The sequence below is a fragment of the Pseudomonas sp. E6002 genome, assembly GCF_013385565.1.
In the GTDB taxonomy this organism is placed as follows: domain Bacteria; phylum Pseudomonadota; class Gammaproteobacteria; order Pseudomonadales; family Pseudomonadaceae; genus Aquipseudomonas.
Window position 1 is genome coordinate 53,997 of the sequence record NZ_JACAPT010000044.1, and the last position, 56,333, is coordinate 110,329.

At 58.2% G+C, this 56,333-nt stretch carries 57 protein-coding genes, 1 tRNA gene and 2 pseudogenes (2 of these 60 cut by a window edge); 27 read left to right on the forward strand and 33 right to left on the reverse strand.

The genetic code is table 11. The annotated features are described in order from the left end of the window. The 7 genes from HX815_RS28400 to HX815_RS28430 form a co-directional block, all read left to right on the forward strand. Positions 1-358: the 3' end of a sigma 54-interacting transcriptional regulator gene (locus tag HX815_RS28400; protein WP_177009586.1), read on the forward strand. It extends 575 nt beyond the left edge of the window; the window shows 358 of its 933 coding nt (coding positions 576-933); the start codon falls outside the window, past its left edge; it ends in the stop codon at positions 356-358. A 207-nt stretch (positions 359-565) separates the two neighbouring features. After that, positions 566-736 carry a hypothetical protein gene (locus tag HX815_RS28405; protein WP_177009587.1) on the forward strand — a complete coding sequence of 57 codons (171 nt, stop codon included), beginning with the start codon at positions 566-568 and terminating at the stop codon, positions 734-736. Between the two features lie 131 nt (positions 737-867). Continuing rightward, positions 868-1,230: a hypothetical protein gene (locus HX815_RS28410; RefSeq protein WP_023659153.1), complete on the forward strand. Its 363-nt coding sequence runs from the start codon at positions 868-870 to the stop codon at positions 1,228-1,230. A 7-nt stretch (positions 1,231-1,237) separates the two neighbouring features. Beyond that, complete coding sequence (gene sctJ / locus HX815_RS28415; protein WP_177029280.1) at positions 1,238-2,044, forward strand: type III secretion system inner membrane ring lipoprotein SctJ; 807 nt, start codon at positions 1,238-1,240, stop codon at positions 2,042-2,044. A 211-nt stretch (positions 2,045-2,255) separates the two neighbouring features. After that, a complete protein-coding gene (locus tag HX815_RS28420) occupies positions 2,256-2,576 on the forward strand; it encodes a type III secretion protein (protein WP_218169027.1) in 321 nt (106 codons plus the stop codon). Positions 2,577-2,595: 19 nt separating this feature from the next. After that, positions 2,596-3,183, forward strand: a complete 588-nt coding sequence (gene sctL, locus HX815_RS28425; RefSeq protein WP_177029282.1) for a type III secretion system stator protein SctL — start codon at positions 2,596-2,598, stop codon at positions 3,181-3,183. A gap of 107 nt (positions 3,184-3,290) precedes the next feature. After that, positions 3,291-3,509: a hypothetical protein gene (locus HX815_RS28430; protein WP_003208375.1), complete on the forward strand. Its 219-nt coding sequence runs from the start codon at positions 3,291-3,293 to the stop codon at positions 3,507-3,509. A 9-nt stretch (positions 3,510-3,518) separates the two neighbouring features. Here the strand turns inward: HX815_RS28430 and HX815_RS28435 are convergent, their stop codons facing one another. Next, the gene (locus tag HX815_RS28435) at positions 3,519-3,845 is read right to left on the reverse strand and encodes a hypothetical protein (RefSeq protein ID WP_173406097.1); all 327 of its coding nucleotides are present in this window, start codon (positions 3,843-3,845) and stop codon (positions 3,519-3,521) included. Positions 3,846-3,917: 72 nt separating this feature from the next. Between HX815_RS28435 and sctC the strand changes: the two genes are divergently transcribed. From sctC to HX815_RS28450, 3 genes are read left to right on the forward strand one after another with little or no spacing between them, the layout of a single operon-like run. Continuing rightward, the gene (gene sctC, locus HX815_RS28440) at positions 3,918-6,059 is read left to right on the forward strand and encodes a type III secretion system outer membrane ring subunit SctC (RefSeq protein ID WP_177029283.1); all 2,142 of its coding nucleotides are present in this window, start codon (positions 3,918-3,920) and stop codon (positions 6,057-6,059) included. Further along, positions 6,056-6,250, forward strand: coding sequence for an HrpT family type III secretion system protein (gene hrpT / locus HX815_RS28445; protein WP_003208370.1), 195 nt, complete (start codon positions 6,056-6,058; stop codon positions 6,248-6,250). Before sctC ends, hrpT begins: the two co-directional genes overlap by 4 nt. A 5-nt stretch (positions 6,251-6,255) precedes the next feature. Beyond that, positions 6,256-6,615: a transcriptional regulator gene (locus HX815_RS28450; RefSeq protein ID WP_177029284.1), complete on the forward strand. Its 360-nt coding sequence runs from the start codon at positions 6,256-6,258 to the stop codon at positions 6,613-6,615. On the opposite strand, the gene sctU is transcribed toward HX815_RS28450, so the two are convergent. The 11 genes from sctU to sctW form a co-directional block, all read right to left on the reverse strand. After that, a complete protein-coding gene (gene sctU, locus HX815_RS28455; protein WP_177029285.1) occupies positions 6,612-7,709 on the reverse strand; it encodes a type III secretion system export apparatus subunit SctU in 1,098 nt (365 codons plus the stop codon). The genes HX815_RS28450 and sctU overlap by 4 nt on opposite strands. After that, entirely contained in the window at positions 7,702-8,493 is a 792-nt protein-coding gene (gene sctT / locus HX815_RS28460) for a type III secretion system export apparatus subunit SctT (RefSeq protein WP_003208364.1), read from the reverse strand. The genes sctU and sctT overlap by 8 nt, the downstream gene beginning before the upstream one ends. A 10-nt stretch (positions 8,494-8,503) precedes the next feature. Then, entirely contained in the window at positions 8,504-8,767 is a 264-nt protein-coding gene (gene sctS, locus HX815_RS28465) for a type III secretion system export apparatus subunit SctS (RefSeq protein ID WP_003208363.1), read from the reverse strand. A gap of 7 nt (positions 8,768-8,774) precedes the next feature. Next, positions 8,775-9,428, reverse strand: coding sequence for a type III secretion system export apparatus subunit SctR (gene sctR, locus HX815_RS28470; RefSeq protein ID WP_003208361.1), 654 nt, complete (start codon positions 9,426-9,428; stop codon positions 8,775-8,777). Continuing rightward, positions 9,425-10,438 (reverse strand): FliM/FliN family flagellar motor switch protein, encoded by a 1,014-nt coding sequence (locus tag HX815_RS28475; RefSeq protein WP_003208360.1) that lies wholly within the window; start codon positions 10,436-10,438, stop codon positions 9,425-9,427. The genes sctR and HX815_RS28475 overlap by 4 nt, the downstream gene beginning before the upstream one ends. Beyond that, positions 10,435-10,893 carry a type III secretion system HrpP C-terminal domain-containing protein gene (locus tag HX815_RS31790; protein WP_256351186.1) on the reverse strand — a complete coding sequence of 153 codons (459 nt, stop codon included), beginning with the start codon at positions 10,891-10,893 and terminating at the stop codon, positions 10,435-10,437. Before HX815_RS31790 ends, HX815_RS28475 begins: the two co-directional genes overlap by 4 nt. Further along, positions 10,890-11,318: a YscO family type III secretion system apparatus protein gene (locus tag HX815_RS28485; protein WP_003208357.1), complete on the reverse strand. Its 429-nt coding sequence runs from the start codon at positions 11,316-11,318 to the stop codon at positions 10,890-10,892. The genes HX815_RS31790 and HX815_RS28485 overlap by 4 nt, the downstream gene beginning before the upstream one ends. Then, positions 11,305-12,663, reverse strand: a complete 1,359-nt coding sequence (locus tag HX815_RS28490; protein WP_177029286.1) for a FliI/YscN family ATPase — start codon at positions 12,661-12,663, stop codon at positions 11,305-11,307. Before HX815_RS28490 ends, HX815_RS28485 begins: the two co-directional genes overlap by 14 nt. After that, positions 12,660-13,559, reverse strand: coding sequence for an FHA domain-containing protein (locus HX815_RS28495; protein ID WP_008430700.1), 900 nt, complete (start codon positions 13,557-13,559; stop codon positions 12,660-12,662). Before HX815_RS28495 ends, HX815_RS28490 begins: the two co-directional genes overlap by 4 nt. 85 nt (positions 13,560-13,644) lie before the next feature. Continuing rightward, the gene (gene sctV, locus HX815_RS28500) at positions 13,645-15,741 is read right to left on the reverse strand and encodes a type III secretion system export apparatus subunit SctV (protein ID WP_177029287.1); all 2,097 of its coding nucleotides are present in this window, start codon (positions 15,739-15,741) and stop codon (positions 13,645-13,647) included. After that, positions 15,738-16,832 (reverse strand): type III secretion system gatekeeper subunit SctW, encoded by a 1,095-nt coding sequence (sctW, locus tag HX815_RS28505; protein WP_177029288.1) that lies wholly within the window; start codon positions 16,830-16,832, stop codon positions 15,738-15,740. The genes sctV and sctW overlap by 4 nt, the downstream gene beginning before the upstream one ends. A 263-nt stretch (positions 16,833-17,095) precedes the next feature. Between sctW and HX815_RS28510 the strand changes: the two genes are divergently transcribed. Further along, positions 17,096-17,641, forward strand: a complete 546-nt coding sequence (locus tag HX815_RS28510) for an RNA polymerase sigma factor (RefSeq protein WP_003208348.1) — start codon at positions 17,096-17,098, stop codon at positions 17,639-17,641. A gap of 114 nt (positions 17,642-17,755) precedes the next feature. Here HX815_RS28510 and HX815_RS28515 read toward each other — a convergent pair whose 3' ends face one another. Continuing rightward, positions 17,756-18,973, reverse strand: coding sequence for an MFS transporter (locus tag HX815_RS28515; RefSeq protein WP_003208347.1), 1,218 nt, complete (start codon positions 18,971-18,973; stop codon positions 17,756-17,758). Between the two features lie 426 nt (positions 18,974-19,399). On the opposite strand from HX815_RS28515, the gene HX815_RS28520 reads away from it, so the two are divergent. From HX815_RS28520 to HX815_RS28530, 3 genes are all read left to right on the forward strand, one after another. Then, positions 19,400-19,720, forward strand: a complete 321-nt coding sequence (locus HX815_RS28520; protein WP_177029289.1) for a DUF6124 family protein — start codon at positions 19,400-19,402, stop codon at positions 19,718-19,720. 269 nt (positions 19,721-19,989) lie between these two features. Continuing rightward, positions 19,990-20,066 (forward strand) — tRNA-Met (locus HX815_RS28525). A 165-nt stretch (positions 20,067-20,231) separates the two neighbouring features. Beyond that, positions 20,232-21,455 (forward strand): tyrosine-type recombinase/integrase, encoded by a 1,224-nt coding sequence (locus HX815_RS28530; protein ID WP_177029290.1) that lies wholly within the window; start codon positions 20,232-20,234, stop codon positions 21,453-21,455. Between the two features lie 154 nt (positions 21,456-21,609). Here the strand turns inward: HX815_RS28530 and HX815_RS31795 are convergent. From HX815_RS31795 to HX815_RS28575, 10 genes and pseudogenes are all read right to left on the reverse strand, one after another. Then, a pseudogene (locus tag HX815_RS31795) lies at positions 21,610-21,852 on the reverse strand (hypothetical protein); the annotation flags it as partial. Then, a complete protein-coding gene (locus HX815_RS28535) occupies positions 21,849-22,337 on the reverse strand; it encodes a helix-turn-helix domain-containing protein (protein WP_177029291.1) in 489 nt (162 codons plus the stop codon). The gene HX815_RS28535 and the pseudogene HX815_RS31795, both read right to left, overlap by 4 nt. Before the next feature lie 540 nt (positions 22,338-22,877). Continuing rightward, complete coding sequence (locus HX815_RS28540; RefSeq protein ID WP_177029292.1) at positions 22,878-23,963, reverse strand: arginase family protein; 1,086 nt, start codon at positions 23,961-23,963, stop codon at positions 22,878-22,880. Between the two features lie 2 nt (positions 23,964-23,965). Beyond that, entirely contained in the window at positions 23,966-24,787 is an 822-nt protein-coding gene (locus tag HX815_RS28545) for a hypothetical protein (RefSeq protein ID WP_177029293.1), read from the reverse strand. After that, complete coding sequence (locus HX815_RS28550; RefSeq protein ID WP_177029294.1) at positions 24,784-26,052, reverse strand: MFS transporter; 1,269 nt, start codon at positions 26,050-26,052, stop codon at positions 24,784-24,786. Before HX815_RS28550 ends, HX815_RS28545 begins: the two co-directional genes overlap by 4 nt. Further along, positions 26,045-27,130, reverse strand: a complete 1,086-nt coding sequence (locus HX815_RS28555) for a YcaO-like family protein (RefSeq protein ID WP_218169028.1) — start codon at positions 27,128-27,130, stop codon at positions 26,045-26,047. The genes HX815_RS28550 and HX815_RS28555 overlap by 8 nt, the downstream gene beginning before the upstream one ends. Before the next feature lie 4 nt (positions 27,131-27,134). Further along, positions 27,135-28,115: a hypothetical protein gene (locus tag HX815_RS28560; RefSeq protein WP_177029296.1), complete on the reverse strand. Its 981-nt coding sequence runs from the start codon at positions 28,113-28,115 to the stop codon at positions 27,135-27,137. Continuing rightward, the gene (locus HX815_RS28565; RefSeq protein ID WP_177029297.1) at positions 28,093-29,526 is read right to left on the reverse strand and encodes an MBL fold metallo-hydrolase; all 1,434 of its coding nucleotides are present in this window, start codon (positions 29,524-29,526) and stop codon (positions 28,093-28,095) included. Before HX815_RS28565 ends, HX815_RS28560 begins: the two co-directional genes overlap by 23 nt. Continuing rightward, a complete protein-coding gene (locus HX815_RS28570) occupies positions 29,523-30,200 on the reverse strand; it encodes a hypothetical protein (protein WP_177029298.1) in 678 nt (225 codons plus the stop codon). The genes HX815_RS28565 and HX815_RS28570 overlap by 4 nt, the downstream gene beginning before the upstream one ends. Before the next feature lie 27 nt (positions 30,201-30,227). Then, on the reverse strand, positions 30,228-30,401 hold the full coding sequence (locus HX815_RS28575) for a hypothetical protein (protein WP_177029299.1): 174 nt from the start codon (positions 30,399-30,401) through the stop codon (positions 30,228-30,230). 639 nt (positions 30,402-31,040) lie between these two features. Here HX815_RS28575 and HX815_RS28580 point away from each other — a divergent pair. Beyond that, positions 31,041-31,430: an acyl-CoA dehydrogenase family protein gene (locus HX815_RS28580; protein ID WP_177029300.1), complete on the forward strand. Its 390-nt coding sequence runs from the start codon at positions 31,041-31,043 to the stop codon at positions 31,428-31,430. A gap of 1,281 nt (positions 31,431-32,711) precedes the next feature. Here HX815_RS28580 and HX815_RS28585 read toward each other — a convergent pair. Further along, on the reverse strand, positions 32,712-33,752 hold the full coding sequence (locus tag HX815_RS28585; protein WP_177029301.1) for a DMT family transporter: 1,041 nt from the start codon (positions 33,750-33,752) through the stop codon (positions 32,712-32,714). 145 nt (positions 33,753-33,897) lie between these two features. Here HX815_RS28585 and rimJ point away from each other — a divergent pair, with 145 nt between their 5' ends. From rimJ to HX815_RS28605, 4 genes are all read left to right on the forward strand, one after another. Then, positions 33,898-34,482, forward strand: a complete 585-nt coding sequence (gene rimJ / locus HX815_RS28590) for a ribosomal protein S5-alanine N-acetyltransferase (protein WP_177029302.1) — start codon at positions 33,898-33,900, stop codon at positions 34,480-34,482. A gap of 33 nt (positions 34,483-34,515) precedes the next feature. Further along, entirely contained in the window at positions 34,516-35,031 is a 516-nt protein-coding gene (locus HX815_RS28595) for a sigma-70 family RNA polymerase sigma factor (RefSeq protein ID WP_003217834.1), read from the forward strand. Next, complete coding sequence (locus HX815_RS28600) at positions 35,028-35,972, forward strand: FecR domain-containing protein (RefSeq protein ID WP_102368112.1); 945 nt, start codon at positions 35,028-35,030, stop codon at positions 35,970-35,972. The genes HX815_RS28595 and HX815_RS28600 overlap by 4 nt, the downstream gene beginning before the upstream one ends. A gap of 75 nt (positions 35,973-36,047) precedes the next feature. Next, complete coding sequence (locus HX815_RS28605; RefSeq protein ID WP_087693778.1) at positions 36,048-38,456, forward strand: TonB-dependent siderophore receptor; 2,409 nt, start codon at positions 36,048-36,050, stop codon at positions 38,454-38,456. 42 nt (positions 38,457-38,498) lie between these two features. On the opposite strand, the gene HX815_RS28610 is transcribed toward HX815_RS28605, so the two are convergent. Then, a complete protein-coding gene (locus HX815_RS28610) occupies positions 38,499-39,389 on the reverse strand; it encodes a bifunctional helix-turn-helix transcriptional regulator/GNAT family N-acetyltransferase (RefSeq protein WP_218169032.1) in 891 nt (296 codons plus the stop codon). Positions 39,390-39,586: 197 nt separating this feature from the next. Here HX815_RS28610 and ggt point away from each other — a divergent pair, with 197 nt between their 5' ends. Both ggt and HX815_RS28620 read left to right on the forward strand, forming a co-directional pair. Next, positions 39,587-41,413: a gamma-glutamyltransferase gene (gene ggt, locus HX815_RS28615; protein WP_102604727.1), complete on the forward strand. Its 1,827-nt coding sequence runs from the start codon at positions 39,587-39,589 to the stop codon at positions 41,411-41,413. 23 nt (positions 41,414-41,436) lie between these two features. Further along, complete coding sequence (locus HX815_RS28620; RefSeq protein WP_177029304.1) at positions 41,437-42,165, forward strand: polyphenol oxidase family protein; 729 nt, start codon at positions 41,437-41,439, stop codon at positions 42,163-42,165. Positions 42,166-42,390: 225 nt separating this feature from the next. Here the strand turns inward: HX815_RS28620 and ddlA are convergent, their stop codons facing one another. Continuing rightward, positions 42,391-43,485, reverse strand: coding sequence for a D-alanine--D-alanine ligase (ddlA, locus tag HX815_RS28625; protein ID WP_008437490.1), 1,095 nt, complete (start codon positions 43,483-43,485; stop codon positions 42,391-42,393). Positions 43,486-43,528: 43 nt separating this feature from the next. Next, on the reverse strand, positions 43,529-44,167 hold the full coding sequence (locus HX815_RS28630) for a LysE family translocator (RefSeq protein ID WP_177029305.1): 639 nt from the start codon (positions 44,165-44,167) through the stop codon (positions 43,529-43,531). 137 nt (positions 44,168-44,304) lie between these two features. Between HX815_RS28630 and HX815_RS28635 the strand changes: the two genes are divergently transcribed. Further along, entirely contained in the window at positions 44,305-45,105 is an 801-nt protein-coding gene (locus HX815_RS28635) for an AraC family transcriptional regulator (protein WP_003214430.1), read from the forward strand. Between the two features lie 121 nt (positions 45,106-45,226). Here HX815_RS28635 and HX815_RS28640 read toward each other — a convergent pair whose 3' ends face one another. Next, on the reverse strand, positions 45,227-46,597 hold the full coding sequence (locus tag HX815_RS28640) for an MFS transporter (protein ID WP_371136013.1): 1,371 nt from the start codon (positions 46,595-46,597) through the stop codon (positions 45,227-45,229). A gap of 121 nt (positions 46,598-46,718) precedes the next feature. Here HX815_RS28640 and HX815_RS28645 point away from each other — a divergent pair, with 121 nt between their 5' ends. Next, positions 46,719-47,603, forward strand: coding sequence for a LysR family transcriptional regulator (locus HX815_RS28645; protein ID WP_102368105.1), 885 nt, complete (start codon positions 46,719-46,721; stop codon positions 47,601-47,603). A 164-nt stretch (positions 47,604-47,767) separates the two neighbouring features. Here the strand turns inward: HX815_RS28645 and HX815_RS28650 are convergent, their stop codons facing one another. The 4 genes and pseudogenes from HX815_RS28650 to HX815_RS28660 all read right to left on the reverse strand — a co-directional run bounded on the left by HX815_RS28650 (position 47,768) and on the right by HX815_RS28660 (position 50,153). After that, a complete protein-coding gene (locus HX815_RS28650) occupies positions 47,768-48,343 on the reverse strand; it encodes a flavin reductase family protein (protein WP_003214424.1) in 576 nt (191 codons plus the stop codon). A 54-nt stretch (positions 48,344-48,397) separates the two neighbouring features. Then, the gene (locus HX815_RS32035; protein WP_371132413.1) at positions 48,398-48,829 is read right to left on the reverse strand and encodes a methyl-accepting chemotaxis protein; all 432 of its coding nucleotides are present in this window, start codon (positions 48,827-48,829) and stop codon (positions 48,398-48,400) included. Between the two features lie 108 nt (positions 48,830-48,937). After that, positions 48,938-49,771 (reverse strand): annotated as a pseudogene (locus HX815_RS32040) (PAS domain-containing protein); the annotation flags it as partial. Positions 49,772-49,820: 49 nt separating this feature from the next. After that, positions 49,821-50,153: a DUF2790 domain-containing protein gene (locus tag HX815_RS28660; RefSeq protein WP_177029308.1), complete on the reverse strand. Its 333-nt coding sequence runs from the start codon at positions 50,151-50,153 to the stop codon at positions 49,821-49,823. A gap of 238 nt (positions 50,154-50,391) precedes the next feature. Between HX815_RS28660 and HX815_RS28665 the strand changes: the two genes are divergently transcribed. From HX815_RS28665 to HX815_RS28680, 4 genes are all read left to right on the forward strand, one after another. Further along, on the forward strand, positions 50,392-51,720 hold the full coding sequence (locus tag HX815_RS28665; RefSeq protein ID WP_177029309.1) for an OprD family porin: 1,329 nt from the start codon (positions 50,392-50,394) through the stop codon (positions 51,718-51,720). A gap of 160 nt (positions 51,721-51,880) precedes the next feature. Next, positions 51,881-52,066, forward strand: coding sequence for a hypothetical protein (locus HX815_RS28670; RefSeq protein ID WP_008437498.1), 186 nt, complete (start codon positions 51,881-51,883; stop codon positions 52,064-52,066). A gap of 219 nt (positions 52,067-52,285) precedes the next feature. After that, positions 52,286-52,960: a heavy metal response regulator transcription factor gene (locus HX815_RS28675; protein ID WP_003214417.1), complete on the forward strand. Its 675-nt coding sequence runs from the start codon at positions 52,286-52,288 to the stop codon at positions 52,958-52,960. Continuing rightward, positions 52,957-54,360: a heavy metal sensor histidine kinase gene (locus HX815_RS28680; RefSeq protein WP_177029310.1), complete on the forward strand. Its 1,404-nt coding sequence runs from the start codon at positions 52,957-52,959 to the stop codon at positions 54,358-54,360. The genes HX815_RS28675 and HX815_RS28680 overlap by 4 nt, the downstream gene beginning before the upstream one ends. Positions 54,361-54,397: 37 nt before the next feature. On the opposite strand, the gene HX815_RS28685 is transcribed toward HX815_RS28680, so the two are convergent. Next, a protein-coding gene (locus HX815_RS28685; protein ID WP_177029311.1) for a CusA/CzcA family heavy metal efflux RND transporter crosses the window boundary here: on the reverse strand, positions 54,398-56,333 show its 3' portion. It continues 1,226 nt past the right edge of the window; 1,936 of the gene's 3,162 nt are visible here — the last part of the coding sequence; its start codon lies beyond the right edge, outside the window; the stop codon is at positions 54,398-54,400.

A 56,333-nucleotide genomic window follows, 5' to 3' on the forward strand; every position in this document is an offset into this window, starting at 1 on the left:
CCTGAACATCGTGCGCCAGGAAGCCGAGTACTTTAAATACCCGATACCCCTGGCATCCAGCTCGCTGCTGCAACAATTGCTATGCCATTCCTGGCCGGGCAACGTCCGCGAACTGCGCTCGACAGCCAAGCGCTTTGTGTTGGATCTTCCGCCGCTTTCAGAGTCGATGAGGGACCATCAGGACATAGAGATGAACCTCAAGGCGCGGCTACAGCAAATCGAGAAATCGCTGATTGAAGAGTCGCTGCGCCGTCACGGCGGCAACGTGGATGTAGTAGCCGGGGAACTGGGGGTTGCCAAGCGCACGCTGTACTACAGGATGAAACAACTGGATATATCACTCGGCGGAACAGGTTAAACCCAGGACCAGCAGTTTTTTCTGGAACTGAAATCTTCATTTAACCACTCAAGGAAAGGCCATCTACATGATCAGCAACTTCGCCGATCGGGCCAGCCATGTGCTTGGTTCATATGCCTGACGGGCAATGATGGGTCTACGTTCGTGGTTAAGCATCAACGCACAAACAAACAAAAAATTTAAATCAAGCAACTCAGAGGTGATGTTATGAGTGAAATCGATGTTAACAAGCGGGTTACTGCCGGCAGTCTTGGTGGCGGAGACAATGCCGATATCGAAGCGGCAAAAAAAGCTGAAATGCGTCGACTAAAAATACAGGAGGTTAAAAACGAAATACTGACAAAAGAACTCGAAAACATAGGCAAACTAAGGTTTTAAACCTTTGCTTCCTCTATTAAACATAGAGGAAGCAACCCGTTTGCTAGCATGGCTCATGCTGAACCGTCGAAAAAAACCAACATTACTCCCAAACCAACAAGAACGTTCCTAGCGTCTTGCCGGAGGTTTACATGCGCGTGCTCGCTGACGACTTCACAGAACGCCCGGTTTCACGAACGGTTGAATCACGAGGTATTGATACCTCTGCTTCCGACATGAATTTTTTCCAAGCCAGCCTGGTTGATCGCGCGTCTTCCCCGGGTAGCCAAAATTCAATGGTCGGTACGAACGCACTATCCGAACAGTCTTCTCATTTAACGAGGCTATCAAAACGTGCGACCAAAGGTTTGCGTGACCTGAGCCTTAATAAAAAATCAACGGAAATGCATCAAATTGCCAAGTCACTTTCAGACGCCCATCGGGAGCTGTCCATGTCAGTCAAGGTCATCAGCAAAACCGTGCAATGTTGCGAGAAAATAACCAACCTTCAGTAGGTAAGTCATGCTCCGCTGGATCACCACCCCATTAGTTTTATCATTGGCATTGCTGCTGGCCGGTTGCGGTGAAAAAGTAGAACTCCATAGCCGACTTTCCGAACAGGAGGCTAATGAGGTTGTTGCAGAACTCGCGGATAAACAAATCCGGGCCCAAAAAGTGCCAGCCAAAGACGGCGTTGTTGTGCGCGTCAACGCGTCGGACATCAGCAGGGCGGTCCGGACGCTCGAGGCCGCTGGCCTGCCCAAACTGGCCCGGTCGACCCTGGGCGATATCTTCCGTAAAGAAGGCGTTATCTCAACACCGCTGGAAGAACGTGCCCGCTATATCTATGCATTGTCTCAGGAGCTGGAGGCAACCTTGTCGAACATCGACGGGGTCATCGTCGCTCGAGTCCATGTCGTGCTCCCCGAACGGATTGCCCCGGGTGAACCCGTACAACCGGCATCAGCCTCGGTGTTCATCAAACATGATCCACGACTTGAGCCTGATAATATCCGCCCCCGAGTACGCAGGATGGTGGCCAGCAGTATCCCCGGCATGGCAGCCGCTGTAGAAAACACTCAAAAATTAACCGTAGTGTTTGTCCCCGCCGCGGCGTATCTGGAGCAGCAACGTCTGACCTATTTTGGTCCGTTCCTGGTTCAGGATAACGATCTCGGTTTCTGGCGCATGAGTCTTATCGTATTGCTCATCATATTGACGCTTGCGGGGGCTGGCGCGTTTATCTGGCGCAAACGGGGGGTGAATCAACAACACGACTCATCTGTCGTACCGGCTCATGCATCACTAAACCCGTCTGTTCATGAGTAATCAGCTGGCGTGGGTTCGATGGTGGGCCCGCCCATGGGAAACGCCAGCGTGTGACTGGGAGGTCCTCAGACCATATATCGCCTCGACCGATCTATGTCGCAGCCGGCATGAACGAGTGAGCACCGCACTGGCCATCACCCCCTGCCTGCCACCCTCACCCTCCCCTGCCTTGCTGCACCTGGTGCAAGCCTCCCCACCACAACGCGATCGCATGCTGACGCTGATCGGCAGTGTCTGCCAGCCTGTACGCGACCACTTGCTGGAGGAGGATGAATACCTCTGGTGTCAGCGCCTTGCCAAAGCGCTCCCTGCGGACTCACGGGTACTGAACACAGACGATCCTCTGCAGTACCTGCGCGCCTGGGTTGAGCCTGCGGTATGGCAACGCCTACGACTTGGCTTTGCGAATCAACGGGTAGTCGACCTGGAGAAATATTCCAACCTGCCCGACCGTCATGGTCGGCTGGATACTCTGTGGCGAGCCGTCATCTGGCGAGCTACCGCCATCACGAATGATCACGCGTGGCCCTGATCAGGAGCAACCAACCTGCATGTTATGCCGACGTAAAATTGAGCTGAATAAAGGCCAGGACCTGCCACAAACCCTGATTGCCCGAGAGATGCTTATCGACTGTGCTCAGGCGGGCACATTACTTGTTCGCGCCAAAGCCGAAGCGCGCGAACTACTACGCCAGGCCGAAGAGCAGCGCGAAATACTTTACGCAAATGCTTGCCGTGAGTTCTGGGAACGCGCCAACACTCAGTTGCAACGCTGGGAGATTGAACGCCAGGCTATCTACGACAACATTGAACCCATTGCCGCCTCCATCACCAGCCTGGCCATTCGTAACCTGCTGGAGGAAACAGTCTCCCCCCAACGCCTGAGCGTCCTGCTAAAGCAATTACTGGCCACCCAGGTCCCGCGAATCGAAGCCACTTTGCTCTGCAATCCATTGGACCGTAAAAACGTAGACCAGTGGCTGAGCAGGCACACAGACCTTCCCTGGACACTGCGCACCGAGGAGAACATCGCACCTCAAATGCTCATTCTGGAAACGCCCGAAGGTGGATTTCGGATCGACTGGGATTCGATGGTGGAAACCCTATGGAATTCCGGCACGTCGGGTTCAACCCAATAACACGCAGGGGCTGCGGTTCAACGAGCGCTGACGTTTAACGAAATACCCGTGGAACTGGAATCACGCGTCGAGCCACACAGAACGTAACATCCTCTGGAGCAAAACCAATGAGCTTTGATTATCGCCTGCAAGCGAATCTCTACAGGCAACTGGAAAATTCGCAAAAGCGCTTTGAAAAGATAGAACGCGATGGATTGAACAACGACGAAGCCCTGGCGGCAATGAATGACGAAAAAGTCTTCCTCGCGGCCACGTTATCAGCCAGTTCCACCTACACCAATTACATGAGCGAAACAGCCAAGACCGTTATCGAAGGCATACAGTGAGTGGAAGCGTTACTCGGTCGTTGGTTGAGTAGCAGCGAACCGCTGATCACGTTGTTTGAAGATAATGACGAAATCAAGGTGCGGCGCGACCAACAAGCTTTTTTGATCAGTGTTCAACTGACCCACCATCGGGTCGACAAAAGAGCCTTGGAGGCGTGGATGCGCCTCGGACTGGAAAGTCTGAGGCATTTCCAGGGTGCCTTGGCGCAGGAAGCAATGACTGGTCATCTTTGGCTGCTTCAAAAACTCCCTGGCGACTGTGCCCTGCCCCACCTGCTTGGCAAACTCGAAACCCTGCTGAACCAGCGTGATACCTGGCGGGGCATTGTTGCGCACCTTGCCAGCCCAGCCCGGAAACTTAGGCCTACTTCGCTTCGGTCGCTGCGTCACTAAAACAGAGAATTCTCAATGCCTAACAAGATCGACAAGCACATCCGCTTGCGCGTCAATTCGCCTGCCGCCGCCGTAAAGCCTGCCCGTTGGCGCTACCTGATCCTCATGCCCTGGTTGTTGGCGCCCCTGGAAAGCACCCTGGCCGCCGTCCCCAGCGAATGGAAAAACACCGCCTATGCCTATGAGGCCGAACACAAGCCCCTGCGGGATGTGCTGGAAGACTTCGCCCAGACCTTCGGCACCCAACTGCAAATCGACGGCCTCCTCGAAGGCAACGTCAACGGCAAAATACGCGCCAATACCCCACAATCGCTTCTCGACAGGCTCGGCGTAGAGCACCGCTTCCAGTGGTACCTGTACAACAACACGCTGTACGTCAGCACCCTGGACCAACAGGAATCTGCACGCTTGGAGGTCTCCTCCGAGACCATCGCCGACCTCAAGCAGGCCCTCACCGATATAGGCTTGCTCGATAGCCGCTTCGGCTGGGGCGAATTGCCTGAGGACGGCGTCGTACTGGTCTCCGGGCCCAAGCGCTATATCGAACAGATCAAGCAGTTCAGCAGCCAGCGCAAGTCCCCGGATGAAAAGCAGAGCGTCCTCAGCTACCCGCTGAAGTTCGCCAATGCGGCGGACCGCCAGATTGATTATCGCGGCGAGAAACTGACCATCCCAGGCGTTGCCAGCATGCTGCGGGGGCTGCTGGAACCTCGCACGGCCTCGACGCTTTCAGGCATGAGCCCACGCCCTCCCTCTGCCGCCCAACCCTCACCCATAACCCCGGTATTTCCGCGCCTGAGTAACCCGATGCTGGGGCAAATGCTCGGTCAGACGATGAACCCGGGGCCGGCAGACACCGGCATGTCACTCACCCCTCGGGCACCGGTCTCCACCAGCAAAATCCGAGTCGAAGCCGATGTGCGCAACAACGCCATCCTGATCTACGACCTGCCGGAGCGCCAGGCGATGTACCGTGAGCTGATCAGCCAGCTCGACGTAGCCCGCAAGCTGGTGGAAATCGATGCGATCATCCTTGATATCGAGCGCACTCAACTGCGGGAATTCGGGATTAGATGGGGTTTTCAAAACAGCCGTTTCCGGGGTGGCGTGAACATGGCGCCCGGGTCTTCATCACAGCTGTCGATCGAGCACCGTGATCGTTTCAACGCCGATATTCGCGCATTGGAGCAACGTGGCCTGGCGACCATGGTGTCCAACCCGTCGGTGCTTACTTTGGAAAACCAGCCGGCGGTGATCGATTTCAACCGCACCCAATACCTCACCGCCGGCACCGAGACTGCAACCATCCTGCCCATCACGGTCGGCACCAGCTTCCAGGTGGTACCGAGGGTGATCACTACCCGCGGCAATCACCAGATCCACCTGGTGGTGGATATCGAGGACGGTAACTTCGACGAGTCCAACCCCGCGCGCACCAGCCCCGATGTACGCCGCGGCAAAGTCAGCACCCAGGCGGTCATGGCGGAAAAACGTTCGCTGGTGGTCGGTGGCTTCCATGTCACTGAACGCACCGACAAACAAAGCAAGATCCCTCTTCTGGGAGACATTCCGCTGCTGGGCAAGGCCCTGTTTTCTTCCTCCGAGCGCCAGAACAACCGGCGCGAACGCCTGTTTATCCTGACGCCGCGCGTGATCGGCGATCAGGCTGATCCTTCACGCTACTTGCCCCAGGAGGATCAAGCCGAACTGCAGGCCGCACTCAAGCCATTGGCCCGGCGGTATGCCGAGCATCAACCGGTGATCAAGCGCAGCGACATCACCAGCACCCTGGCTCACCTCGTCAGCGGGCAAGTACCCACGGCCTTCAAGGCCGCGCCCATGCCACTGGGCCTGGACACCTTGTGCAGCACCCGCGAGCTATTGGCCCTGAACACCGAACGCAGCCAATGGTATGCAGGCCCGCAGTTCAATGTGGCCGTGGTGGTGGTACGCAATCAGTTCAACCGTAACGTGCGCATCGATGAAAGAGAATGCAGCAACTCCCAGACCCTGGCCGTCAGCGTCTGGCCACGTGCCTGGCTCAAGCCGGGAGAAGAAGCGGAGGTATTTATCGCCATGCGGCCCGTGGTCAAAGATGAACACATCGGTGTGTCCCGCCCCTCCCTGATCACCCCCACCCGGAAGAACGCGCCATGAAACGCCTACTCACCCTCCTCGGCCTGGCCCTGCTTATCGTTGGTTGTACGCCGACGTGCAAGGGCGACTCCTGTTCACGCCCGCAATCGGGCGCCGATAAGCTGGTGGTCTGGTGGCCGCCGCAGATGCGCGTCGAATCGGGCCCTGCCGGCGAGCGTTCCGACTATCAAACGATCTCACTGGAACGGTAAGTTCCATGGGGCCGAACGATACGTCGTCTCGCCAGGTATTCCTGGATAACCTGGTGGGCGGCAAGGACGCCCACCTGTCCCTCGGCCCGGGCATAAGCATGTGCCGGTTAAAGGCCGGTGGTAAACCCGGGCTTGCGTTGCTGGTCGACCGTGGAGCGCTGGAAGCCGGACAGTTGGAACGGGTACTGGAGCGGCTTTTTGAACAGGCGGTGGCGTTTGACGGCTGCTTTGCCTGTCTCGATGCCAAGGATGCACTGGTGATCTGGCACGCGCTGCCGGCAGGTGCAGAGGAGGCAGATGAGATCATCGGCAAGCTGCTTTCGCTGGGCTGCCTCGATATGCTGGACGTGCACCGCTACCGTTAACGTTGCTTAAGCTCCGGAAACTCCAGCGTTTCACGCTTGGCCTCGTCATTGAGCTCACGCAGGGTGCGGTAGAGGAACGCTACCGCCTGCAACGTCTCCCGGGGAATGTTCGCCCCAAGCTTCTTCTCGTACAGCGTGCGCGCGAGCCATACACACTGGATCACCGGCACGTCGGCCGCCTTGGCCTGGTCTATCAGTTTCCGGGCCTCGGCATCCGTGCCTTTATCCACCAGCAGCGGCAGCGGCGTTTTGCCCGGCCGGTAGTACAGCGCGACAGCAAAGTGCGTCGGGTTGACCACCAACATGTCGGCCTCCTCCAGCTTGGGCAACTTGACCTTCGGCTCCTCCTGGGCCAGCTGTTGGGCCAGGGCGCGACGCTGCCCCTTGACGTGAGGGTCGCCCTCCATGTCCTTGTATTCCTTGACCACCTCGACCTGAGTCATGCGCATGCTCTTGGCAAAGAAGTGCTTCTGCAGCGCCATGTCGATCAATGCCAGGACCAGCAGCAATCCCAGGCAAGCGTGCAGCAGATGGCGAAACAGGATGATCAGCGCGAGGATGTAACTCTGCAGGTCGCTGGTGGCCAGATTGATCAAGGCCCCTAGTGACGGACTGATCACCACGTACAAAATCAGCGCAAGCAGTAGCGCCTTGGCCAACCCCATCAACAGGTTCGTCACTGACTTGGCAGAGAACATCTGCTTGACCTGGCTGAGTGGGTTGAGACGGCTGAAATTCAGCTTCAGGCTTTCCGGCGCAAACAGGAAACCGAACTGAATCCAGCCGCTGATCAACTTCACCGCGATCGCCAATCCGGCCATCAGCAAGGCGAAGGAAAAAAACACGATCAAGCCTTCCGTCAGCACTTCCTCCAGCGCCCGCACAAAGGGCTGCCCGAAACGTGACATGGGCATCACCAGCAACTGCTGGAAGCGCTGCATGCTGGTTTCGGCGGTGAACAACGCGATTTCGCTGAGGGCGGTCAACACCAGTAGCTTACCGACGTCCTGGCTTTGGGCGACCTGGCCTTTCTGGCGCTGATCCTTGAGTTTCTTGGGCGTGGCCGCGTGTTTTTTCTCACCCGAATCACTCATGTCCCGAGCCCCTGAACATCAGGCCGAGGGAATGCTTGAGGTCTCCCAACTGCGCCATCCGCCCGACGATCAAGTCCTGCAACAGCGGGAAGTACAGCAGCAGGATAACCAGCCCCGCCAGGCTCTTGACCGGCGTTGCCAGGGTAGAGACTTGCAATTGCGGGCTGTACAGGCCCAACAAGGCGAAGCCGAACTCCAGGAACAGCAGCACGGCAATAAACGGTGCGGCATACAGCATCATGTGGGTAAAAGTATCGCCCAGCAGCCCGATGAATACACTGAACCCATTGACCGCCGGCAGCGGCAACCAGGCGGTTGGCGGCCAGATCAGGTAGCTGTCCCAGATCACTTGGGTCAGCACGCTCAAGCCCAGGACGGCAATCAGCAAATAAATCACCAACTGTTTGAACAGGTGCCCGATCGGCGTCGCATCCGGCCCCAGCGAGGGGTTGAGTTGGCCACCCGCCAAAGCCCCCCGCTGGTTATCCAGCAGTGCGCCTACTGACTCGAACATCCAGAACGGCATGGCCAACAGAATCCCCAGCAAAAACCCCAGGGCAGCTTCCTTGAGTACCAACCCGCTGATCATCAGCGCGGAGTAATCCTTGGCAGCCAGGACGGCATGAATGCCGGGCGCCGGAATCAACGCCATGACCATCACGATGATGTGGCGGGGCATACCGCGTATATGTTGGAAACAAAACGCAGGCACCAGAAATGCACAGGGATAAATGCGCGCCATGGCCACGAGCAGGCTGGGCAGGAATTCAAGATAAAGCAGCACACGCAGGCCCTCAGTTCAATGCCGAGCGGGCAATCATGTCGAACATCAGGTTGATCAGTTGGATCAGCTCCACGCCAATCCAGCGACCGGTCAAAATCAGCGTGATACCCACCGCAACCAGCTTGATGCCAAAGGGCAGCGTCTGGTCCTGTATCTGCATCAGGGCCTGCACCAGCGACGTCAACACACCGACGACCACCGCCACGATCAGCGGCGGCGCCGACAGCACCACCACCAGCAACATGCCCTGCTTGAACAGCACGATCGGTTCCATAGGGCACTCAGAGGTAAGAAAGGAACAGGCTGTCGAGCAGCCGCGACCAACCGGAAACCATGACGAACAACAGCAGTTTGAGCGGCAGCGAAATGGTCATGGGCGAGACCATCTGCATACCGAGGGCCAACAGCAGGTTGGACACAATCAAATCGATGACGATGAACGGGATGTAGATCAGAAAGCCGATCTCGAACCCCGCCTGCAGTTGCGACAGCACGAAGGCCGGGACCAGCAGGATCAAGTCTTCGCGCTGGGTGCTCTGCGCCATTTCAGGCGGCCACATGCGCGCACTGTTTTCCAGCAGGTGAGTCAACACATCGGCATCGGTGTTGCGCAGCATGAACGCACGCAACGGCTGTATGGCCGCCTGCCCGGTTTCCAGAAGGCTTTGCACGCTACTCGTGTCCACGGGCGAGGCCTTGACGTTCTCGGCAATCTGGTACCCCACGGGCGCCATGATGAACAGTGTCGCAGCCAGCGCTATTCCGTTGATGGCCATGCTCGGCGGTACCTGCTGCACGCCGATGGCGTTACGGGTGATCATCAGCACAATCACGATCTTCAAGAACGATGTGCAGATGATCAGCAGCATTGGCATCAGCGACAACGAACCTAAAAACAGCGCCAGGACAAGAGGGTCGACCCCCTGAAATGTCATCGCGAAAAAATCACGCGGGACAACTGCAAACCAAGGCGCCCATCTACTTCCACCAACTGCCCTTGCCCTATCGGCCTGTCGCCGTAATAAAGCCCGGCCATGCCCGGCGCGTACCCGGCAATGCCCAACACCGCACCGGGGGCGAGATTGCGCAGTTCGCCCAGGGTCAGGTTCAGGGTGCCACAACGTACCGTCAGGGCCATGTTCAACTCATCGAAAGGCTCGTGGCCAAAGACATCCACTACCGGTTCATCCAGCTCATCCCCCGGGTACTGCGATGTTGCAAAATCCTCGTCCACGGACGTTTCCTCGATCGAAACAAGCGTCAGGCACAACGGCCCGGATTCATCATCAATGCACCCTTGCAGCCGGTGCTTGCCGACATACAGGTGACCATTGCCCTGCACATCGAAAAAGGGTTGCTCAAGCATCACCACGTCACCGGCACGGACACCGCTCAATTGCGTGATGGATAGCTTCAAGCGGCCCAGGGTCATCGACACTGCCAACTGGAACGACGCCGGCAATGGCCCCGCTATCGACTGCCACGGACCGGCCTCGCACAGTGCCAGCAAGCGCTCAGGAGTCAGCCACAGGTAACCCACGACCCTGGACTTCCCCAGCGTCACCGTGAAGCGACAACCGAAGTTCAATTTCCTGGGCGCCGGCAGCAACCGCAGGAAGCCAAACAGCCCCCGCACCTGCGGGCTCAGGTGGTGCTGGAACAGTTCCCAGAACCACGAGTCTGGATCGTTGTCGGCCTCTGCCAGCGTCACCGGGCACTCCCCCAGCAGGCTGAACAGCGGCCCTGGTTCGGCGAAAGCCAGCACCCCGCAGGCGCTCTCGAAAAACAGCGGCTTGACGCCTGCGGGGGCACGGCCCGGTTCCATCAACAGTTCCCCGTTCTGCCCCGCGACCTGAAACGCCATGCGCAAGCCGCGCCCCAGCCTGCGCCGCGCCGCGACATTGGCGCCGCTGACCACCGGCAAGGTTAAAAACGGCATGATCATGCCGGGTCCACAGGTGCCAGGTGTACGGTGACAGGCTGCGCCAACGCGCCGGCCAGCCCGTCCTCAAGGTGCTGGCGCACCCCAGGCAGCCAGCGCGCGGTGCGCTCTTCCTGCGCCTCCAGCTCAACGTTCCAGGTACCTTGCTCGCGGCGCACGCTGGCGTTGATCCGCCCCAGGCTCGGCAGGTAAAGCACAGCGTGCAAAGGCCACTGAACAGCGACGTGAATCCGCGGTACCAACTGCTCGGTCATGGCCGCGATCATCGCGGCATGACTTGATGCAGGGGTTCCCGGTAGGGCGGAACCGAAACCGCCCCCTTCATCATCGTTGCCAAACAGCTGGGCAAATAACCGTCCGTGCTCCCATGGCACTATCGCCCCCGGGCCGGGTTCACGTTCATCCCGAGGCTCGTCCGGACGCGGGCGCTCAGGACTGTTCACTGGAACTTGCGTCATGTTTCTTCCTGCACGGCTTCTTCCTGCCCCAACAAAAGGGACAGTTCCTGGAGTTTTTCAACCTCGCGCAAGCACTGGGTAACCTGCTTCTGCGCGCTGTCGATGTGGATCAACTGCTCATCGCGCTGGCCGTGCAGCTCATGTAACTGCCCTTCTTCGCGGCGGGTGTCGGCGGACAACGTGCGCTCCTGGGCATTCCAGGACTTGATGTCCTGGAACGAGATCACTTGCCCTTGATGCTTGCTCAGCAACTCAGCGGTTTTCCGGGCTTCGTCTAGCCGGGTCTGTTCAAGGGCATCCGCCGCCTGCCGGATCTGCAACAGCAGCGCTTGCTGTTGCCTTTTGGCGGCACGCAGCGCGCGCTCCGCCCGGTCAGCCCGGTGCTTGCGCAAACGCCGCAAGGTATCGATTTCAGAAAGGGACATCGGTGGTCAACTCCATCAATTGGTCCAGCGTCATCGCCATCGCGGCCGGCTCACGCAGGTCCTGGCGCAGAAAGCCATCGACGGCCTGGCGGCTGTCCACCGCCAGGTCGGTCAGGGCATCACTGCTGGGTTGGTACTCGCCCAACTTGAGCATCAGTTCGATCTGCTGGTACGCCGACAACAAGCGGCGCAAGGCGGTGCCCGCTCTTATATGCTCGGGCGTGGCGACGTTGCTCAAGATCCGCGAAAGGCTGCCCAGCACATCCACCGCCGGGTAGTGGCCACGCTCGGCCAGCTTGCGTGACAACACGATGTGGCCGTCGAGCAGGGAGCGCACTTCATCCGCTACCGGATCGTTCATCGAGTCCTGCTCGATCAGCACGGTGTAGATGGCGGTAATCACTCCGTCACGGGTCAGCCCGGCCCGCTCCACCAGGCGCGGCATCAGGCTGTATACCGACGGTGGCAAGCCGCCGCGGCCCAGGGGCTCGCCCGCGGCCAGGCCGATTTCACGCTGGGCCCGGGCAAATCGGGTCAGGGAGTCAATCAGCAGCAGTACCCGCTGGCCCTTGCGCCGGAACCCTTCGGCCAGCGCTGTCGCAGTGAACGCCGCGCGGGCGCGCTCCATGCTTGAGCGGTCGGAGGTGGCACACACCAGCACCGCCTTGGCGCGCAGTTGATCATCCAGCTCATGGTCGAGAAATTCCCGCAGCTCGCGTCCGCGCTCACCAATCAACCCGAACACGATCACATCGCACTCGACGTTTCGGGCGATCTCGGCCAACAAGGTGGTCTTGCCGCACCCCGCACCGGCGAACAGGCCGACGCGCTGGCCTTCTCCCAGCGTGATCAATCCATCAATCGAGCGTACGCCGGTGGACAACGCCCGGCTGATCCTCGGGCGTTCGGTAGGCAACGGCGCCTCGCACAACACCGTGCTCGCCTCTGCGATGTCGGCCTCCACAAAGGCGCTGGGGCCATCGCCCGCAATCGGCCGGCCAAACCCATCGAGCACCTGGCCGAGCAAATCGTCGCCGACCCGTACCCGGTGCGGCACCCCCAGGCGTTGCACACTGGCACCCACGCGCACGCCTTCAAGATTGCCCAACGCACTCAGCACTGCATCCTGCTGGTCGAAACCGATGATCTCCGCCAGCATGTATTCACCGATGGACTTTTCGACCTGGCACAAATCACCGATGCGCGCCTGGGGCAGCCGGCATTGCAACAACATGCCGTTCACCCGCTGGATACGACCGCGCACCGACACCGGCGCGAAGCTGGCCAGCGCACTCGACTGGCGTTGCTCCCAGGCCTCAAGACGGGCTTGCAGGTCACGGCTCACCAGCGCACCTCGAAGCGTTGCTTACCGTCGAACACCACTTTGGTGTTATCGATCAGCACCAGTCGCAAGCCGTCCACTTCATCCCCCACAAACAGTCGGTTCCCCTGTTCCAGAACCACGTGACCGTTGGGGCCGCCGACAATCTGCAAAATCTTGAAAGGGAACGTTCCGTCGCGAGTCCTGACCCGGCTCATCACCGGCACCGCGGTATCGAACTGTTCGCCAAAACGGCTGAGCATGCGCGATACCAACTCCATGTCTTCCTGGAGTACATCGCCGTCGAGCAGCACCTGGTCATTGACCAACTGGATGCTTATACGGTTGATCAATTCGCGCTCGCTGAGCATCCTGAGCAACTGCTGGCGCACCTCGAAAGGTGAGGCCAGCTCGTTCTTGCGGATCACCGGTGACATCAACGACGCCTGGGCTTCGCGGTCACCGCTAGTGGTCATGCCCAGCGCGGTGATGATGACCGCAACGACGACGACCAGGCTGATCAAGCGTTTCTGCTGCGTGCTCGAAATTGAAGAAAGCTTCAGCGGCACGAGGGGCTCTGCCGCAGGCGTGGGCGCCTGTTCGGCAGTCACCGTCGGCTGAGGCCAGGGCTGGTCGGCGCGGGTGACGCAGAGCCGAACGTTGCCAATCGAAAATGTCGTGTTGAGTGCCAGGTCGGCAATCTGCGCCAGGATCAGGCCGGCGGCATCCTGCATCACCCCTCCCTCGGCCTGCACCGACCAGCGCTGGTCAACACACTGCAATCGCACATGACGCTCGGCAATGCCCGGGTCGTATAGCGCCAGGTCAGCGTCAGGGTGCGCACCAATGCTCCACTGCTCGCCGAACAACGGCAGCGCCGCCCCCTGGTGCATACCATCGAGTACTCGTAGCTCAAACATTGTCAGGCCCTCATGGCCGCACGGACCAACCGGCCCCACGCAGCACCGTCCGTTTCAAGGCAATGCGCAATCGCCAAAACAGTACTCATGCCACGGCCCCACGCAGCAGATCGTCCTGACTCAGGTCAAACCGCCCCAGCACCTTGACCTTCGACGAACTGCCCAACTCGGCAAACGACAACACCGGCACATGGTTGAACTCTTCCACAAGCAATGTCCGCAAGGGGCTGCGCAAGTCTTGCGCAACCAGCAGCACACTTTTGCTCTTGGCCCGCACGGTAAAGGCTTGCTTGAGCAAGCTCACCAGCGTCGCACTGCTGTCGTTGTCGAGGGAAAAGAACACCCCGGTCTGGGTCTGGCGCAGCGCCTCGCGCAGGACATTCTCGGTATGCGGTGACAACAACCAGGCGTGCAGGCCATCAGCTTCGCTGTACTGGTGCAGAATCTGCGACTTGAGGGCGATTCGCGCATAGTCGGCCAGGGCATCCGCTTCACGCTCATGCTGGCCGTACTCGATCAACGACTCGACAATCAACCGCACCGCGCGCAGCGGAACGCCCTCGCTGGCCAGGCGCTGCAACACGGCAGAGAAGCGCGAAAGCGGCATGATCCGCTGCAGCTCCTGAACCAGCTCCGGCTGGTTGAACTCGAGCCAGCTGAGAATCGACTTGCACTCCTGGATACCGAGAAACTGCGGCCCGCTGAGCAGCATCGCGCGTGTCATGCGCTCGATGATCAAGTCATGGGCGGTATGGCGTTCAAGCTGTGCATCGTCGAGCAGCGGATCATCGGGCGCCAACCATAACCAGTCTTGCTCGTCTCGCTCCGCCAGACCCTGGGTACCTGCTTGTGGCTCGACGCCCAGCGCCGCCGATTCCACCGCTACCCGATCACCGAAGGTAGCTTTGATCACAGGGACTTCGTGCACGCAAAAGCGAAACTCATCGTCGGATAAGGCGGGAATAAACTCGACGTTAAAGGGCGGCAGTGTCAGGCCGATATGGGCAACCAGGCGGTTTCGGGCCTGGCGAATGCCATGAACCACTTGCGCTGTTCGGTCAGAGCCCTGCAGGCCCGATGAAAACTGCAGCAAGTAAGGCCGGGATGGATCAAAGGCGCGCAAGTCTTCGTCACCGTTGATCTCCGCCGGGACGGCGTCAGCCGCCGCATCTGCGGGCGCGTCCTGCTTTTGACGCTGACGCATAAGGTAATAACCCAGCGAGCCCGTCATCAGCGAAATGAGGATAAAGACCACCGTCGGCATGCCCGGAAGCGCTGCAAAAGCCAGCATGCCGATCGAAGCAATGATCCAGCTCTTGGGCTCACTGGTCATTTGCCGGGCGATTTCGGCGCCCATGTTATTGGCCCCTTTATTCGCCCCGGCCGGTGCTACACGGGTAATGATCATGCCGGCGGTCAGGGAGATCAGCAGTGCGGGAATCTGCGCAATCAGGCCATCGCCAATCGTCAGTACCGAATACAGCGCCATGGAGTCGGCGGCGCTCATGCCATGCTGGAACATGCCGGTGCTGAACCCGCCCAGCAAGTTGATCACCACGATAATCAGCCCGGCCACGGCATCGCCCTTGACGAACTTCATGGCCCCGTCCATCGCCCCGAACAGCTGGCTCTCACGGGACAACTGCTCGCGTTTGTCGCGCGCCTGTCCACCATCGATCAGGCCGGCACGCAAGTCGCTGTCGATGGACATCTGCTTGCCGGGCATGGCATCCAGGCTGAAGCGCGCCGCCACTTCGGCGACACGCTCCGAACCCTTGGTGATCACCAGGAAGTTGACGATGGTCAGGATCATGAAGATCACCAACCCCACCGCCAGGTTGCCCCCCACCACGAAGTTGCCGAAGGCCTCCACAATGTCACCGGCGTCCTGCTCCAGCAGGATCAGGCGCGTGGTCGCAATCGACAACGCCAGGCGGAACATGGTGGTCAACAGCAGGATCGACGGAAACGAGGAAAACGCAAGCGGCCCGGGCAGGTACAGCGCCAGCACGATCAACAGGCACGAAATGCAAATGTTGACGGCAATCAGGATATCCACCAGCCAGGTCGGCAACGGCACGATAAAGATGAACACAATGCCCAGGATCACGACCGCACCCAGCACCTCGGCGCGTTGTGCAACCTTGAGCAGTATCGCGTTGACTGCCCGCAGCGCACTCATGAGTGGTTTATCGGCAGCGCGCCGACATGCCGGGAGCCTCGTTCGATGCGAGCGTACTCATCCATTACCACCATGAAATTGTGCAACGCTTCCTGGCGGCCCTTGCTGTCGCGCCACAACGCCAGGGGCAGGCTCCCGAGCACGGGGTAAAGGGCATTGAGCGAAACAATCTGGACGGATGATGCCGGCCCACCCAACTCGCAGGCCAGGCGCTGGACTTCGGCAGACGCGATGCCCGTGCCCGCGTAACCGAGAATGCGCTGCAGCAGCGCTACGGTGTCCCGATCAATTTCGGGGTGCAATACGGCCAGCAGATCGATCAAGTCACGGCAGCTGGCCAGCACACTGCCCAGTTGACCACAACTGCTCAACCCCAACAGCAAGGTGCGCAGCTGGGCGGTGGGGAGCGAAGGGCAATACGCCGCAATGTCGTCTGCCAGGGCCCGACGCATCAATTTCAACCCGCGGCCAAACTCATCGCCACCGAACAACCCCAACAGCGCCTGCATCATGCTGGCGAGCGATTGCCGGGCGACCACGCTGGCGTAATACACACTGCGTACCGCCTGCCGCAAACTCGGGTCGTCACTGCTTGCCTGCAAAGCCTGCGCGATGTTCAAGCCGGCCTGGATCTGCGGCTTGAAGCGGACCTCCAGCCGCGCCAGGGCATCGCTGGCCAGCGCCGCCTCGGAGGTACGCGCTTCAGCTTGTGCCTGCGCAGCCACCTGCTTGAGTACGACAAACGTACGGGCCGGGTCGTTTCCTGTCAGCTCCAGCAACTTCTCGAGGCTGGGCTTGAGCAACAGTTGAACCCTGATGGAGCGCGCAATGGTCGCCAGTGTTGCCTGAGCGGGATGGCCCAGTTGCTCATAGAGTTGTGTCAACTGCGCCACAGGCGTCACGCCCAGCCCCAACATACGCCGGCTCAAGGCCTTGCTGTTGAGTTCAACCTCCAGGCCGAACAGCGCCTCGAAATTGTCGACCGCCGTCCCGGCGGGTGCCTGGCGAACTGGCGGGTTATCAATACTCGCTGGAACAGGCTGATCCAGGCTCTGGTTTTTTTGCACATCAATAGAAGGATCAAGTTTCATGGAGATGCCTGGACAGGAAGTTTCGTTTCCTTGTGTGGCTGGCAATCCCGTTACGGTTCCATGTTTATCGACGATACCGGGCATGTGAAAAGATCGGCACGCGCCCGCAGCCACTTGTGCAAAACCTTGCACAAAAAAGCCTGGAAACAAGATATTTATTTATATAAATCAATTAGTTGTGAATTTTTTTCCCTTGGCACAGGCAGTGCTAAGAGGGTTCCCGTCGAAATCATTTCGACCGTGTCTACCCTGAGGAAAAAATCATGGATATCCCTATCGATGTTTTAGTTCACCTTACACCTGACCCGCACCGCTCCATCCAGAACCTGTCGGAAGACCACCACAAGAAACTCCGGCGCTTCATTCATAAACGCGTACTCAACCCGGAAGATGCAGACGATATTCTGCAACTGACGTACCTGGAGGCCTGGCGCAGCCGAGACCGCTTCAGCGGCCAGGCCACCGTCAGCACGTGGATGTGCGGGATTGCCCAGAACCTGATCCGCAATCACTTTCGGCGCATGTATGCCAAGCCGGTGCATTGCGAGTTCGATGAGGCGCTGTGGCATGGGCAGGAAGACAACAACAACCTGGACTGGCAGTTCGAGGTCAACCGCAAGCTCGAAAGAACCCTGCGGGCGATCACGGATTTGCCGCTGGAAATGCGTAAAACGCTGTACGCCTCACTGGAGACCGACGGCAGCTACCAGGACACCGCCGACGCCATGGACATCCCCATTGGCACCGTGCGCTCACGTTTGTCCCGGGCGCGCGAACACCTGAAGCGGGCCACCTACAACCCGCTGTAGGCGTAAATCAGGGCACCGGCGCAACGCCGACACCCTTTGCAGGAGCAGTTGATTTACCCGTTTGACGCAAGCGTTGGGCAGCAGGGATATCTGCCCGACTCGATTGACCTGGTATCAGGCCTTTTTGGTACGCGGCAACAGAATCGCCAACACCCCGAACAGCGGCAGGAACGAGCACAGCGTGTACACGTACTCGATGCCGTGGATGTCTGCCAGGTGCCCCAGCAGCGCCGCACCGATCCCGCCAAAACCGAACATCAAACCGAAGAACACCCCGGCGATCATCCCCACATTGCCCGGCACCAACTCTTGCGCATACACCACAATTGCCGAGAACGCCGAGGCCAGGATAAAGCCGATCACCACGCTCAGAATGCTGGTCCAGAACAGGTCCACATGAGGCAGCAGCAAGGTGAACGGCGCCACCCCGAGGATCGAAAACCAGATCACCGCCTTACGGCCGATCTTGTCGCCAATCGGCCCGCCAAAGAACGTGCCCGCCGCCACCGCGCCGAGGAACAGGAACAGATGCAGCTGGGAACTGGCCACCGACAGGTCGAACTTCTCGATCAGGTAGAAGGTGAAGTAACTGGTGAAACTGGCCATGTAGAAGTACTTGGAAAACACCAGCAGCCCCAGCACCACCAGCGCGCTCAGCACCCGGCCCTTGGACAGGCCGTGAGTGGCCGCCTGGCCTTGTTTGAGCTTGAACAGGTTCAAGTGGTGCGCGTACCAGCGGCTGATCGCATACAGCACAAACAACGCAAACACCGCGAACAGGCCGAACCAGGCCACATTGCCCTGGCCGAACGGAATGATGATCGCCGCCGCCAGCAACGGGCCGAAGGCCGAGCCGGCATTACCGCCCACCTGGAACGTCGACTGCGCCAAACCATAACGCCCGCCCGAGGCCAGGCGCGCCACGCGGGAGGCTTCCGGGTGGAAGGTGGACGAGCCGATGCCGATCAGCCCCGCCGCCAGCAGGATCAGGGGGAAGCTGCCCACCTGGGACATCATCAAAATGCCCACCAGCGTACAAATCATCCCGCAGGGCAACAGGTACGGCTTGGGATGGCGATCGGTGTAATAACCCACCCACGGCTGCAGCAGGGACGCGGTGAGCTGGAACGTGAGGGTGATCAGGCCGACCTGGGTGAACGTCAGGCCGTAATTGGCCTTGAGCATCGGGTAGATCGAGGGCAGTACCGACTGGATCAAGTCATTGATCAAATGCGCCAGCGCCACCGCGCCGATTACACGCATCACCAACGGGCTGGTTTGCCCGGCGGCAGGCGTCGTAGCCACGGAGGGCTGGGAATTGCTCAGAGCCATGGGAGGTTTTCCGTACAGCAGATGGATGCACAGGTGCAGGTGCGACAATGTGCCACTTTTGGGTGCAGGAAGGCTATCCCGTTAGCAGGCTAACGAGTAGATGAATCGATGCAGCGGTCATGGTTTGTAAAGGGCCAGCAAGATGAATCCCTTTAATTTGCGGGACGTTTCCTAGAGAATCTTTCGGCCTTGTGCCTGGGGGAGTCGGTGGCTAGTCTTCGGTCCGTCGCTGGTTTTCAGTGATCGGGTTTAGTCGCCCGGACTTATATCAGGCGCATGCTCCCATGAGGTTTCATGGTGGCTGTGCGCAGGGCACCTTCGGGTGCGCCGGGTTTTCCTGATTAGCCGGTCGACTAACCTGCGTACAGCCGCCACCCTTCGTTTAGTCGCGAGCGGTACGGCTCCAAGTTAATCAGGAGCTATGCCATGTTTAAAATTGTCCCCGATCCACCCCGTGACCAGGCCAAAGACCGCGCCGCCTTCACCCGAGCGCTCGACCACTACCTGCCCACCGACCCGCCGCAACCCTCGACCAGCTTCTACGCCATCAGCGACGAAATCAGCTTCGAAGACTCCCTGCTCTTCACTGCCGACCTGCTGCACAGCGCCTCGGCCACCGCGCTCGACTGTGGCGAACAACTGCAAAGCCCCGAGCGTGCCAAAGTCCTCGCCGTATGGCACCTGCTGGAAATCGCCAAGGCCATGGTCGACCGCTCGATAGAGTGCCTGCACCCGCGCAAAACCTGACGCGCGAACGCCAGAACACCGCAGATCAAATGTGGGAGCGGGCTTGCTCGCGAAGGCGGTGGACCAGCCAATACCTCTGCTGACTGACACACCGCATTCGCGAGCAAGCCCGCTCCCACCTTTTGATCTTCGCTGCCTTGGGACCTGCGCAAACCCCAACCGCTCGTCACCAAACCCGGTGTTTCCCGTTAAACAGTTGATAGCGTAGATAAATTTTCAAAAAAAGCGCTTGACGCATTCCCGTTCTCCGCGAATAATGCGCGCCACTTGGCTACATAGCTCAGTTGGTTAGAGCATAGCATTCATAATGCTGGGGTCCGGGGTTCAAGTCCCTGTGTAGCCACCAAGTACCGATCCATAGATGTCTACAGTAGTCTATGAATCACCTCAAGAAGCCCGCCCTGTGCGGGCTTTCTTGTTTCTGGACGGCCAAGCTAATCTACCCGCATCCTTCACATCCTGTATGCCCCCATGTATGCTTCAATAAAAATTGAACTGGAGGCATACACGGATGAAGCGCAGCGATATTAAACGCCGTCCTCTCTCCGATACCGCACTAGTCAACCTTGCTCCTGAAACGGGTGCCTACCGCGAGCTAGACGGCTCGGGACTGTATTTCAGAGTAAAGCCTAACGGCCAGAAATCGTGGGAGTTACGCTATAAGAAGCCAGACGGCAAATGGTCGTGGCTTGGGCTTGGCGGTTACCCAGAAGTCAGCGGCGCCCTTGCCCGGCAAAAGGCTGCCGAATTGAGATCGGATGCAGCAGAAGGCAAAAATCCGATAGCCGCCAAGAAAGCTAGAAAAGCTGCGGAGGTAGCAGCAACAAACGAAACCTTTGAAGCCTTGGCTCGTGAATGGCATACCTCTCGCTTGGGTGGCTGGGATGTCGGCACAGCGAAGAGAGTACTTGGAGCCCTGGAACGCCATGTGTTTCCCCTTGTCGGAAAACGTCCGTATGTCTCTATCATGTCGATGGAATGGATGGAGCTTTTGAGAGGACTCGAACGTAAGGGAATCCTGGAGCAGATGAGTCGTGTAAGGGCTTACTGCAAAGACATCTATGACCTGGCTCGCGTAACCGGCAGGGCGATGAACAATCCCTTAGAGGGGGTTCATAAGTTTCTGTCATCGGGAAAAGCCGAGAACTACGCCCATGTCTCTCTTGAAGAACTTCCTGCGCTGCTCAGAGCAATACGATCATACCCTCACGCCAAAGATGTTCAGCTTGGCCTCCAGCTGCTTACCCTCATGGCTGTCCGCCCCAGCGAGCTCCGAGAGGCATACTGGACTGAGTTCGACTTCGACAAACGGCTTTGGACCGTCCCCGTTGAACGCAAAGGCCGTAAAAAAGGGCGTGAACACCTTGTACCACTCTGCAAGCAGGCATTAAGCGCTCTTAATGAGCTACGGAAAATCACGGGAGCGTACCCATTGCTATTCCCTGGTCGAAGTGATCGAACCAAGCCTCGCAGCGATACCGTTTTTCTGATGGCACTAAGGCGCCTTGGTTACGAAGGACGACAGACTGGACATGGCTTCCGTCATATTGCAAGCACCGTACTCAACGAGCACGGTTTTCCAGCGGACCACATTGAAGCCCAGCTCAGTCACAAGCCGCCAGGTGTCCGAGGGATCTATAACAAGGCTCACTATCTGGAGCAACGTACAACAATGATGCAGTGGTACGCCGATCATCTTGACGGGCTAGAAACAGGAAATATCGAAGCCGTATAAAACTACGGCCTCTCAGCTTCTTGCCCAGCGAAGATCGTCCGCAGAGCGTTCTGATAGGCTTAGCTTGAAATCGACCATTTAGATGCGTGATGCCACGGTTTGGTGAGCACTTATCCAAATCGAGCTGACTGCCACCTTTAATACTTTCACGCCACCTACGATTTAATCCTGCTATTAATTCATAGCAATAGACGGTCGCGGGCGCAGAGCAAAGCAGATAGTGCTCCATAAACCATCTCACGTGATTTTCTCTCCAGGACCAGGGAGTCGCGCAACCCAAGTGCTCACGAATCACCTCGTTCATCCTTTCTGCTTGCCTGATGTGTCGCTGCGGCGTGGCATGTGTATCTTTGAGCATGGGGTGCAGAAACAAGGCTATATCGAACTCGGACGTCATCGCCGACCTCCAACGTAGACGCTCCCTACGTCGATGCGGTTTGCGTGCGTCGCCAGCAAATCATCACGCGTACGAGCTTCATCGTCCGAAGATTCAAGCTGAATGGACGGGATGGGGTTTGTCATTTTTTTGTGAAGTCCGCTTCCTGGCTGCCGGGACAAGGCCTCCAAACCGCCTTCATCATACCTGCGCTCCCATTCGCCAATGATGTCGGATTTCCGGATATCAAACAGGGCAGCGACTTGGCGATAGGACAGCTCTTCCTCTCGCATACGCTGCAATACATTCAGCTTGAACTCAGGGCTGTAGTTCTTCTTTCTCTTACTTTTGAGGCCCGAGGCACCAAGCGCCTGATATGCCGCAATCCATTTTCGAAGCGAAGAGGCATTGACCCCGTGACGATGCGCGACCTCTCTGTGACCTGCGCTCCCCGAACAGTAATCCTCAACAACCGACAATTTCGCCTGCTCTGTGTACTTTTTCATGACACCCCTGGATGTTGATGTCCAACATTTCGGGGTCAGATCAAAATACGCGGACACCATCACCCTTAATTCTGGGATTTTGAAGGTGTGTTCGCCGGCCGCTTACCGTGAAAAGGGCTGAGCTTATTGAAGGTTGCGCACCGTTGGTACGCTCTCTAGGGGCTCGGCGTTGCCCGCGTAGTTGGTGACAGGCATGATTTTTCTCGAGATGTTCCAATCAAGTTGCCGCTCAATGATGGTAAGTTGTAATCGAGTAGAAACGCACCGCTATTTATCGAAAATCGAACGACGTATCGTGTGTTGAGGGTGTTTTTTGCACCGTTCCCCGTGTTAAGAACGCAACTCACCCACACAGAATGCGAAGATGGCGAATAGGCTCTGACGAATGCCACGGACCATATCGTTTGGACGATGATTCCTGCGGAAGCTTAATGCCATCATCTCCTGAAATTACCGCGTCTCGGTCTGCCTCAAGCATCGCTACTGAACGTTAGGCACAGTAGATGCATGGAGGCTTCGAACAGGTCCGAACCAAAGTCGTCAGCCTTCTATCATTGCTCTTAAATACAGGGCGGCGGTCTGACATGTTTTTTCTTGAGCCCAGACATCAACTGTGCCGAGAGGCGGGGCCACTTCGGTCACGTCACCACCACGAACTTTATACCGTGCTTTAAGCGCTGAAATTATGGTAATTATATTTTTAACCGAAACTCCATCGGCGGCCGGTAGACCTGTCGCAGGCGCCGAGTCGGGAGACGTCGCATCTATATCAATTGAAAGATAGATGGATTTTATGTTGCGCTCATCGAGCCATGATTCGACTTTATGAAGCATGTTCTTAACCGCCTTCGTTTCGCTTAGGCCGACCAACAACAGCCGATTAGAACGTTCTACCACGTCGGGCACGGAGGGTGACCCTATCAATACCACAGCGGGTAATCGTGCTCTGCTGTCCGCATATTTTATCCAGCTTGAATATGTTAAGGGGAGACCATAACGAGATTCTTCCAAGTCTGTATGTCCGTCAATAACGATAAGAGCTATAGGCTCAGAATGCGCAGTGATGAGCTGAGGTAATATGGCTCCAGAGGTACTGTGGTCTCCTCCTATCGTAAATAGAGAAGGTGCGTCGTAATGCTTCATTAGAGAATGTGAGACATACTCGGCTATAGACAATGGACTAACTGGCAAATTTATTTCAGTGCCATACACTGCATTACGAATCGAGTTAAGCGTTTTTTGGTTAAGCATGTCATCATGAAGCAGATGAGGTACGCTGAAGACATCACCAGCATCGACACCGTCGATTGCACCTTTCGAATACAGAGCCTCCCGAACGCCTATGGGCCCATAAGCGGCTCCCCGAACAGATCCGCTTCCGGTGTCCGCGGGAACACCTAAAATAAAGCAGTTTGGGTGCTCGACGCTTTCTAGCGATTGTGCCCATTTTTTCCATACATCTTTAACATTGTCAGAACCATACATTAGGAGGTGAAGCCGCCTAGCGAGCGGGCTTTGCCCAGTTGACGCAGATGAAAAACCTAGGCCTGGCGGGCGGAGTAGTTTGCGGCTAAGTGAGTTTGATTCCTGATCTAAAACATTCAGCACATCGACGTTGTCTTTCACTTTTAAATTAATCCTGATGAGATTGTTTCGTCACGAAATTTAGATGCCGAAGGGGGTAGTCTTAAATTTAGCCACTCTCGGCTTACCACAAAAATGGCTCGGTCTTGGCGTGTTAATAACTCTTGGTTTTCTCCTCGCTCAAGTTTGGCTGTAGTGGATATAAGATCTATCAAGCTCTTCGTCTTAACCAATAGGCTGGAAATAAGAGCCGACGAAGACTGTGGCCCTACAGGTAGTAATATTTTTGCACAGTCAGCCCAGTCAAGTATCACTATATATCCGTCAATAGAAACACCAACGTTACCTTGGTGAAAGTCGCCATGAATAACTTTGGACTCCCAAGATGTCGATCTAGACATCTTATAAATCGCCGTCAGCTTCTTAGTGATGAGACTTATCTGCTTGTATTGTTTGGGTGAAATATTGGAGTGTCTATTTTTAAAGGTCGCTAGTTTTTGTAATAGAAAACCAGGGGTTACATTGGGGAGTGCGGCCTCAACGTTCGAATACGCTATAAGTTTACACATCTTCGCGCAGAGGGTTGCGGCCTCCTTTCCGTCAATTTGGGAATCAACAAAATTAATATTTTCAAGCTCAATCGCGCCGCATTTCATGCAGCTACCTGTAACTCGCGGGACGTGGCAAGAAAATTTTTTGGAAAGCTCACAGAGAATGGCCAGTTCTAAATGGCTTTGTCGAATATCCGCATTTCTTTTTACCCATCTGTCATTGGACAGCTTTTTAATAATGCTCCATGGCGTCTCGCGAATGTAGATGTTATTAGTATGCGACGCATACGAGCAATATTCACAATGCCAATTCATTTAAGGGTAACTCCTGAAGGGGGCCGCGATAGGGGTGTGTCTTCAGGCTGCTGAGGATGTAAAACTTCGCGGACGCCGGGAAATGCTAAGCTAAACACAGCAAAAATAAAGCAAACAACCCCCATACCAATCATCGCCATTTGAATACCGAGATAATCAGCGATGCAGGCAACTAGTGCGTATCCAATTGGCAACGTCACCGTTGAGACAAACGTCGCTAAGGAGCCAACTCTTGCTACTAAAGCTGAAGGCACGCCCCTCTGGATGCTGACATCTTCCATTACACTGAGAATGGACAGCGAAAATCCTGCAATGCATTGCAGAGCGGCGATCGCCCATAGTGGGTATCCTGACCCAATGAAAATCGGCTGAGCGGCTATAGGAATTAGGCTAATAAAATACCAGCAGATGGGCCTATTTGAACGTAGCTTAGTAGCCACCAAACCGCCCAGTACTCCACCTATACCAAACACAGTAACCAGAGTACCCCAAGCTGTCGCCCCGCCGAGGGAGGTATCGGACCAGACTGGCCCAAGCGCATAAACCGCAGGCAAGCTCGTAAGATGCAATACCAAGCTCGCCAAAAACAACCATATTAGCCAGCGCCTTGCGAAGACTGTTTCTACTCCTTCATTAAATAGCCTTAGAGCCGAATGACGACTATTAGCGGCTACTCCACTTGACTTATCCTCTAACGTAAAGATTAATGCAGCGCCAATAACAAACGAAACTGCGTCAATCGCGATAGCCAAAACTCCGAGATCTGAGGCCACTAAAACCCCAGCTATGACAGGACCGATTAGATGGCCACTTGTGTAGGATACTGACATGTAGCCGTTAGCTTGTTCGAGATCACGGTCAGCGACCACGCGCGGCAATAGGGCGCGTGATGATGGTGTCGCAATGCCTTCCGCCAAACCATAGATGCCCGCTAGTAAACAGAGAATAGTAGCTGAAAATGAGGGTGAGAGGAAAACTAGCACTACTCCTAGTTGAACTATAGAACGCAAAATTTCGCTGATTAATAGTGCTCGCCGGGGGCCTAACGAGTCCGCTAAAATTCCTCCGGCAAGAACGCTGATGGCGAACCCTACCGATCGGGAGCCTAGAGCTAGCGCAACTGTTGTTGCGCCGCCACCTGCTGCCAGGATTAGAAATGGAAGTACGACAAAGCTCAGCCGATCACCGACTGAAGAAATAGTATATGCTGTAAATAATATAATGAATTTACCATGCCAAATGTTCTGATGATCATTGTTAACCAAGAGGATGCTCCTCGACGGGGAGTTTAGACGGGCTTCGGAGCTTCATATTTCTGAGCATAAAATGCTGACGTCTAGCACCCTTGGGTGATAGATTAAAGGGAATTGTGTGTGGTGATACAGCTCGTGCAAACCAGTAGTCAGTATCAGCGCTGCGAGATAATCTAAAAAAGATGTCAGCCGTTTGTGCCAGAATATTTATAGTGTTATTTAGGCGGGATTTTTTCAAATGATCCCTGATGCGTATTGCGCGTGCGGGACTGCAATAATATTTCCCCAGTACGCCAGGTGGTGCTGATCCGGTGACGGATTGATTAAGCCTCATTATGTCCACAGCCTGAACGCACTCATCAAATGCCCTTAGCGTAGGCAGCACAATTCCTTTTTCTTCCGGCTCGGCAGCACAACCCACAACCACCCCGGAGGGACTGCTCCGGGTTTCTATGAATACGCAAACCATAACGACACAATAGCCTGGTCGAGAGTTCAACCGGATAGCATCGTATTCCCATTGGACGTCTTCTAACAGATCATAGCCTTTGGAGAGCTGAGCAACCGATACATCGATATTCACTGCGCCCGACAGGCCATACCACCAAGCCATAAACGCATCTCGCTCAATCAGCTCATTAATAGCTGAACGTACGGCATGCTCGGCTGATCGACCAACTGCGGCGCCATTGCTAGTTAGTCGATAAAATGCGAGCTCTTTTTCTAAAGGCTCATGTACCCAAGCTATCTTTTGATCATGAATGGAAATATATTCTTCCCAGCGAACGTTGGTATTTTTATCGAAAGGGACTACTCCGAAAGGTCTTTCCCAATCTAGATCTAGACCAAGCTCATATGGTTCGATTACAGCGCCTCTGAGCGCTTTTCTAGGGGCTAGTCGACCAGAGGTGCGATTAGCAATAGTTGCTCGTTCGACCGACTCACCTTGGGAACTATTCAACCTGCTGTTAAGCGTCCTTCCTCGACCAGCAGCCCAGAATGTTCCTTGGCCATATGTCACGAGCGGCAGGCCCGACCACGAGGAAAAACCTTCAAGTGGGGTCGGCACAATTCGATGGGATGATTTCACTAGGTTAAGCCTCGTGCGGCGTTCTGCTTAGAATCGATTGCTGCCACCGTCCAACGACCGCCACCACCTGGGTAGCACGAGTACACGCATCGCCTACAACTTCTCTGGCGATATGGAGTCTGTTGGAAATTATTACTGCTGGCAGGGAGGAATGACCGGAGTGACGATTTTCGAGCGCGTGCCACCACAATGGTTGTACAGATTTTCTTTCAAGACCGTATTTGAGAAGGAGCGCGCCATACAAGGGATCCTCTTCTATGCAAGCAACCATGGGGGGGCGCTCGATAAATACAAGTGCTGCCGCATATTCAACTGGTCCTGCTATTGCCGCTTCCGTTAATGCTGAGACAAGCGCCGTGGTTGTCGGATCGGGTGTCATAGCGTCTACGTTTTGAAATGTTAAACCGAGTTGCGTGAACACTTTACGATAAATTCGCCAGTGCCATGACTCGTCTTTTAGAAGGCGTAACCACATCTCCCTTTCTAGGAATGACATATCATGGTCAAGCACAGGGGCAATGTGGTGACGAGCAGCCGCTGTGAAATGATAATTCTCGATGATCCACCGTTTCACTGTTTGAAGAGAGCATTCTCCTTTTATCAAATCATTGAGGGCATGATTTGGAGGGAACGCCTGGCTAGATGCGCAGTCTATCGCCCGCGAAATTGTTGCAAATGCATCGGCTGCGTGGACGCTGCCCGCAGGCGCCTCGCCACGCGCCATAATCATGCCCGCACCTAAGAGGTGTTCTAAAAGCTGGCGCCATGATGCTGACAAATTATCGGTGCACCATCCCTCCTTCAAGTTATGTATTAAGCTTTCCTTTGCAGCGCTTGGAATGTTAATGGATAGACACGATGCGTGCCTTTTCACCTCAACCCCGTCAGATATCTCTTCCAGTGTGACGTTTGGCGCAAGGCCCAGTACCTGCGGCAAATATATTTTAAATGATGGCTGTTCTCTAAGGGGAAGTAATGTTTTCAACTCTGCACCTCAACTCTTTAGCGCTAGATTCAGTTTGTCGAAGTTTACGAAGTCTAGCTCGATAGCCTTCCAAGTACTCTTCAGGTTGGTTGCGAGGGCCGAATGCTAAAAAAATATGAACATGCACAGAGGAAGATATCAAAGACGAAACATTGCACCAACGCCTAACTGCGGTTTCATACACGAGATAGGGCTCTTCATTGCCGTTTATAAGCAGCTCTAAATCAGATGCCCAGATCTCGATTCCTGCTGCCACATCGGACCGTATGTCTAGGTCATCGGTAGCTGATACAAATCGCAGCCAGCCTTGATCCATAATGAAATGATAAGCGTCGTCACCATTCAAAATACGTAAAGCTATAGTTGGCATCAGATCTGTCGTAGGATTAAGTGATAGCTCGTAAAGTCGTCTGATAAGTCTGTGGCCATACGTATCAATCTTTCGAGCAAATTCGATTTGAATAAAATCTAGTACCTTATCCAGGGCCCTCTTTCCCAGCGAGCGGTTCCGTGACCATGGTTCCCCTGAAAGAGCTCTCGTATAGTCATGATAGTCACGATTAGTCGGTGAGCGCGCTATCACATAAGACGCAGTACTTCCATCGCATTCCTCACCAGCAAGGCCGATGTAAGTTCCAGGCTCGGGAGCTTGCCACCTAATATCGGGGTAGATGTCTTGCATTATTGGCAGTAAAGCTTGATGAGTGACGCTGAAGAAACGATGGTTCAATTCAGAGTATTTGGGTGGATATGACCATCCTTGACCTGACATAACCACGCGGCGAGGCGCAAGCAAATTCACACTTGATATTAGATTGGAAACCATCATTCCTACTGCTTGTTTGTCAGCCCCGTCGCCAGTTGTTAACTCCGGCAAAGGCTCAAGGTAGTTGTTTGTAAAATTGTCTACGGTTCGCAATGGGCAATGTTTCTTAAGCCACTGTATTGTTTCTTGGTGAGGCATGCCGTCAACGCTAGTGAAAAAGCTCGTATCATCGTCTGATCGAACCAAGTAGCCGTATGCGTCCGGTTCTAGAAGTGACCATGCAAGTGGTAATAGCCTGAAGTTCACGTCTCCGAATTGGATTTCGTCATATGCTCCTAGCCGAACAGGCGTGTAGCCAAGATCCACGAGCAGTTCGAAAATCGCCTGGCTACTACGATCGCTAATGTAGACAGTACCTCTCCAAGGCATTCTCAATAGCGTATCTATGTCAAAGTGGTCTGAATGTTCATGTGAGATAATTAGGCCACCGATGCGCGGCAGAGACTTAGTATCTATTTCTCGGTCTGGCCATACCGGGAGCTGGACGCCAGCGTTACCTATTGTCTTAAAAATAGGATCCAGAAATACGGTCCCGACGCTAGTGTCAAATGCCCAGCCCTGATGCCCAAGGTATGTAACGATCATAGCGACTTCCTCTCTCCGATGATTATCCCTAAAAGTGGAAAGTTACCTTCCCCAGCGATGCCTCTCACGGCGCGCACACCTCCCATCGCACACACTCGCAGCTCGGCCTTTAATGCAGCCTCTTCAATCCGTTGATATGCCTGCCCTGCTTCAATCAGCGCGAGATCATAGGTGTTGCGGTATTGGTTTCGATCTTGGTGGCGCATTGATGCCACGATAAGTGCTGGAGTGAAGTTTACATCTTGGGAGTCTACAAAGTGTAAGATTGAGCGATAACGCCTCCCTGCCTCGACAAGTTTTCCATTAACCGCATCGTACTTATAGCTGTCGTAGCCACTGTTTATCGAGCTAATTGCATAAACGCTAAATCTTAGCGCGGTTACTCCGCCAGCTCTTGCATATTTGGGCTCGCTCAAAGTGCCTACTGAATTTTTCAATAGTTCTGACAGTCTCGAGATGTTAATAGGGGACGTGGCAAACTCTCGACAAGTGATACCTCTGACTTCGTTGGACTGTGCAGGATCGCCCTCAACCAGATCGGACTCTATCTTTAAAGCTGTTTGGGGTGGCAGTCTCGCTAGGAAATACTGTTGAATCTCTGCTCTTCGCCATCCCCAATGCTGTAATTCGTGCAGCAGGCGAGACGAGTGTCCATACAGCTCTATATAGTTCATACGAATCGCCTGCGCACTCTGTTTTATTTACATGCAGCGAGCCGCAGTCCAACCTCCCATGTCTTCATCCAGCGTTTCAACAATATAGATTGGCTTGGCATCTCCTTTCTCGATAGTAAAATCAAAATTCCTCCCTTTGGGCAGCTTTGAGGCTGATTGGCGCGCAGCTTTCAACGGTTGGCTCTTGTCGCTTTTCTTCATGTAAATCTCCATATTGATGTTTACCGCGTTATAGGTCATACGACCTTATATACTATTGAGCGATAGAGTTATCTACGCCGTGTCATATTGTGATCATTAACGGTTTGTCAGCGCAGTAGCCTGTTCTGATTACAACCGCGGCAGATCTGAGACCAAGGCTTCAACCTCACTACTTGTGTTCGGGTGCCAACATGGCGACGCTGTCTGTGACCAGAATGTAATCCAGAAAAGTGGGCTATCGTTATATTTTATTTTCATAACTCTATAACTGGTGATTTTCTTATTTTTTATTCATTTATTGTGCCTTGGTGTTGGCTGGGCAACAGGGGGCTAACAGTATGTTTGGTTTTCAACAGTTGAGACGATTTTGTTAGCTCCATCCATTGATTTCTTCTGGCACGAGTCCTGCTGGCCTCTGATGGCTATTAATCGAGGAGATTTTGCTATGTCAGATCTGTTTTCAACTTTCTCTAACCAAAGCACAAACGCCTATATCATTCGCGACGACGCTGATGCTATTGATGTTGCAGGCAAGGTGGCCGCAGCTCTGATCTGTAATGACTCAGCTCGTGGTCAGAGCCGAAGTGCACCCAATGAAGTGATTGATTTTTTTCTCATAGTGGTCTTTGGGGAATTACGGTGCCGAGGGAGTATGGCGGCGCAGATGTTTCCTATGCGACAGTGGTGGAAGTTATTGCTATGCTCTCCGCATCTGACTCGTCAATTGGGCAACTTCCACAGAACCATTTCTGTTTGCTGGAGGATTTACGGCGTCATGGCACAGAAGCTCAAAAGGAGTTTTATTACAAATTAGTTTTAAAAGGCAACCGCTTCGCCAATGCAATTTCAGAGAGCTCTGGTGAGCACGTACAAGATGTTCGAACTACTCTGCATGCAGGTTCCAGCGGCTTAGTCATCAATGGTCGTAAAAGCTACTGCACAGGATCTATGTTTGCCCATTGGCTTGGAGTATTAGTCATCGATGAAACCGGGAATCCGCAACTAGCATTCGTGGAGCAAGGCCGCTAGGTTTAAAAATCTTAGATGATTGGACTAGCATGGGTCAGCGCACCACATCAAGCGGTACGGTGATTCTCGAAGATGGCTATCTGTGTCGTTGCGGATAGCGATAAATCGGATTTGTCATGCCGATTGTCACGAGGAGAGTTGCGGCAATGCCTAGTACGACGTGGCTTGCAGCAGTGTTAAGAGCGCCCGCATCTTTCCAGGAGAAAGAGACGGGCGCGGTCTGGCGCAGCGAATTGTGCCGAGAGGTGAGGTTGCTGCAATGCAGCGAGGAAGGTCCATCGTCTGTCGCAGTGGACAGATAAGTCGAGTAGGCGTCCATCACTCTTGGGGAGTGATCGTGCGAGCCGCCGGATGCTAATCGCACTTTGGGAGAACCACCACGCAAGTGGCGTAGCCTTGAAGGTTCTGGCTACCTGGGCTGGTGCTGTCAACGACAGCGGTCCGTGCGCCAATTTTTATACCCACTCGAAATGGCGGTCAAGCATCACTACCAAAGCGCTCAAAAAGTGGCGACTGTCGCCACTTTTGTCGCCATGCTCCAGACCACGTTCCACGTGGGTTGTCGCCGGCGTCGCCGCTGTCGACACAACTGCATACATGCCCAACGAAAAGATCCGAACTTACGCTGAAATGACGCTGCCCGCTATAGAAATCGCGGGAAGTTACTGGAGGGTGAAAGCGAGCGTGGCGCTAATCAAATTTGAAAATTGGGAAGTGGAACGAGGTGGCTTCGAGAAAAAGCGAGTGAACCCTCCGATCGGCGCGATCAAAGATCGCTTGATCGGAGGGTTTGGCGGCCAATAGGTCGCCGGCTTATTGGATTACGATAAAACGCATAATCCATGCAGCATGGCAACAGAGTAGCAACTGCCGCACTTGCCCCTACTTGTCTGCGCTCTTCAGGCCAAGTCCCTGTACATGGGAAGGCTCCGCATTCCCATGTAAAGGGACTCACTTGTAAAAGGCGGCAAACGGTTAAAACGTCCAATCCAGATTGGCCGTTTTTAATGGATCAGTCTCCGAGGTCGCGATCTCGTTGCGTCAAGACGGGTGGCATCATGCCAAGCTCAGATATGAGGGAAGAACGTACATCCCCCCAACGGCGTGTATGCCTATGTGTATGCCTAACTGATCGAAAAGAAAATAAATATATAAAATACAAAAAGTTAGGGTTGTGGTTCAAATGACTGTGTACCACCAAGTACTAAAAACGGCTTACCGAAAGGTAGGCCGTTTTTTTATGCCTGAAGAAAAGTAAACCGCCCTATTGCCCCACAGACGTCAGTGTTTATGCCGATGGTGCACATCGGGAAAATGTGCATGACTGTGCTGGATCGGTGCGTGCTCATGGGCATGACTATGTGGCTCGGTACCGTCCCACGCAAAGTTATGCACATGCTGGTGGTGCTCATCGTGTGTATGGCGATGACCGTGTGTGAGGGGATCGTGCTGATGCTCGTGCGCATGATGTTCCATCAGATGAATCCACACCCCGATGGCCATCAAGGCGGCCGCGAGCAAGAACATCAGCGAAACCGACTCGCCCAGGATCAAAATCGAGATGACCGCGCCCAGGAAGGGAGCCGTGGAAAAATAGGCGCCGGTGCGCGCACTGCCAAGCCCGCGCAGAGCGAGCACAAACAGCACCAGACTCACGCCATACCCAAGCAGCCCAACCACCATGGTTGACCCGAGCGTGGCCACCGCTGGCAGTTGCGACCCGATGGCCAACGCCAAACAGCAATTGACCACACCCGCCGCCAAGCCTTTGCTGCCGGCGATAAACAGCGCATCCGAGGCAGAGACCTTACGGGTCAGGTTATTGTCGATGGCCCAACAAAAACAGGCGAAAGCCACGGCCAGCGGCCCCGTCCAATCATGAGCCGTCGCCGTCCCCTGCGGCCATGACAAAACGATCCCGCCCAGAACAATAGCGATCATGCCGATCACGATGCGGCGATCTGCGTTCTCTTTGAACACGACCCACGCCAGCACGGCCGTGAGCACCGACTCAAGATTGAGCATCAGCGATGCGGTGGCGCCCGCGGTACGGGTGAGGCCATACATGAGCGCCACTGGCGCAAGCACGCCCCCAAAGACGATGGCGCCCATCAACCAGGGCCACTCTCCGGCTGCAAGGCCGGGCCGTTTCCAGCCGTGGTCGCGAGCAAACCGAACGATGGCCAGGCCCAGGCCGCTGCCCAGATAGAGCAGTCCGGCCAACAGGATGGGCGGCGTATCCACCCCCAGGAGCTTGGCAAGCGGAGTGCTGGCGCCGAACAACGCCGCCGCCGCCAACGCGTAGAGAACGCTCACATTCATAATGGGCCGCCCTGTCAGGCTTATTGCATAAGGACGAGCATCATAGCCGTGCCCGGGTAAGAATTATGTGAATGCCAGCCTGGCTGGATTCTGTACGACTGAAGCGGCAGGATAGCCCGGCTGGCAAACCACAAGAAGGTGACGCATGACATTCCCCGCTACCGGCATCAGCACTGACCGCCTCTTACTGCTGGGCGCCCACCCTTCCAACGCTCGCGCCCTGCAAATGTACCTGCTGCAAAATCGCGCCTTTCTGCAGCCTTGGGAGCCTTCGCGTGACGACGCCTTTTTTGAACTGGACGCCATCACCGAACGCCTCCACGCCATGGCCGACAAAACCGCCAGCGGCGAAGCGTTGCACCTGCTGATATTCAGCCAGGACCAAATCATCGGCGCCTGCAACTTCAGCAACATCGTGCGCGGTGCGTTTCAGGCCTGTCACTTGGGTTATGCCCTGGATGAATCCGCCCAAGGCCAAGGCTTGATGCACGAAGCGCTGACGGCGGCGATTGCCCATGTATTCGATGAAATGCAGCTGCACCGAATCATGGCCAACTACCGGCCAGAGAATGAGCGCAGTGCGCGCCTGCTGGCACGGCTGGGGTTTGAAAAAGAGGGCGAGGCGCGGGCGTATCTGAGGATCAACGGGGTCTGGGCGGACCATGTGTTAACGGCACTGATCAATCCGGCAAGCGACCGTCTATTGCAGCCCGAAGTTTTAAACCACTAGAATGGGATTAATTCTCACTTACGATTCTCTCTCATGAAGCTGTCTTCGCCCACCGACGCTCCTACGCTCGATGCGCTGTACCGCGGCTACCACGGCTGGTTGTTGACCTGGTTGCGGCGTCGTGTGCATTGCTCCCATCAGGCGGCCGACGTGGCGCAAGACACTTTCGTACGCTTGTTGGCATCGGGTACTTACGTGGCGCCGGGTGAGCCACGGGCTTATCTGGCCACCATCGCGCGCCGGTTGCTGATGGACAATGGCCGCCGCCGACGCCTGGAACAGGCCTACCGCGAAGAGCTCGAACGCTGCGCCGCGTACCTTGAACAGGCGCCTTCACCGGAGCAGATCCTGCAAGCCGCGCAAATGCTTGAGGCGATCGACCGGGCCTTGGCACGCATGCACAAGCGGATCCGCGACACCTTCATCCTGCGTTACCTCGAAGGCCTGGACCAGGCGCAAATCGCCCAGCGCCTGGGTGTCTCGGTGCGCACAGTACAGAACGATCTGGTGGAAGCCTTGCTGGCGTGCGATGCGTGCGCCCAGCCATGAACCAGCCTCTGCCCCACGCTGTGCTGCGCCAGGCCGCCGAATGGCTGGTGCGGCTGGATCACGAAGGCAATGCCGCCAACGAACAGGCGTTTCGCGCCTGGCTGGCCGCCGACCCGCAGCACCCGCAAGCCATTGCCCGCCTTCAGGGCCACTTGCTGCCTCTCAAACAAGCCCCGGCCCGTGCCGCATTGCGCCGGGCCCGGCAGCCTCGCCAAGGGGCAACGCTGGTCAAGTGTCTCGCCCTGGCCCTGCTGCTCGCGGGGGTGCCGGCGTACCAGTACGAGCAACGTGGCTATCTGTTCGCCGACCTGAGCACCGACCGTGGCCAATGGCGCCAGACGCTGCTGGCCGACGGCAGCGATCTGCAACTGGAAGGCAGCTCTGCGGTGAACCTGCACCTGGACGCCAGCCAGCGCCGCGTGCAACTGCTGCATGGTGAGATTCTGGTAACAGTGGCCAAGGACACCCAGCGCCCGTTTTATGTCGACACCCCGCAGGGCAGCATTCGCGCCCTGGGCACGCGTTTTATCGTCGAACTCAGCGACACCGCCACCGTGGTCAAGATGCTCGAATCCTCGACCCGCATCGACAGTGCCGGGCATACGATTACCCTCGGCCCCGGCGAGCAGGTGCGCCTGGATGCAAGCGGGCCCGGCACGCCGAAAAGCGTTGATGTGCAAGCGCAGCAGCAAGCCTGGACGGCCCACCAGTTGCTGGCCAACGACGAGCCGCTGGCGGATGTACTTGAGCGCCTGGCGCGGCATCGCCCGGGTGTGCTGATGTTCGATCGCCAGGCGCTGCAAGGCATTCGGGTGACGGTGATGCTGCCGACGGACGACAGCGACCGCGCATTGCGCCTGCTCACACGCACCCTGCCGATTGAAGTCAGCACCTACACCCCGTGGCTCACACGTGTGCGCCTGAAATCCCCCGCCGGATAATTCTTACGCACCGTTGCGTGTTTTCGGTTTTGCCGCGTCCTTTCCTTGGCCAACATCCAAAGGAGCACCGATAACATGTCTTCAACCCCCACACGCGGCGGCCTGTTGCTGGCCAGTCGACTGTTGCTTGGCTGCCTGCCCCTGGCGGTGCCGGGCCTGGCCTACGCGCAGCAGCAGGTACAGGCGTTCGACATCGCCCCCGGAAAACTCGGTGACGTGCTGACGCGTTACGCCCAGGCCGCCGGCGTGCCGATCTCGTTCCTGTCGCAACAAGTGGCCGGGTTGGACAGCCCCGGCGTGCGCGGCAGCTACAACGTGGAGGACGGGTTCGCGCAGGTGCTGGCCGGCACCGGCTTCGCAGCACGCGGCAATGCCGATGGCTACCAGCTGGAAAGCCTGCCGGTGGCCGGCGGCGCGCTGTCGCTGGGTGCCACAGAGATCACCGCGAATCAGTTGGGCACCATCACTGAGGGCAGCGGTTCCTACACCCCGGGCACCATCGCCACCGCCACGCGCATGGTGCTGACCCCACGGGAAACCCCGCAGTCGATCACCGTGATCACGCGCCAGCATATGGATGACTTCGCGCTCACTTCGATCGACGACGTGATGCGCCATACACCGGGCATCACCGTGTCGACCTTCGACAGCGAGCGTAACAATTACTACGCCCGCGGCTTCTCGGTGGAAAACTTCCAGTACGACGGCATCCCGACCCTGCGCAACTCCGCCTACTCGTCCAGCCAGACCCTCAGCGACATGGCGATCTATGACCGCGTGGAAATCCTCAAGGGTGCCACCGGACTGCTGACCGGCGCCGGCGCCCCTGGCGCGACGATCAACCTGATCCGCAAAAAGCCCACGCGGGACTTCAAGGCCAGCGTCGAACTCGGCGCCGGCAGCTGGGACAACTATCGTTCCCAGATCGACGTGAGTGGCCCGCTGACCGACAGCGGCAACGTGCGCGGGCGTGCGGTGGCGGCGTACCAGGACAAGCACTCGTTCATGGACCACTACCAGCGCAGCACCAATGTGTATTTCGGCACGCTGGAAGCCGACCTGACCGACGACACCCTGCTCACCGTCGGTTTCGATTACCTGGACAGCGACCCGCAAGGCTCGGGCTGGTCCGGCAGCCGTGCGCTGTTCGATCGCAACGGCAACCGCATCGATGTAAAACGCTCCTACAACAACGGCGCCAAGTGGAGCCGCTGGGAGCAGTACTCCCGCAGCGTGTTCTCCACCCTGGAACACAACTTCGACAATGGCTGGGTGATCAAGGGCCAATACACCCACCAACTCATGGGCTACGACGCGCCCCTGGGCTCGATCATGAGTGGCCCGTTCCCCGCCACCGGACTGTCGTCCCTGTACGCGAACAAGTTCACCGGCAACACCCGCGCCGACTCGGGCGATGTCTACGCCAGCGGTCCGTTCAGCCTGCTGGGCCGTACCCATGAATTGGTGATTGGCGCGTCGGCCTCGAACTCCCACTGGACCGGAAAGGACTACGGCGCCCCCACTTATGTGGGCAACAACGAGATCGATTTCTGGAACTTCGATGGCAACGCTCCGGAGCCGAACTGGGGTGAACCGACACGGATCATCGATGCCACGACCCGACAATCCGCAGGCTATATGGCCGCACGTTTCAACCTCATGGATGACCTGAACCTGTTCCTCGGCAGCCGCGTGGCCAACTACAAATTGCGTGGCGAAGACGACTCCACCGAGACCGGCAAGCTGGTGCCCTACGCCGGGGTCACCTACGACCTGAACGACAACTTCACCGCGTATGCCAGCTACACCGACATCTTCATGCCGACGACCTACAGCCGCGACCGCAACAACAAATTGCTGGAACCGGATGAAGGCAAGAACTACGAGACCGGCCTCAAGGGTGAGTTCTTCGAGGGCCGGCTCAACACCAGCATGGCCTACTTCGAAGTGCACGAAACCAACCGTGCGGAGCCGGACGCCGAATACAACGCCGCGCCGACCAACCCATCCCTCGGGTATGCCGAGAAAGGCATCAAGGCCAAAACCAAGGGTTTCGAGGCCGAGATGTCCGGCGAGCTGGCGCCGGGCTGGCAGGCCCAGGCCGGCTACACCCACAAGATCCTGCGGGATGAGCATGGCGACAAGGCTTCGACCTGGGAGCCGGAGGACCAGCTCAGTTTCTTCACCTCGTACAAACTCAAGGGTCCGCTGGACCGCCTGACCGTCGGCGGCGGCGCGCGCTGGCAGAGCAGAAGCTGGCAAGTGGTGTACAACCGGCCCAAGGCGCAAAACGAAGAGTTCTCGCAGGAAGCGTATTGGGTGGTGGACGCGATGGCCAAGTATCAGGTCAGCGAACATCTTTCCGCGACGCTGAACGTCAACAACCTGTTCGACAAGCAGTACTACACCAACATCGGCTTCTATAACACGGCCTATTACGGCACCCCGCGCAACGTGATGCTCACCACGCGCTGGGACTTCTAACCGGCCAGGCGCCAGCGCCCCGTGACGTGGGGCGCTGTTGCGTCAAACAGCGTGCCGCACAAAACACTGCTCCACCACCGATTTGCCCCACTGCTGCCCCTCCTGTTCCGACTCCAGCACAAAGCCCGCGTTTTCATAGAGCTTGCGCGCCACATCCAGGCCCTTGAACGTCCACAGCCGCACCGCCGGGAACCGGTGCCCGTCACAGAAATCCAGCGCCTCTTTCAACAACCGTTTACCCAAGCCCTGGCCGTGGGCAGACGGGTCGAGGATGAAGCAGCGCAGGGTCGCCTCGCCGTTTTCGCCCTCGCCATCAATCGCGATCGAACCGACGATCTGCTCTGCGTCCAGCACTGCCCAGACTTGGTTGCGCGGGTTGGCCAGGCGCCCCATCAACTCGGCCATGTCCGCCGCCACCAGGCTTTCAAACGGCTGGCCAAAATTCGCATGCTGGGCGTAGTACTCGGCGTGCATCTGCGCGATACGCCCGATGATGCCTGGCCGGTAGCCATGGGCAATGCGGTAGTGCCTCGGCTGCCGGGCGCCAGTACGTTGGGTTTGCAGGGCTGCGGCGTATTGATCGAGCCCACGGCTGACGGCCTGTTGCTGTTCGCTGGACAAGTCGCCAATCGCCTCGCCCACCTGGCGCCGGGCAAACGTTTCGATGTCGCGTAACGTCTTCTGGCCTCGTGTGGTGAGCCGCAACTTTTTCGAACGGGCATCGTCCTCGTTGGCAAACTCTTCCAGCTCGCCCGCCTCGACCAGCTTGCGCACCATGCGGCTCACCGACGACTTTTCCAGCCCCAGCAACATGACCAGTTCAACCGCTGTCAGCGCGCCACGCTCGCCGATTTCAACAATCGTGTGCACCGATGACGGTGGGTAACTGCTGGCCGCCAACTTCGGCTGCATGAAGCCCAGCTCTCGCACCATAAGACGCGAGGCACAGCGGATCTGATCGATAAGGTCTGGCTTGGAACGGTTCACGGGGGGAAACCTCTTGCCCGAATGATGAGGGACATAGTTGTACCGCACAACCAAATACAGATCAATCTCCCAACCTGCAAACCACTGAGGTACATTCCCTCCCCACGGACAACAGATCATTCTCAAATGAACGGAGTCATCGCGTGTTTTCGATTTTTCGCCGCCAACGCCTTACCACCCTCTCGCTGATCACCGCCGCCCTCACCCTCGCCGCCTGCCACAGCGCCACCGCGCCGGAACTGCCGCCCGCCCCGGAGCTCGGCTCGGGCTATCGCACCGACATGAGCCCCCGCCACGCCGAGCGCCACATGGCCGCCGCCGCCAACCCGCTGGCCGCCGAAGCCGGGCGCGAGATATTGCGCAAGGGCGGCTCGGCCATCGACGCCGCGATTGCCATGCAGGCCGTGCTGACCCTGGTGGAGCCGCAGTCCTCCGGGATCGGCGGCGGCGCGTTCATCATGCTGTGGGACGGCAAGCAGGTGCACGCCTACGACGGTCGCGAAACCGCACCGGCGGGCGCTACCGAGCGGTTGTTCCTCAACGCCGATGGCACGCCGATGTCGTTCCCGCAGGCGCAGATTGGCGGGCGTTCGGTGGCCACCCCGGGGGTGTTGCGTGCCCTGGAAATGGCCCATAAAAAGACCGGCCACCTGCAATGGGCCAAACTGTTTGAGCCGGCCATTCGCCTGGCCGAAGAGGGTTTCCCGATCTCTGCGCGCCTGCACAGCCTGATTGCCGCTGACCGCTACATCAGCCGCTCGCCGGAAATGACCGCGTACTTCCTGAATGCCGACGGCAGCCCGAAGGCCACCGGTACGCTGCTGAAAAACCCGGCGCTGGCCAACGTGTTCAAGCGCATCGCCAAGGAAGGGCCGGACGCGCTGTACTACGGCCCGATTGCCGACGAAATCACCCGCAAGGTACAAGGCAACAGCAACGCCGGCAGCCTGACGCTGACCGACCTCAAGGGCTACAGCGCAGTTGAGCGGGCGCCGTTGTGCACCGACTACAAACGCTGGAAAGTCTGCGGCATGCCGCCGCCGTCGTCGGGCGGGATCGCCATTGCGCAGATCCTCGGCACGTTGCAGGCCCTGGAAACCCGCGACCCGCGTATGACGCTTGGGCTGTTGAAGCCGGTGAAGAACGACTCCCCGGCCGGCCTGGAACCGGTGCCTGAAGCGGTGCATCTGATCGCCGAGGCCGACCGCCTGGCCTATGCCGACCGCGCCCAGTACGTGGCGGATTCCGACTACGTGCCGGTGCCGGTGGCCGGGCTGGTCGCGCCGGACTATCTGGCCGGCCGTGCCGCATTGATTGGTGAGCGCAGCATGGGCGTCGCCAAGCCGGGCAAGCCTGCGGGAATTGAAGTGGCCTACGCGCCGGATCGCTCGCCGTTGCGCATTTCCACCTCGCAAGTGGTGGCAGTGGATGACGTGGGTGGCGCGGTGTCGATGACCACCACGGTGGAGTCCGCATTCGGTTCCCATGTAATGGTCCAGGGCTTTTTGCTGAATAACCAGATGACCGACTTCTCCTTCATCCCCGAAGAGAACGGCCAGCCGGTGGCCAACCGGATCGAGCCGGGCAAGCGCCCGCGTTCGTCGATGGCACCGACCCTGGTGTTTGATCGCCAGAGCGGTGAGTGGGTGGCCACGGTGGGTTCGCCGGGCGGTTCGCAGATCATCGAATATGTGAGCAAATCCCTGGTGGCCATGCTCGACTGGAACCTCGACCCGCAAGCGGCCGTCGGCCTGCCCAACTTCGGCAGCCGCAACGGCGCGACCGAGCTGGAAGCCGGGTTGTTCAGTGCTCAGCTGAAACAGGCACTGAAGGACAAGGGCCACGCCCTGAGCGAAATCGACATGACCAGCGGCGCCCAGGCGATCGTCCGGGTGCGCGATGCGCAAGGCAAGGCGTCGTTGGTCGGCGGGGCTGATCCACGCCGTGAAGGCGAAGCGCTGGGGGATTGAATTGACTCACTGGAGAGCTGCGCGTGCACAAGGCAAATAACCTCGGCGCCCTGGCTGGCGTCGACCATGGGTTTTGTACGATTGACGATCCATTGCGGCCCGACGAGGTGTTCATCTGCAAGCAGGTGCACAGCGCCACGACCATTGAATGGCACCCGGAGCTTACGCCCAACACGGTGGAGGCTGACGGGGTTTTCAGCCGGGATGTGCAGCCGATTGCGGTGATCACCGCCGATTGCCTACCGTTGCTGATGGCCTCGGAGAGCGGGGATTTTGTCGCGGCGATTCATGGCGGCTGGAAGGGGCTGCAAGGCGGGATCATCGCCAATGCCATGCAACGGTTTACCGCCGAGGGAGTGGCGTTGGACCAGTTGCGGATTGCGATCGGGCCGTCGATCAAGCCGTGTTGTTATGAGGTGAGTGGCGAGTTTGTGGCGCAGTTGCAGGCGAGTCAGGGGCATTTGTGGCGGGATGGAAATGCGCCGTGGACGTTTGAGCAGCCGGGGCCGTTGTTGGCACCGGAGATTCAGCCGCCAGAACCCAGGCAGGCGTTGAGTGCGTGGTTTGATTTGGGCCGGTATGCGCTGATCTTGCTGGAGGCGGCAGGGATAAAACCTGAGCAGGTTGAAGTGAGCGAGGTGTGTACGTATTGCACCTCGCCTGCATTTGCGAGTTACCGCCGAAGGACCCATGACAGTACGGAGCGCAAGACGTTGTTGTATTCGTGGATTTCGCGAAAAACGCAACGATAAAGCGGCCGAATACAACCTCCCCGGCAACACCATATTTGTGGCGAGGGAGCTTGCTCCCGTTGGGGTGCGAAGCGCCCCCAGAATGAGCTGATGCGTTTTTTCAGCAAGAGCACCAAACTCAGTTTCAGGGCTGCTGCGCAGCCCAACGGGAGCAAGCTCCCTCGCCACAATGGAGTCGCGCTCATGAAAAAGTAATCGGCGCTCCCAAGTCTAACGCCGTAAAAATCACCGGCTGATCTTCAACCCCTTGCGCCCCGCATGCCGCTCCAGCGCCAGCTCGATCAACCGGCTCACCAGCTCGCTGTAGCTCATGCCAGCCGCCTGCCATAATTTCGGATACATGCTGATGCGCGTAAAGCCCGGCAACGAGTTGATCTCGTTGATCAGCACCTCCCCCTCATCCGTCAGAAACACATCCACCCGCGCCAGCCCGGCACAGCCCAGGGTTTCGAACGCTTCGATAGCCAACGCACGAATGCGCTCGCTGGCTTCAACGCTGATATCCGCCGGCACCACCACCTGGGCCGCCTGGTCATCGATGTATTTGCTGTCGTAGGAGTAGAAACCGTCCCGTACCACGATCTCGCCGCAACCACTGGCGATGGGATTCTCGTTGCCCAACACGGCGCATTCGATTTCCCGGCCTTTGACCGCCGACTCCACCAGCACCTTTTCATCAAACCCGAGGGCCAGTTCTACGGCGGCATGATATTCAGCCTCGCTGCCCACCTTGCTCACACCCACGGACGAACCCTGGTTCGCCGGTTTCACGAACATCGGCACTCCGAGTTTCTGCCGGGCTTGTTCGAAGGTGGTTCGCGCCGCCGTGCGACGGTTGAGGGTAATGAACGGCGTCACGGCAATCCCGGCATCGCGCAGCAGGCGTTTGCTGATGTCCTTGTCCATGCACACCGCCGAGCCCAGCACGTCGGAGCCGACAAACGGCAAGTCGGCCATGCGCAGCAGGCCTTGCAGGCAGCCGTCTTCGCCGAGGGTGCCGTGGACGATCGGGAAGATCACATCGACATGTTCCAGCGAGGCCTGGCTGGCGGTTTCCACCAGTTGCTGGCTGGCCTTGCCCGGCACCACGGCCAGTTCACGATTGGATTGATTGAGGGCGATCAGCGCCGGGTTTTCTTCGTTGAGCAGAAAGCCCGAGGTGTCGTTGAGGTGCCAGTGGCCGGCCTTGTCGATGCCGATCAGGATCGGCTCAAAGCGCGAACGGTCCAGTGCATCGACGATGTTGCGCGCCGATTGCAGCGACACTTCGTGCTCGGCCGAACGGCCACCAAAAATAATCCCTACCCGCAGCTTGCTCATGATCGGCCTCACGTTTGAAAGTAAGGCTTCTTACCATGAGCCGTCAGCGATTCGCTACCAGCGTGGCCCCGAACAGTACGTAACAACCGCCGGCAAACCGGTCCAGCCACTTGCGCGAGCGGGCATAGACGTTGGCCATCCGCTCACTGGAAAACACCAGTGCCACGCAGGAGTACCAACTGAATGACAAGGTCGCCATGGTGATCACGGCCAGGGTCAGCAGCGTCGGCGAGGGTGATTGGGGCATGGTGGATGCAAAGATCGTCGCGACGAACAGCGCCGCCTTGGGGTTGGACAGGTTGCCCAGCAAACCCAGGCGCCAGGCGGAGAACAGTGAACGCCGAGGTTCGTCGGGCAGCAGGTTCTGGGCCATCGATGGTGTCGAGCGCCGGAACAGTTTCAACCCCAGGTAGATCAGGTAGCAGCCGCCGATGATTTTGAATGCCAGGTACAACATGGGCGCTGCGGTGAACAGCGACTTGATCCCCAAACCGCCTGCCAGACCCCACATCACGGTGCCGGTGGCCACGCCAGCCGACGCCACCACGCCATGGCGGCGTGAACAACTGGCGGCCAGTTGCGCGGTGTTGAAGAAGTTCGGGCCGGGCGTGACGACCGCGACGGTCCAGAGCAGGGCCAGCGAGACCAGAGGAGCCGCGTAGGCCGGATTGAACAATTCCATTTGGGATTCCGCCGAGGGCAGTGCAGGAATAAGGATCATATGCCCGGTACCCGCCCTGCACAATCGTACAAGACCCCGGCAGACAGCGGATTCAGACTGGGTTACCGTATTTCCATCTCTTTGCGCGACAACTCATCATGGCGACCAATATCGACTGGCTGCACCGCGCGCCCCACGCCAGTGGCCTGGAGCGCATCGAGGCGTATTTTGCCGGGTTTGGCTTCGACCCCCATCGCCACGACACCTATGCCATCGGCCGTACCCTGTTCGGTGTGCAGAGCTTTCACTATCGCGGCGGCATGACCCACAGCCTGCCGGGGCGGACCATGGTGATCCATCCCGATGAAGTGCATGACGGCTGGGCCGGCAGCGAGGAAGGTTTCAAATACCGGATGATTTACGTGGAGCCGGCGCTGATCCAGCAGGTGCTGGGCGGCAAGCCGTTGCCGTTCATCCCCGGCGGACTGTCCAGCGACCCGTGGCTGTACCGCGCCAGTGAAGTGTTGCTGCAAAGCCTGGATTGCCCGATCGATCCGTTGCAGGAACAGGACGCGATGTTTGACCTGGCCCAGGCGCTGAATAACGCGTCGGGCATCACGGTGAATCGCAAGACCTTCGACTACCGCGCCGCCGAACGCGCGCGGGAATTTATCCACAGCGCCTTGGGCCGGCCGATCACCCTCGATGAAATGGCGGAATACGCCAACCGCGACCGCTGGGCGTTGTCGCGGGATTTTCGGTTGTTGTTTGGCACCAGCCCCTATCGCTACCTGACCATGCGTCGCCTGGACCTGGTGCGCAGTTTGCTGGGCCAGGGCCAGTCACTGGTGGATGCGGCACTGACCGCCGGTTTCACCGACCAGAGCCACATGACCCGCCAGTTCCGCAGCACTTTCGGCATGCCGCCGTCGCGCTGGGTGAAGATGCTCGGGCGCTGAAATCCCGCCTTGAAATGCGATCAACCTGTAGGAGCTGGCTTGCCTGCGATAGCGGTGGATCAGTTAATAAATTGTTGGCTGACACTCCGCTATCGCAGGCAAGCCAGCTCCTACAGTTGAACTATGTCGCTGCCGAAATCGTATTCGACGCTGGGGCTCGCTCTTTAAGTGCTAACGCCAGCACTGCCCCCGCCAGGGCAATCGCCGCGCTCCACCACAACGCCAGCTCAATCCCGCCCGCCTGCGCCGCGCCCGTCGACCCACCGGCGTTCGCCAACGACACCAGCAACGCCAGCCCCAACGCACCGCCAATCTGCTGGCTGGTGGACGCCATGCCTGCCGCCACACCCTGCTCGCCCGGCCGGATGCCCAGCCCGGCGGCCACCCACATCACCGTCCAGGTCATGCCCTGGCCAATACTCAGGATGAAAATCCCCGGCAGCAACGACCAGAACCCCGCCCCCGTCGGCAACGCCACACATACCAAAGCGATACCCACCGCGCCCGCCAACTGGCCGCTGACCAGGGTGTTGCGCAACCCCAGCCGCGCCAATGAACGCTCCGCCAGCCAGATACCCGCGGTGCACACCAGCGTCGCCGGCAAAAACGCCAACCCCGCCTGCAACACGCTATAGCCGTAGACCTGCTGGTAATACACCGCCAAAAAGTAGTACTGCACGCCAAAGCTGCTCATGAACACCGCCGTCAACACCATGGCCATGCGCAACTCGCGATAGCCCAACAAGCGTAGCGGCATCAGGGGATCACGGCCCCGGTGTTCGATCCACCCAAACAATCCGAGCAGCGCCAGCGCCAGGGCCATGCAGCCCAGGGTCGACGGTGCCGCCCAACCCCACTCCGGCCCCTGCACCAGGGAGAACACCAGCAAGGTGCCGCCCAGCGTCACGGTCAACGCACCGCTGATATCAAAGTTGCGCCCGCGGGCCCGCTCGCCATCGGCGGGAATCCAGTAGCGCGCCGCCAGGGCGCAGGCGCCGGCCAACGGCACGTTCACCAGGAACACCGCTTCCCAGCCCCAGGCCTGGGTCAGCACGCCGCCGAGCAACGCGCCCAATGCCAGGCCCGCCGCAGACGCCGCGCTCCACACGGCAAACGCCCGATTACGCGCGGGCCCTTCGGCGTAGTGGGTGTTGATCAGCGCCAGCGTGGCCGGGAACAACAGCGCCCCACCCACACCCTGCACCGCCCGCGCCAGCACCAGCAGCAAGGCGCTGCCACCGAGCACCGCCGCCAGGGAAGACAGCGCATACAGCGACTGGCCAAGCATGTACAAGCGCCGCTTGCCCAACAGGTCCGCCGCCCGACCGCCCAGCAACAGGAAGCCACCAAACGCCACGCTGTAGGCACTGACCACCCACTGCAATTGCTGGGCAGAAAAACCCAGGTGGCTGCCGATTTGCGGCAGCGCGACAAACACGATGGTCGCGTCGAGGGCGATGATCAGTTGCGCGGTTGCCAGCAGCAACAGCATCCAGCCAGAGGGTCGAGAAGAAGACATCACAGTGTCCTGCCTGAAAATGAGAGGCGCCAGTTTCTTTCATGCCCAACAGATGATAAATACCCCTATCACTCTTTCAGTAATGACTTTAATCATGGATCTGAATGCTGTTCGCCTGCTGGTGCGCGTCGCCGAAACCCGCAGTTTCACTCGCGCCGCCGGAGACCTGGGGCTGACCCAATCGGGCTTGTCCCGGGCCATTTCCCGGCTGGAAAACCAGCTGGGTGTGCGCCTGCTGCAACGCAACACCCGCAGCGTCAGCCTCACGCCCGACGGGCAGATGCTGTATGAACGCAGCGCGCCGCTGCTGGCTGAACTGGCCGAAGCCGAGCGGCAAATGCTCGACCGCCGTGCCTCACCGTCCGGTTTGCTGAAGATCAGCACGCCCTCGTTGTTTGGCCGCAAGGTGGTGATGCCGGTGATCGGCGAGCTGACCCTGCAATACCCCGATCTGCGCATTGAAGCGGTAATGACCGACCGCCTGGTGGACATCGTCGACGAAGGCTTTGACGCCTTGCTGCGCACCGGCGACATCCAGGACCAACGCCTGATCGCCCGGGCACTGCCACCGCTGCGCTGGGTCACCGTCGCCGCCCCGGCTTATCTCGCGCGTTTTGGTACGCCGCAGACCGTCGATGAACTCCAGGACCACAATTGCCTGACCGTGCGTAACCTGCGTACCAGCCGGCTGGTGGACTGGCAGTTCATGCTCGATGGCAGGGTGCAGGACGTGAGTGTCGAGGGGCGGTTGATCTTTGATATCGGCGATGCGCTGGTGGACGGCGCGCTGGGCGGATTCGGCATCGCCCAGGTGATGGACTTTGCGGTGCGGGAAGATCTGGCGGCCGGGCGCCTTGTGCCCTTGCTGGAGGAATTTGCCGGGCGCAGTCGGGCGATATCGCTGGTGTATCCGCCATCGCGGCAGTACTCGCCGAAGTTGATGGCGTTTGCCGAGGCACTCAGCAAAGCCCAGTGGTAACACAACCTTTGTGGCGAGGGAGCTTGCTCCCGCTCGGCTGCGCAGCAGTCGTATATCTACCGACCAAGTGTATTGGCAGGAAACAATGGGACCGCTTCGCGCTCCAGCGGGAGCAAGCTCCCTCGCCACAAAACCAGGCTGTACCGGAAGAATTGGCACTGGGCTTAAAGCTGTCGCCCATCAATCGGCTCACCAATCGTCAGGAAATGCCCGCCCGCCACATGGTGCAAGGTACGCAGCGCATCCTGCCCTTCGAAATGCCAGCGACCGTCGCTGAATACGCGCTCATCAGCCTGGGCGGCCACCACTTCGGCGAGGAACAGATCGTAGGTCTGCTGGTTATGCGGTTCCGGCAGCAAGCGGCATTCCAGCCACGCCACGCAGCCTTCAAGCATCGGCGCTTCGGTGTGTTCGCCGCTGAACGTCTGCAAGTCATATGCGGCGAACTTGTCGGTCTCGCTGCCGGTGGTGTTGCCCACGGTCTGCACGATATCGGCCTGGGCCGCACACGGTACGTTGAGCACGAAAGTGCCGGCGCCTTCGAGCAGTTGCCGGGTCCAGGTGGCCTTATCCAGCACGACGGCGACTTTGGGCGGCTCGAAATCCAGCGGCATCGCCCATGCCGCGGCCATGATGTTGCGCTGGCCGTTGTGCGCGGCGCTGACCAGTACGGTCGGGCCGTGGTTGAGCAAGCGGTAGGCCTTGGACAGCGGGACGGGACGGCGATGGTTAGGGCTCATGGACGAAAGGCTCGGAAAAAAAACCTACGATACCTCAAGCATGAGCCCGGGTGACTAGCTGCTCAGTTGATTGGCGAATTGCCCTACAGCGCTGACCACTTTCTGGGCGCCGTCCTGGATCTCGACGATCACCGTGCCCGCCTCGGCCGCCAATGCCAGCCCTTGCTCGGCCTGCAGGCGGCCATCGGTCATCAGCGCCACTGCATCGCGGGCCATGTCCTGGTTCTGGCGCACCACGCCGACGATTTCCTCGGTGGCCTTGCTGGTACGCGACGCCAGTTGCCGAACCTCATCGGCCACCACCGCAAAACCACGGCCTTGCTCACCGGCACGGGCGGCTTCGATGGCGGCGTTGAGTGCCAGCAGGTTGGTCTGCTCGGCGATGCCGCTGATGGTCTTGACGATGCTGCCAATCACCTGGGACTGGGCGTTCAGCGCTTCAATGCCCTCACCCGCCTGCTCCATGTGCTTGGCCAGGTCGCGCATCACCTCCACCGCCTGGGTGACCACGGTGGTGCCGCGCTGGGCGCTGCTGTCGGTGTGCAGCGAGGTGCTGTAGGCGATGTTGGCCGCGTCGGCCACGGCCTGTTCCTGGTTGACCTGGTCGGTGATCACCGTGGCGAACTTGACCACTTTGTACAGCCGCTCGTTGGCGTCAAGCACCGGGTTATACGAAGCCTCCAGCCACACTACACGCCCGTGGCTGTCCACCCGCTTGAAGCGCCCCGCGACGAATTCACCGGCGTTCAGGCGCTTCCAGAACTGCTGGTACTCGACGCTGCCGGCATCCTGCGGCTCACAGAATATCCGGTGATGTTTGCCCTGGATCTGCGCCAGGCTGTAACCCATGCCGTTGAGGAAACGGTCGTTGGCCGTCAGCACATTACCGTTGAGGTCGAACTCGATCACTGCCGTGGAACGCACCAGCGCGGTGATCAGGTTTTCGTGCTCGCGGGACGCCTCGATGGTGCGGGTCAGGTCGCTGGAGTACATCGAAATATGCTTGATACGCCCGTCACTGCCACGCACCGGTTGCACGATGGAGCGCAGCCACGCCTCATTGCCGTTGCCGCGCATCAGGCGTACGGAACCGGCGAAGTGTTCGCCACGCACCAGGGCGTTCGTGAAGCGCAGTTGAAAGGTGTCGTGCTTGACGTGCGCCGGCACCAGATCCTCGATCAGGCGGCCTTGCAGCTGGCTTGCCTGGTAAGCCATCTCTTGAAGGAAGATGGCATTGACGGACTCGATGCGCCCTTCGGGATCCAGGGTCAGGGCCATCATTTCGATTTCCAGGCTCTCCTTGACCTGCTGCAAACTGGATAATTCTTCGCGAAGAGCAGACAGCTCCTGCTTGAGACGGGTGTTGAACATGGAGGCACCGGTGGGCAAATGAGGGCGGGATCTGACCTGCATCGGCGCTGCCGGCATTTTCTTAAGAGAGCTTTAGCCCATTGCCCAACTATATTTTTTCAGCCCCTCAACTGCCGTTGTTACGGCAGATGCCCATCACTTGGTAGTGGAGCGTGTTGAGCTTGCCGGTGGAGTCTTCGTAGGTCATGCGTGACGGCACCGCACTGCACGAGCGGATCGGCGGCGTGACATTCACCACCCTGGCAATGTCCAGCTTCATGCCGTAGCGATACACCAGCACCTCGGGCGCAGGCTTGCCCTTTCTGGCGGCGTAGGCGGCCATGGCTTGCTCATTGTTTTGCATCAATTGGGCGAAGGTGCGGTCGCCTCCACCTTCGGCCATCGCGCCGGCGGAAACGATCAGGGCCAATGCAGCGACAGTGGTTTTCAGGGTATTCATGAGGGCGTCCTCGTCTGACTTATTGAATTAAAAGTTCAGAGCAAGAATAACTAACCAAGCCTGTCGCAAAGTTCACCGAAAGATTACTTATCCGTTATGTTTTATTGAAATTCCAAAATTGTAATCTGTGCGCCACCTCGCCGTTATCTCGTGTTTGCAACTATCTGCCCGGGCACCATCACAACAAGAATGCCCCATCGATAAGAAGCTGATAGCTGCCACTACCGAGGAGCGCTACATGAGCACTAACCGCACATTTTCACTCTCCATGATTGCCGCCCTGGCGGGGCTCACCCCGCTGTCAGGCATGGCCGTGGAAGAAAACCCCGAAGGGTTTATCGAAGGCAGCACCTTGAACGTGCTGGCCCGCAACTTCTACTTCAACCGCGATGACCGCAAGGGCCAGTCGAGCCCCACCGGCAATGGCTATTCCGAAGCCTGGGCCCAGGGTTTTATCGGCAAGTTCGAATCCGGATTCACTCAGGGTCCGGTGGGTTTCGGCCTCGATGCGTTTGCGATGTATGGCCTGAAACTCGACTCCGGCACCGGTCGCAGCGGCGGCAAGGGCTCGTTCGGCGTACTGCCGGTAGACAGCGACAACCACCCCGAGGACGGCTACAGCAAGCTCGGCGGCGCGGTAAAAGTGCGCCTGCTGGATACCGTGATCAAGGCCGGTGACGTGTTCCCGCTGACCCCGGTGGTGGCCTACGGCGACTCGCGGGTGTTGCCGGAAAGCTTCCGTGGCGTCACCGCGCAAAACACCAGCATTGACGGCTTGAGCTTGCAGGCCGGGCACTTGAGCGGCATGAGCCAGCCCACCCAAAGCGGCATGGATAAAGGCTTCGCGACGTTTTATGCGGGCAAGGTGGATTCACCCTGGATCGGCTATGCCGGCGGCGACTACCAGGTGAACAAACACCTCAGCGTCAGCCTGTACACCAGCCGCCTGAAGGATGCCTGGGACCAGTACTACTTCGGCAGCGCCGCCAGCTACCCGCTGAACGATGACGTGTCGCTGTTTGGCGACTTCAACTACTACAAGGCCGTGGACGAGGGCAAGAAACGCCTTGGCGAGTTCGATAACAACATCTGGAGCGCCAGGCTCGGGGTCAAGGTCGGCGCCCACAGCCTGGCCCTGTCGCACCAGCGCAACAACGGCGATGACGACTTTGACTATCTGCGCATGTCGGACTCGATCTTCCTCAACAACTCGATCCAGTACAGCGACTTCAACTCGCCCAGGGAACGCTCGTGGATGCTCGCCTATAACCTCGACATGCAGGCCTTCGGCATTCCTGGCCTGACCTTCATGACCCGCTATGGCAAAGGTACCGGCGCCGACTACAGCAACGCCAACAGCGTGTACATGCGCCGTGACGCGGCCGGCGACCCGCTGACCGATCAACGCCGCTGGGAGCGGGATATCGAGGCGAAGTACGTGGTGCAGGGCGGTAACTTGAAAGACCTGTCGCTGCGTTTGCGCCAGGCGACCGTTCGCTCAAGTGCCTTTGAGTCGGACTTGGAGGAAGTTCGGTTGATTGTCGAATACCCATTGGCAATTCTGTAAATGAACACAACGGCAAATGCTTACATTCATTTGCCGTTGACTAACATCTGTTCACAAATTGAAGCCTGTCAGAACTGTAATATGCGCCTCACCTTCTCGTTAAGTTGCGCTTCATATACTGGTCACAACTAACGGCACACGCCTTATTTGGAGACACGTCATGAAGCCATCCCACCTGTTATTGATCAGTTTTCTCGGCGCCACTTCCACCCTCGCATTCGCCGACGACGGCGCCGACCGTTCCCGGCAGTTCCTCGCCGAGTTCCGCCAGCAACAGCAACAGGTCCACGGTGAACAGTCCGTGGCCGAGACCGCGCCCGCCGACGCACAGAAGCAGTCGATCTGAACGGCGCACACCGAGCACATTCATCTCTGAAGCTTTTGTGTAGCTCCTTTGGAAAGAGATGAATTTTTAACGCCCCGGATGGGGCGTTTTTTTTGCCCGCCCGTTCTGCAACGCAACAACCAGTCACAAACTGGCTGATTGACCCTGTAGCTACTTCAGCCTTCAGGCTTCGGAAAATTCGAATTTCAGTCTCTCTCTATCAGTAAAAGGTAAATCCCCATGCGTATCCTTGTGGTTGAGGACGAGCAAAAAACCGCCGCCTACCTGCAGCAGGGCCTGACCGAAAGCGGTTACGTGGTCGACTGCGCCGCCAGCGGCGTGGACGGCCTGCACCTGGCCGGGCAACACGCTTATGAACTGGTGATTCTCGATGTAAACCTGCCGGCCAAGGACGGCTGGGAAGTGCTTGAGCAACTGCGCCGCGACAGCAACCAACGGGTGATGATGCTCACAGCCCGTGGCCGGCTGACTGACAAGATCAAGGGCCTGGACATGGGCGCCGATGATTACCTGGTCAAACCCTTCGAATTCCCCGAATTGCTGGCCCGGGTGCGCACGCTGTTGCGCCGCAGCGAGCACATACCGGTGCCGGAAGTCTTCCGCGTGTCGGACCTTGAACTGGACCCGCGCCGCCACCGCGCCTATCGCGGCACCCGGCGCATTGACCTGACCACCAAGGAGTTCGCGCTGCTGCATGTGCTGATGCGTCAGTCCGGCGAAGTGCTGACCCGCACGCAGATTATTTCCCTGGTGTGGGACATGAATTTCGACTGCGACACCAACGTGGTGGAGGTCTCCATCAGCCGCCTGCGGGCCAAGGTCGATGACCAGAGTGACGTCAAGCTGATCCATACCATTCGCGGCGTGGGCTATGTGCTGGAGGCCCGCCAATGAAAGCCAGCAGCCTGTCGATGCGCCTCGGGCTGACGGTGAGCCTGATGGGCGCGGGCCTGGTGGTGCTGCTCGCGACACTGGCCTACCTGGCGCTGACCCACGAGCTTGAGAAACTGGCGCGCAAGGGCCTGGAAAGCAAGATGGAGCAGATCCAGCACAGCATCGCCCTCGGCCTGGACACCCGCGACATAAAGGCCCGCCCGCATTCGCTGATGGACCTGGTGATGGGGCATGACAATTTCTACCTGACCATCGTCGGCACCGCACCCGATGAAGCGGTGCTGCTGAGCGTCGGTGCCAAGCCACAGGAACCGTTGCTGACCGACTTCGCACCACGCCAGACCCTCGGTTACCTGAACTGGGACGACAGCAACGGCAACCAGGTGCTCAGCGCCTCCAGCCTGATGCGCCTGTCCAGCGGCGAACGCGTGCGGGTGCTGCTGTCCCTGGACCGCATGGACGATCAGGCATTGCTCAGTGCTTACCTGCGTTCCACGGTGATCGCCCTGCCGCTGCTGTTGCTGCTGATCGGCATCGGCGCGTGGTGGGTGGTGCAACGCGGGCTCGCACCGCTGCAACAGTTCAGCCGCGTCGCGGCCAAGGTCACCACACAGGATCTGACCCACCGCCTGGCTGTGGATAACTTGCCCAACGAGTTAGGCGAGTTGGCGCAGGGCATCAACTTCATGCTGCAGCGCCTGGATGGCGGTGTGCAGCAGCTGTCGCAGTTCTCCGATGACCTGGCCCATGAACTGCGCGCGCCACTGACCAACTTGATGGGCAAGGCCCAGGTGACGTTGTCCCGAGAGCGCCCGCCCGAGGAGTACAAGGCGGTGCTGGAATCCAGCACCGAAGAAATGGAGCGGCTGGCGCGGATCGTTTCCGACATGCTGTTCCTGGCACAGGTCAGCCACCCGGCGGCGCGGGTTTCGTTTGCACCCGTGTCCCTGGCCGATGAAGCGCGCCGGGTGATGGAGCTGTTTGCGTTGAGTGCCGAAGACAAGCAACTGAGCCTGAGCCTTCACGGTGATGCCTCGGTGCATGGCGACCGCCTGATGATTCAGCGGGCGATTTCCAACTTGTTGTCCAATGCCATCCGGCATACCCCGCACGCTTCCACGGTGTCGTTGCAGGTGGAAACCCACGGGCAGCAAGTCTCGCTGTCGGTGGGCAACCCGGGCCCGGGGATTGAAGCACACCACCTGCCGAACCTGTTCGAGCGTTTCTACCGCGTCGACAGCAGCCGCGCCCGCTCCGAAGGGGGGACCGGGCTGGGGCTGGCCATCGTGCGGTCAATCATGACCCTGCATCAAGGCCTGGCAGAAGTCAGCAGCGAGCCCGGAGATTTCACTGTGTTTCGGTTGGTGTTTCCCCTTCATACCAACGCTATCTGCCAATAAACCATTGTGGTGAGGGAGCTTGCTCCCTCACCACAGGTTATTGGCCAGGCATCGGGCGGTCTTCCTGTTCTTCACGCCGGTGCGCCCAGTGATACAGCGCCGGCAATACCAGCAGGGTCAGCAGCGTCGACGAGATAATCCCGCCAATCACCACCGTCGCCAACGGGCGCTGCACTTCGGCGCCGGTGCCGGTGGCCAGGGCCATGGGGATAAACCCCAGCGACGCCACCAACGCCGTCATCAACACCGGGCGCAAGCGCGTCAGGGCGCCTTCGTTGATGGCCACCGACAATGAGCGCCCCTCTTCCCGCAGGTTGCGAATGAACGCAATCATCACCAACCCGTTCAGCACCGCCACCCCCGACAGCGCGATAAAACCCACGCCCGCCGAGATCGACAACGGAATGTCCCGCAGCCACAGCGCCATGATCCCGCCGGTCAACGCGAAGGGAATCCCGGTGAACACCAGCAGCCCGTCCTTGAGGTTGTTGAACATCATGAACAGCAAGCCGAACACCAGCAGCAATGCCACCGGCACCACGATGCGCAAGCGCTCGGAAGCTTCCTTCAACTGCTCGAACTGGCCGCCCCAGGTGGTCCAGTAGCCCGCGGGGATTTTCACCTGAGTGTCGATGGCCGTCCCGGCTTCCTCGACAAACGAGCCGATATCCCGCCCACGCACGTTGGCGCTGACGATCACCAGGCGCTTGCCGTTTTCACGGCTGATCTGGTTGGGGCCGAGCACCAGGTCCAGGCTGGCGACTTCCGACAGCGCGATAAAACCCAACTGCCCCGCCGCGTTATTCGCCAGCGCCGGGATCGGAATCAACAGCCGCGACAGGCCTTCGATATCGGTGCGCAGCGCATCAGACAAACGCACGACCATATCAAAACGCCGGTCGCCTTCGTACATCGTCCCGGCCTGGCGCCCACCCACGGCGACGGCAATCGTGTCTTGCACATCGCCCACGTTCAGGCCGAAACGCGCGGCCTTGTCGCGGTCGATATTGATGGTCAGCACCGGCAGGCCGGAGGTCTGTTCCACCTTCACTTCAGAGGCGCCCTTGAGGGTTTGCAAGGTCTCGGCGATTTCCCCGGCGGTCTTGTTGAGCACCGCCATGTCGTCACCAAACACCTTCACCGCCACGTCACTGCGCACGCCGGAAATCAGTTCGTTGAAGCGCAGCTGGATCGGTTGCGACAGTTCATACACGCTGCCCGGCACAATCGCACTGGCGCGCTGGATGTCGGCGATGATTGCCTCGCGGGACTTCTTCGGGTCGGGCCACTGGTCCTTGGGCTTGAGCATCACGTAGCTGTCGGAGATGTTCGGCGGCATCGGGTCGGAGGCGATTTCCGCGGTGCCGGTGCGGGCGAATACCCGCTCGATTTCCGGCACCTCGGCCATCAAGGTCTTTTCCAGTTGCTGCTGCATCTGTACCGACTGCGTCAGGCTGGTGCCCGGCACCCGCAACGCTTGTTGGGCGAAATCACCCTCGCTGAGGCTGGGGATAAATTCGCTGCCCATGCGACTGGCCACCAGGCCCGACGCAACGATGGCCAGCACCGCCAGGCCGAACACCAGCGGCCGGCGCGCCATCACCCAATCCAGCACCGGCGCGTAGACACGGCGTGCGCTGCGCATCACCAGGTTTTCCTCTTCCTTGACCTTGCCGGTGACGAACAGCGCAATGGCCGCCGGCACGAAGGTTACGGACAGAATCATTGCCCCCAGCAGCGCGATCACCACGGTGAACGCCATCGGGTGGAACATCTTCCCGGCCACCCCGGTGAGGGCGAAGATCGGCAGGTACACCACCATGATGATCAGTTGCCCGAAGATCAGCGCGCGCCGCGCTTCCTTGGCCGCCGCAAACACTTCATGCAGGCGCTCGCTGCGGGTCAGCAATCGCCCGTGGCGCTGCTGGGTGTGGGCCAGGCGGCGGATGGCGTTTTCGACGATCACCACCGCG

Excerpts from the sequence above, each read along its gene's own strand:
- HX815_RS28635 (WP_003214430.1), top strand. The coding sequence starts at position 44,305 with ATGGCGACCAATATCGACTGGCTGCACCGCGCGCCCCACGCCAGTGGC.
- HX815_RS28430 (WP_003208375.1), top strand. The coding sequence starts at position 3,291 with ATGAGCTTTGATTATCGCCTGCAAGCGAATCTCTACAGGCAACTGGAA.
- hrpT (WP_003208370.1), top strand. The coding sequence starts at position 6,056 with ATGAAACGCCTACTCACCCTCCTCGGCCTGGCCCTGCTTATCGTTGGT.
- HX815_RS28495 (WP_008430700.1), bottom strand. The coding sequence starts at position 13,559 with ATGTTTGAGCTACGAGTACTCGATGGTATGCACCAGGGGGCGGCGCTG.
- HX815_RS28630 (WP_177029305.1), bottom strand. The coding sequence starts at position 44,167 with ATGGAATTGTTCAATCCGGCCTACGCGGCTCCTCTGGTCTCGCTGGCC.
- HX815_RS28405 (WP_177009587.1), top strand. The coding sequence starts at position 566 with ATGAGTGAAATCGATGTTAACAAGCGGGTTACTGCCGGCAGTCTTGGT.
- HX815_RS28565 (WP_177029297.1), bottom strand. The coding sequence starts at position 29,526 with ATGATCGTTACATACCTTGGGCATCAGGGCTGGGCATTTGACACTAGC.
- HX815_RS28420 (WP_218169027.1), top strand. The coding sequence starts at position 2,256 with ATGCTGACGCTGATCGGCAGTGTCTGCCAGCCTGTACGCGACCACTTG.
- HX815_RS28605 (WP_087693778.1), top strand. The coding sequence starts at position 36,048 with ATGTCTTCAACCCCCACACGCGGCGGCCTGTTGCTGGCCAGTCGACTG.
- HX815_RS32035 (WP_371132413.1), bottom strand. The coding sequence starts at position 48,829 with ATGCGCGACCTGGCCAAGCACATGGAGCAGGCGGGTGAGGGCATTGAA.
- sctL (WP_177029282.1), top strand. The coding sequence starts at position 2,596 with ATGTTATGCCGACGTAAAATTGAGCTGAATAAAGGCCAGGACCTGCCA.
- sctW (WP_177029288.1), bottom strand. The coding sequence starts at position 16,832 with ATGAAACTTGATCCTTCTATTGATGTGCAAAAAAACCAGAGCCTGGAT.
- rimJ (WP_177029302.1), top strand. The coding sequence starts at position 33,898 with ATGACATTCCCCGCTACCGGCATCAGCACTGACCGCCTCTTACTGCTG.
- sctR (WP_003208361.1), bottom strand. The coding sequence starts at position 9,428 with ATGACATTTCAGGGGGTCGACCCTCTTGTCCTGGCGCTGTTTTTAGGT.
- HX815_RS28570 (WP_177029298.1), bottom strand. The coding sequence starts at position 30,200 with ATGAACTATATAGAGCTGTATGGACACTCGTCTCGCCTGCTGCACGAA.
- HX815_RS28510 (WP_003208348.1), top strand. The coding sequence starts at position 17,096 with ATGGATATCCCTATCGATGTTTTAGTTCACCTTACACCTGACCCGCAC.
- HX815_RS28660 (WP_177029308.1), bottom strand. The coding sequence starts at position 50,153 with ATGAATACCCTGAAAACCACTGTCGCTGCATTGGCCCTGATCGTTTCC.
- HX815_RS28410 (WP_023659153.1), top strand. The coding sequence starts at position 868 with ATGCGCGTGCTCGCTGACGACTTCACAGAACGCCCGGTTTCACGAACG.
- HX815_RS28675 (WP_003214417.1), top strand. The coding sequence starts at position 52,286 with ATGCGTATCCTTGTGGTTGAGGACGAGCAAAAAACCGCCGCCTACCTG.
- HX815_RS28645 (WP_102368105.1), top strand. The coding sequence starts at position 46,719 with ATGGATCTGAATGCTGTTCGCCTGCTGGTGCGCGTCGCCGAAACCCGC.
- HX815_RS28680 (WP_177029310.1), top strand. The coding sequence starts at position 52,957 with ATGAAAGCCAGCAGCCTGTCGATGCGCCTCGGGCTGACGGTGAGCCTG.
- HX815_RS28485 (WP_003208357.1), bottom strand. The coding sequence starts at position 11,318 with ATGTCCCTTTCTGAAATCGATACCTTGCGGCGTTTGCGCAAGCACCGG.
- HX815_RS28515 (WP_003208347.1), bottom strand. The coding sequence starts at position 18,973 with ATGGCTCTGAGCAATTCCCAGCCCTCCGTGGCTACGACGCCTGCCGCC.
- HX815_RS28585 (WP_177029301.1), bottom strand. The coding sequence starts at position 33,752 with ATGAATGTGAGCGTTCTCTACGCGTTGGCGGCGGCGGCGTTGTTCGGC.
- HX815_RS28640 (WP_371136013.1), bottom strand. The coding sequence starts at position 46,597 with ATGCTGTTGCTGCTGGCAACCGCGCAACTGATCATCGCCCTCGACGCG.
- HX815_RS28475 (WP_003208360.1), bottom strand. The coding sequence starts at position 10,438 with ATGATCATGCCGTTTTTAACCTTGCCGGTGGTCAGCGGCGCCAATGTC.
- HX815_RS28650 (WP_003214424.1), bottom strand. The coding sequence starts at position 48,343 with ATGAGCCCTAACCATCGCCGTCCCGTCCCGCTGTCCAAGGCCTACCGC.
- HX815_RS28520 (WP_177029289.1), top strand. The coding sequence starts at position 19,400 with ATGTTTAAAATTGTCCCCGATCCACCCCGTGACCAGGCCAAAGACCGC.
- sctS (WP_003208363.1), bottom strand. The coding sequence starts at position 8,767 with ATGGAACCGATCGTGCTGTTCAAGCAGGGCATGTTGCTGGTGGTGGTG.
- ddlA (WP_008437490.1), bottom strand. The coding sequence starts at position 43,485 with ATGAGCAAGCTGCGGGTAGGGATTATTTTTGGTGGCCGTTCGGCCGAG.
- HX815_RS28575 (WP_177029299.1), bottom strand. The coding sequence starts at position 30,401 with ATGAAGAAAAGCGACAAGAGCCAACCGTTGAAAGCTGCGCGCCAATCA.
- HX815_RS28530 (WP_177029290.1), top strand. The coding sequence starts at position 20,232 with ATGAAGCGCAGCGATATTAAACGCCGTCCTCTCTCCGATACCGCACTA.
- HX815_RS28670 (WP_008437498.1), top strand. The coding sequence starts at position 51,881 with ATGAAGCCATCCCACCTGTTATTGATCAGTTTTCTCGGCGCCACTTCC.
- sctJ (WP_177029280.1), top strand. The coding sequence starts at position 1,238 with ATGCTCCGCTGGATCACCACCCCATTAGTTTTATCATTGGCATTGCTG.
- HX815_RS28600 (WP_102368112.1), top strand. The coding sequence starts at position 35,028 with ATGAACCAGCCTCTGCCCCACGCTGTGCTGCGCCAGGCCGCCGAATGG.
- sctU (WP_177029285.1), bottom strand. The coding sequence starts at position 7,709 with ATGAGTGATTCGGGTGAGAAAAAACACGCGGCCACGCCCAAGAAACTC.
- sctV (WP_177029287.1), bottom strand. The coding sequence starts at position 15,741 with ATGAGTGCGCTGCGGGCAGTCAACGCGATACTGCTCAAGGTTGCACAA.
- sctC (WP_177029283.1), top strand. The coding sequence starts at position 3,918 with ATGCCTAACAAGATCGACAAGCACATCCGCTTGCGCGTCAATTCGCCT.
- HX815_RS28595 (WP_003217834.1), top strand. The coding sequence starts at position 34,516 with ATGAAGCTGTCTTCGCCCACCGACGCTCCTACGCTCGATGCGCTGTAC.
- HX815_RS28665 (WP_177029309.1), top strand. The coding sequence starts at position 50,392 with ATGAGCACTAACCGCACATTTTCACTCTCCATGATTGCCGCCCTGGCG.
- HX815_RS28545 (WP_177029293.1), bottom strand. The coding sequence starts at position 24,787 with ATGAATTGGCATTGTGAATATTGCTCGTATGCGTCGCATACTAATAAC.
- HX815_RS28535 (WP_177029291.1), bottom strand. The coding sequence starts at position 22,337 with ATGAAAAAGTACACAGAGCAGGCGAAATTGTCGGTTGTTGAGGATTAC.
- HX815_RS28450 (WP_177029284.1), top strand. The coding sequence starts at position 6,256 with ATGGGGCCGAACGATACGTCGTCTCGCCAGGTATTCCTGGATAACCTG.
- HX815_RS28610 (WP_218169032.1), bottom strand. The coding sequence starts at position 39,389 with ATGGTGCGAGAGCTGGGCTTCATGCAGCCGAAGTTGGCGGCCAGCAGT.
- HX815_RS31790 (WP_256351186.1), bottom strand. The coding sequence starts at position 10,893 with ATGACGCAAGTTCCAGTGAACAGTCCTGAGCGCCCGCGTCCGGACGAG.